Origin of the sequence: Streptomyces sp. NPDC008139 (genome assembly GCF_042957025.1) — a bacterium.
GTDB lineage: Bacteria > Actinomycetota > Actinomycetes > Streptomycetales > Streptomycetaceae > Actinacidiphila.
On record NZ_JBIBHM010000003.1, the window covers coordinates 112,845 to 159,183 of the forward strand.

The 46,339-nt window shown below is 72.7% G+C and carries 47 protein-coding genes and 1 pseudogene; 24 read left to right on the plus strand and 24 right to left on the minus strand.

The window, feature by feature from the left end; all coding sequences use genetic code 11:
- Nucleotides 1–101 precede the first annotated feature (101 nt).
- Complete coding sequence (locus tag ACFZBB_RS07100) at nt 102–845, plus strand: maleylpyruvate isomerase family mycothiol-dependent enzyme (RefSeq protein ID WP_391118671.1); 744 nt, start codon at nt 102–104, stop codon at nt 843–845.
- A gap of 35 nt (nt 846–880) precedes the next feature.
- Here ACFZBB_RS07100 and ACFZBB_RS07105 read toward each other — a convergent pair whose 3' ends face one another.
- Nucleotides 881–1,276, minus strand: a complete 396-nt coding sequence (locus tag ACFZBB_RS07105) for a MarR family transcriptional regulator (RefSeq protein WP_391118673.1) — start codon at nt 1,274–1,276, stop codon at nt 881–883.
- 87 nt (nt 1,277–1,363) lie between these two features.
- On the opposite strand from ACFZBB_RS07105, the gene ACFZBB_RS07110 reads away from it, so the two are divergent.
- The gene (locus ACFZBB_RS07110) at nt 1,364–2,941 is read left to right on the plus strand and encodes an MFS transporter (protein ID WP_391118675.1); all 1,578 of its coding nucleotides are present in this window, start codon (nt 1,364–1,366) and stop codon (nt 2,939–2,941) included.
- 183 nt (nt 2,942–3,124) lie between these two features.
- Complete coding sequence (locus ACFZBB_RS07115; RefSeq protein ID WP_391118677.1) at nt 3,125–3,571, plus strand: DUF6332 family protein; 447 nt, start codon at nt 3,125–3,127, stop codon at nt 3,569–3,571.
- Here ACFZBB_RS07115 and ACFZBB_RS07120 read toward each other — a convergent pair.
- Genes ACFZBB_RS07120 through ACFZBB_RS07130 form a run of 3 tightly spaced genes read right to left on the minus strand, consistent with a single transcriptional unit; the run spans nt 3,532 to nt 6,462 of the window.
- Nucleotides 3,532–4,197, minus strand: a complete 666-nt coding sequence (locus tag ACFZBB_RS07120) for a response regulator (RefSeq protein WP_391118679.1) — start codon at nt 4,195–4,197, stop codon at nt 3,532–3,534. The two genes, ACFZBB_RS07115 and ACFZBB_RS07120, sit on opposite strands and share 40 nt — an antisense overlap.
- On the minus strand, nt 4,194–5,621 hold the full coding sequence (locus tag ACFZBB_RS07125; protein ID WP_391118681.1) for a histidine kinase: 1,428 nt from the start codon (nt 5,619–5,621) through the stop codon (nt 4,194–4,196). Before ACFZBB_RS07125 ends, ACFZBB_RS07120 begins: the two co-directional genes overlap by 4 nt.
- Before the next feature lie 58 nt (nt 5,622–5,679).
- Nucleotides 5,680–6,462 carry a WHG domain-containing protein gene (locus tag ACFZBB_RS07130; RefSeq protein ID WP_391118683.1) on the minus strand — a complete coding sequence of 261 codons (783 nt, stop codon included), beginning with the start codon at nt 6,460–6,462 and terminating at the stop codon, nt 5,680–5,682.
- A 150-nt stretch (nt 6,463–6,612) separates the two neighbouring features.
- Between ACFZBB_RS07130 and ACFZBB_RS07135 the strand changes: the two genes are divergently transcribed.
- Nucleotides 6,613–7,077, plus strand: a complete 465-nt coding sequence (locus ACFZBB_RS07135) for a nitroreductase family deazaflavin-dependent oxidoreductase (protein WP_355343847.1) — start codon at nt 6,613–6,615, stop codon at nt 7,075–7,077.
- A 46-nt stretch (nt 7,078–7,123) separates the two neighbouring features.
- Here ACFZBB_RS07135 and ACFZBB_RS07140 read toward each other — a convergent pair whose 3' ends face one another.
- A complete protein-coding gene (locus tag ACFZBB_RS07140; protein WP_391118686.1) occupies nt 7,124–8,377 on the minus strand; it encodes a geranylgeranyl reductase family protein in 1,254 nt (417 codons plus the stop codon).
- A 159-nt stretch (nt 8,378–8,536) separates the two neighbouring features.
- On the opposite strand from ACFZBB_RS07140, the gene ACFZBB_RS07145 reads away from it, so the two are divergent.
- Nucleotides 8,537–9,910 (plus strand): M20/M25/M40 family metallo-hydrolase, encoded by a 1,374-nt coding sequence (locus ACFZBB_RS07145; protein WP_391118688.1) that lies wholly within the window; start codon nt 8,537–8,539, stop codon nt 9,908–9,910.
- An 84-nt stretch (nt 9,911–9,994) separates the two neighbouring features.
- On the opposite strand, the gene ACFZBB_RS07150 is transcribed toward ACFZBB_RS07145, so the two are convergent.
- The 5 genes and pseudogenes from ACFZBB_RS07150 to ACFZBB_RS07170 form a co-directional block, all read right to left on the minus strand.
- Nucleotides 9,995–11,029, minus strand: coding sequence for an NUDIX domain-containing protein (locus ACFZBB_RS07150; protein WP_391118690.1), 1,035 nt, complete (start codon nt 11,027–11,029; stop codon nt 9,995–9,997).
- Between the two features lie 306 nt (nt 11,030–11,335).
- Entirely contained in the window at nt 11,336–11,893 is a 558-nt protein-coding gene (locus tag ACFZBB_RS07155; RefSeq protein WP_391118692.1) for a hypothetical protein, read from the minus strand.
- Nucleotides 11,878–12,186, minus strand: a complete 309-nt coding sequence (locus ACFZBB_RS07160) for a hypothetical protein (RefSeq protein WP_391119307.1) — start codon at nt 12,184–12,186, stop codon at nt 11,878–11,880. Before ACFZBB_RS07160 ends, ACFZBB_RS07155 begins: the two co-directional genes overlap by 16 nt.
- A gap of 148 nt (nt 12,187–12,334) precedes the next feature.
- A pseudogene (locus ACFZBB_RS07165) lies at nt 12,335–12,526 on the minus strand (MFS transporter); the annotation flags it as partial.
- Nucleotides 12,527–12,812: 286 nt separating this feature from the next.
- A complete protein-coding gene (locus ACFZBB_RS07170) occupies nt 12,813–13,784 on the minus strand; it encodes an ROK family protein (RefSeq protein WP_355343834.1) in 972 nt (323 codons plus the stop codon).
- A gap of 177 nt (nt 13,785–13,961) precedes the next feature.
- Between ACFZBB_RS07170 and ACFZBB_RS07175 the strand changes: the two genes are divergently transcribed.
- A complete protein-coding gene (locus ACFZBB_RS07175) occupies nt 13,962–14,951 on the plus strand; it encodes a LacI family DNA-binding transcriptional regulator (RefSeq protein ID WP_355343831.1) in 990 nt (329 codons plus the stop codon).
- Nucleotides 14,952–15,202: 251 nt separating this feature from the next.
- Here ACFZBB_RS07175 and ACFZBB_RS07180 read toward each other — a convergent pair whose 3' ends face one another.
- The 5 genes from ACFZBB_RS07180 to ACFZBB_RS07200 form a co-directional block, all read right to left on the minus strand.
- Nucleotides 15,203–16,495, minus strand: a complete 1,293-nt coding sequence (locus ACFZBB_RS07180; protein ID WP_391118694.1) for a DUF6986 family protein — start codon at nt 16,493–16,495, stop codon at nt 15,203–15,205.
- Nucleotides 16,496–16,639: 144 nt separating this feature from the next.
- Nucleotides 16,640–17,602 carry an electron transfer flavoprotein subunit alpha/FixB family protein gene (locus tag ACFZBB_RS07185; protein WP_355343825.1) on the minus strand — a complete coding sequence of 321 codons (963 nt, stop codon included), beginning with the start codon at nt 17,600–17,602 and terminating at the stop codon, nt 16,640–16,642.
- A gap of 100 nt (nt 17,603–17,702) precedes the next feature.
- Nucleotides 17,703–18,488 carry an electron transfer flavoprotein subunit beta/FixA family protein gene (locus tag ACFZBB_RS07190; protein ID WP_355343822.1) on the minus strand — a complete coding sequence of 262 codons (786 nt, stop codon included), beginning with the start codon at nt 18,486–18,488 and terminating at the stop codon, nt 17,703–17,705.
- Nucleotides 18,489–18,694: 206 nt separating this feature from the next.
- Nucleotides 18,695–19,225 (minus strand): flavin reductase, encoded by a 531-nt coding sequence (locus ACFZBB_RS07195; RefSeq protein ID WP_391119284.1) that lies wholly within the window; start codon nt 19,223–19,225, stop codon nt 18,695–18,697.
- 272 nt (nt 19,226–19,497) lie between these two features.
- Nucleotides 19,498–19,911, minus strand: a complete 414-nt coding sequence (locus tag ACFZBB_RS07200; RefSeq protein WP_391050214.1) for a thioredoxin domain-containing protein — start codon at nt 19,909–19,911, stop codon at nt 19,498–19,500.
- Between the two features lie 183 nt (nt 19,912–20,094).
- Between ACFZBB_RS07200 and ACFZBB_RS07205 the strand changes: the two genes are divergently transcribed.
- A complete protein-coding gene (locus ACFZBB_RS07205; RefSeq protein ID WP_391118696.1) occupies nt 20,095–20,502 on the plus strand; it encodes a DUF4395 family protein in 408 nt (135 codons plus the stop codon).
- Nucleotides 20,503–20,661: 159 nt separating this feature from the next.
- Entirely contained in the window at nt 20,662–21,408 is a 747-nt protein-coding gene (locus ACFZBB_RS07210; RefSeq protein ID WP_391118698.1) for a 1-acyl-sn-glycerol-3-phosphate acyltransferase, read from the plus strand.
- Nucleotides 21,409–21,444: 36 nt separating this feature from the next.
- Here ACFZBB_RS07210 and ACFZBB_RS07215 read toward each other — a convergent pair whose 3' ends face one another.
- The 4 genes from ACFZBB_RS07215 to ACFZBB_RS07230 all read right to left on the minus strand — a co-directional run bounded on the left by ACFZBB_RS07215 (nt 21,445) and on the right by ACFZBB_RS07230 (nt 25,379).
- Complete coding sequence (locus ACFZBB_RS07215) at nt 21,445–22,047, minus strand: transglutaminase domain-containing protein (protein WP_391118700.1); 603 nt, start codon at nt 22,045–22,047, stop codon at nt 21,445–21,447.
- 82 nt (nt 22,048–22,129) lie between these two features.
- Complete coding sequence (locus ACFZBB_RS07220; protein ID WP_355343804.1) at nt 22,130–23,221, minus strand: low specificity L-threonine aldolase; 1,092 nt, start codon at nt 23,219–23,221, stop codon at nt 22,130–22,132.
- On the minus strand, nt 23,200–23,958 hold the full coding sequence (locus ACFZBB_RS07225; protein ID WP_391118703.1) for an SDR family NAD(P)-dependent oxidoreductase: 759 nt from the start codon (nt 23,956–23,958) through the stop codon (nt 23,200–23,202). The genes ACFZBB_RS07220 and ACFZBB_RS07225 overlap by 22 nt, the downstream gene beginning before the upstream one ends.
- Before the next feature lie 23 nt (nt 23,959–23,981).
- On the minus strand, nt 23,982–25,379 hold the full coding sequence (locus tag ACFZBB_RS07230) for a DUF6421 family protein (protein WP_391118705.1): 1,398 nt from the start codon (nt 25,377–25,379) through the stop codon (nt 23,982–23,984).
- Between the two features lie 234 nt (nt 25,380–25,613).
- Here ACFZBB_RS07230 and ACFZBB_RS07235 point away from each other — a divergent pair, with 234 nt between their 5' ends.
- From ACFZBB_RS07235 to ACFZBB_RS07250, 4 genes are all read left to right on the plus strand, one after another.
- The gene (locus ACFZBB_RS07235) at nt 25,614–26,285 is read left to right on the plus strand and encodes a glycerophosphodiester phosphodiesterase family protein (RefSeq protein ID WP_391118708.1); all 672 of its coding nucleotides are present in this window, start codon (nt 25,614–25,616) and stop codon (nt 26,283–26,285) included.
- Between the two features lie 141 nt (nt 26,286–26,426).
- Complete coding sequence (locus tag ACFZBB_RS07240) at nt 26,427–27,347, plus strand: transporter substrate-binding domain-containing protein (protein WP_391118711.1); 921 nt, start codon at nt 26,427–26,429, stop codon at nt 27,345–27,347.
- On the plus strand, nt 27,344–28,222 hold the full coding sequence (locus ACFZBB_RS07245; protein ID WP_391118713.1) for an ABC transporter permease subunit: 879 nt from the start codon (nt 27,344–27,346) through the stop codon (nt 28,220–28,222). The genes ACFZBB_RS07240 and ACFZBB_RS07245 overlap by 4 nt, the downstream gene beginning before the upstream one ends.
- Nucleotides 28,219–29,046, plus strand: a complete 828-nt coding sequence (locus ACFZBB_RS07250) for an ATP-binding cassette domain-containing protein (protein ID WP_391118715.1) — start codon at nt 28,219–28,221, stop codon at nt 29,044–29,046. The genes ACFZBB_RS07245 and ACFZBB_RS07250 overlap by 4 nt, the downstream gene beginning before the upstream one ends.
- Nucleotides 29,047–29,122: 76 nt before the next feature.
- On the opposite strand, the gene ACFZBB_RS07255 is transcribed toward ACFZBB_RS07250, so the two are convergent.
- Both ACFZBB_RS07255 and ACFZBB_RS07260 read right to left on the minus strand, forming a co-directional pair.
- On the minus strand, nt 29,123–29,656 hold the full coding sequence (locus ACFZBB_RS07255) for a GNAT family N-acetyltransferase (RefSeq protein WP_355343786.1): 534 nt from the start codon (nt 29,654–29,656) through the stop codon (nt 29,123–29,125).
- A 174-nt stretch (nt 29,657–29,830) separates the two neighbouring features.
- On the minus strand, nt 29,831–31,258 hold the full coding sequence (locus ACFZBB_RS07260; RefSeq protein WP_391118717.1) for an aminotransferase class I/II-fold pyridoxal phosphate-dependent enzyme: 1,428 nt from the start codon (nt 31,256–31,258) through the stop codon (nt 29,831–29,833).
- Between ACFZBB_RS07260 and ACFZBB_RS07265 the strand changes: the two genes are divergently transcribed.
- The 6 genes from ACFZBB_RS07265 (at nt 31,257) to ACFZBB_RS07290 (ending at nt 37,195) form a co-directional block, all read left to right on the plus strand.
- Nucleotides 31,257–32,294 (plus strand): EamA family transporter, encoded by a 1,038-nt coding sequence (locus ACFZBB_RS07265; protein WP_391118719.1) that lies wholly within the window; start codon nt 31,257–31,259, stop codon nt 32,292–32,294. The two genes, ACFZBB_RS07260 and ACFZBB_RS07265, sit on opposite strands and share 2 nt — an antisense overlap.
- A gap of 169 nt (nt 32,295–32,463) precedes the next feature.
- Nucleotides 32,464–33,075, plus strand: coding sequence for a DUF5134 domain-containing protein (locus ACFZBB_RS07270; RefSeq protein WP_391118720.1), 612 nt, complete (start codon nt 32,464–32,466; stop codon nt 33,073–33,075).
- Between the two features lie 81 nt (nt 33,076–33,156).
- Nucleotides 33,157–34,095, plus strand: a complete 939-nt coding sequence (locus ACFZBB_RS07275; protein WP_355343774.1) for a M56 family metallopeptidase — start codon at nt 33,157–33,159, stop codon at nt 34,093–34,095.
- 23 nt (nt 34,096–34,118) lie between these two features.
- Nucleotides 34,119–34,811 carry an HAD-IA family hydrolase gene (locus tag ACFZBB_RS07280; RefSeq protein WP_391118723.1) on the plus strand — a complete coding sequence of 231 codons (693 nt, stop codon included), beginning with the start codon at nt 34,119–34,121 and terminating at the stop codon, nt 34,809–34,811.
- 227 nt (nt 34,812–35,038) lie between these two features.
- On the plus strand, nt 35,039–35,725 hold the full coding sequence (locus tag ACFZBB_RS07285; protein ID WP_391118725.1) for a TetR family transcriptional regulator: 687 nt from the start codon (nt 35,039–35,041) through the stop codon (nt 35,723–35,725).
- A 96-nt stretch (nt 35,726–35,821) separates the two neighbouring features.
- A complete protein-coding gene (locus ACFZBB_RS07290; RefSeq protein WP_391118727.1) occupies nt 35,822–37,195 on the plus strand; it encodes an FAD-dependent oxidoreductase in 1,374 nt (457 codons plus the stop codon).
- 116 nt (nt 37,196–37,311) lie between these two features.
- On the opposite strand, the gene ACFZBB_RS07295 is transcribed toward ACFZBB_RS07290, so the two are convergent.
- The gene (locus ACFZBB_RS07295) at nt 37,312–37,743 is read right to left on the minus strand and encodes an ArsR/SmtB family transcription factor (RefSeq protein WP_391118729.1); all 432 of its coding nucleotides are present in this window, start codon (nt 37,741–37,743) and stop codon (nt 37,312–37,314) included.
- 138 nt (nt 37,744–37,881) lie between these two features.
- On the opposite strand from ACFZBB_RS07295, the gene ACFZBB_RS07300 reads away from it, so the two are divergent.
- The 5 genes from ACFZBB_RS07300 to ACFZBB_RS07320 all read left to right on the plus strand — a co-directional run bounded on the left by ACFZBB_RS07300 (nt 37,882) and on the right by ACFZBB_RS07320 (nt 42,672).
- A complete protein-coding gene (locus ACFZBB_RS07300; RefSeq protein WP_391118731.1) occupies nt 37,882–38,976 on the plus strand; it encodes a tRNA-dihydrouridine synthase in 1,095 nt (364 codons plus the stop codon).
- Nucleotides 38,977–39,074: 98 nt separating this feature from the next.
- Nucleotides 39,075–39,752 (plus strand): uracil-DNA glycosylase, encoded by a 678-nt coding sequence (locus ACFZBB_RS07305; protein ID WP_188280927.1) that lies wholly within the window; start codon nt 39,075–39,077, stop codon nt 39,750–39,752.
- A gap of 25 nt (nt 39,753–39,777) precedes the next feature.
- The gene (locus ACFZBB_RS07310; protein WP_391118733.1) at nt 39,778–40,617 is read left to right on the plus strand and encodes a phospholipid scramblase-related protein; all 840 of its coding nucleotides are present in this window, start codon (nt 39,778–39,780) and stop codon (nt 40,615–40,617) included.
- A gap of 3 nt (nt 40,618–40,620) precedes the next feature.
- Complete coding sequence (locus tag ACFZBB_RS07315; RefSeq protein WP_391118735.1) at nt 40,621–41,703, plus strand: BadF/BadG/BcrA/BcrD ATPase family protein; 1,083 nt, start codon at nt 40,621–40,623, stop codon at nt 41,701–41,703.
- Nucleotides 41,704–41,784: 81 nt separating this feature from the next.
- Nucleotides 41,785–42,672, plus strand: coding sequence for a hypothetical protein (locus ACFZBB_RS07320; RefSeq protein ID WP_355343749.1), 888 nt, complete (start codon nt 41,785–41,787; stop codon nt 42,670–42,672).
- 116 nt (nt 42,673–42,788) lie between these two features.
- Here ACFZBB_RS07320 and ACFZBB_RS07325 read toward each other — a convergent pair whose 3' ends face one another.
- Nucleotides 42,789–43,835 (minus strand): beta-propeller fold lactonase family protein, encoded by a 1,047-nt coding sequence (locus ACFZBB_RS07325; RefSeq protein WP_391118737.1) that lies wholly within the window; start codon nt 43,833–43,835, stop codon nt 42,789–42,791.
- Nucleotides 43,836–43,918: 83 nt separating this feature from the next.
- Nucleotides 43,919–45,484, minus strand: coding sequence for an FUSC family protein (locus ACFZBB_RS07330; RefSeq protein WP_391118739.1), 1,566 nt, complete (start codon nt 45,482–45,484; stop codon nt 43,919–43,921).
- A gap of 145 nt (nt 45,485–45,629) precedes the next feature.
- Here ACFZBB_RS07330 and ACFZBB_RS07335 point away from each other — a divergent pair, with 145 nt between their 5' ends.
- Complete coding sequence (locus ACFZBB_RS07335) at nt 45,630–46,205, plus strand: Lrp/AsnC ligand binding domain-containing protein (protein ID WP_391118741.1); 576 nt, start codon at nt 45,630–45,632, stop codon at nt 46,203–46,205.
- The last annotated feature ends 134 nt before the right edge of the window (nt 46,206–46,339 follow it).

The following is a 46,339-nucleotide window of genomic DNA, read 5'->3' on the forward strand; positions in this document are numbered from 1 at the left end:
GCGGGCCGCCGGCCCCATTTACTCCCTCGCCCGCACGGTGACCGCCCTGCGAGAATCCGCGCATGGAGAGCGATCAGCGGACGGGGAGGCGGACGGGGAGCATGGAGACGGCCGAGTTCATCGACACGCTGCGCGACGAGGGCACGCTGCTCGCCGACGCGGCGGGCAGCGCCGGTCTCGACGCGCCCGTGCCGCCGTGCCCAGGCTGGCGGGTGCGCGACCTGCTGGCGCACACCGGCGCGGTGCACCGCTGGGCCACCGGGTACGTCGCCGAAGGCCGCATGGAACGCGAGCCGTTGGACCCGGCGGTGCCCGACGACCCGGAACTGGTGGACTGGTACCGGGGTACGCATCGGCGACTGACGGAAGCGCTGGTCGCCGCCCCCGCCGATCTGACGTGCTGGTTCTTCCTGGCGGCGCCATCGCCGCTGGCCTTCTGGGCGCGGCGCCAGGCCCATGAGACGACGATCCACCGGATCGACGCGGAGGCGGCACTCGGCCGCGACCCGTCCCCGCTGGACACCGGCTTCGCGGCGGACGGCGTGGACGAACTACTGACCGGCTTCCAGGCCAGGCGGCGGGCCAAGCTCCGCACCGACCGGCCGCGCACACTGCGGGTCCGGGCGACCGACGTGCCGGGCGGCGCCCGCGAGTGGCTGCTGCGGCTCTCGCCCGAGGCCCCGACCGCGGAGCGCGACGCGTCCGGTGAGGCGGACTGCACCGTCACCGACTCGGCGGCCGACCTCTATCTGGCGCTGTGGAACCGCGCGCCGTACGAGCGGCTGTCGGTGACGGGTGACGACGCGCTGGTGGAGCTGTGGCGGCGGACGGCGAAGATCACCTGACGAACGGACCGGGACCCGCGGATTGACGAACGGGATCAGCTCTGGACGAGCATCCGTTCCAGCACGGCGCGGTGGCAGGGGCGGGCCTGCTCGTAGCGGGCGCGGCCGGTCTCGGTGAGGCCGACGCGTACGCCCCGGCGGTCCTCGCTACAGATGCCGCGGTCAACGAGACCGTCCTTCTCCAGCCGGGCGACGAGCCGGGACAGCGCGCTCTGGCTGAGGTGGACGCGGTCGGCCAACTCCTGGACGCGGAAGGTGCAGCCGCCGTCGCGGGGGTCGCCGGAGGCGAGCAGGTCCAGCACCTCGAAGTCGCTGGCGCCGAGCCCGTACTGGTGCAGCTCACGGTCGAGTTCACATGCCGTGCGCGCGTGAACGGCAAGGATCTGCCGCCACTCGTCCACGAGCGCCCGCTCACCCTTGTCGCCGGTCATGTCTGCACGGTAGCAGAAAGCGAACCCTTCATGCACGGACATTAAATGCGCTTGCATTGAATGCGTGCGCATGTAAGTCTCGCCTCCATGACCTCTCCGTCTTCTACCGTCCCCCGCACCGAGGAGCGATGGAGTGCCCTGCAGTGGGGCACGCTCCTGGTGCTCTGCGCGGCGCTCTTCCTCGACGCACTCGATGTGTCGATGGTCGGCGTGGCGCTGCCTTCGATCGCCCACGACCTCGACCTCTCCACGTCCTCGCTCCAGTGGGTCGTCAGCGGTTACATCCTCGGCTACGGCGGCCTGCTGCTGCTCGGCGGCCGCGCGGCCGACCTGCTCGGCAGGCGCCGCGTCTTCCTCATCGCGCTCGGCGTCTTCGCCGTCGCCTCACTGCTCGGCGGCCTGGTCGACTCGGGTGAACTGCTGATCGCGACCCGCTTCATCAAGGGCCTCAGCGCCGCGTTCACCGCGCCCGCCGGACTGTCGATCATCACCACGACCTTCGCCGAGGGCCCGGTCCGCAACCGCGCCCTCACCATCTACTCGAGCTGCGGCGCCACCGGCTTCTCCATGGGCCTGGTGCTCTCCGGCTTCCTCACCGAGGCGGGCTGGCGCTGGACGATGCTGCTGCCCGCGCCGGTCGCGCTGATCGCCCTCGCCGCCGGTCTGAAGCTCATCCCGAAGAGCCCGCGCGAGAGCGGCAAGGGCCGCGGCTACGACCTGCCGGGCGCCGTCACCGGCACGGCCTCGATGCTGTTGCTGGTGTTCACCGTGGTCTCGGCGTCCGAGGCGGGCTGGGCCTCGGCCCGCACGCTGGTCTCCTTCGCCGCCGTCGCCGTCCTGCTGGCGTCCTTCGTCGCCATCGAACACCGCTCCTCGTCCCCGCTGATCCGGCTCGGCGTCCTGCGCTCGTCGAGCCAGATCAGGGCCAACCTCGGCGGCGCCACCTTCTTCGGCTCGTACGTCGCCTTCCAGTTCCTCGTCACGCAGTACATGCAGAACGTGCTGGGCTGGAGCGCCCTGCACACCGCGCTCGCCTTCCTGCCCGCGGGCTCCCTGGTGGCCGTCCTCTCCACCCGGATGGGCCCGATCGTGGACCGGTTCGGCACACCACGGGTGATCGCCGTCGGCTTCACCTCGCTGGTCATCGGCTACATCCTCTTCCTCCGGATCAATCTGGACCCGAACTACGCGGCGGCCATCCTGCCGTCGATGCTGCTGCTCGGCGCCGCCTTCGCGCTGGCCTTCCCGTCCCTCAACATCCAGGCCACCAATGGCGTCAAGGACCATGAGCAGGGCATGGTCTCCGGACTGCTCAACACCTCCTTCCAGGTCGGCGGCGCCATCTTCCTGGCCGTGGTCACCGCGGTGGTCACCGCCGGCGGCGGCGATCACCCGGCGAACAAGCAGGCCATTCTCGACAGTTACCGGCCCGGCCTGTGGGTCGTCACCGGCATCGGTCTCGTGGGCCTGCTGCTGACCCTGTCCGGGCTGTTCACCCGCAGGAAGGCGTCCTACGGCATCCTTGTCGCGTCGTCCGCCGACTTCGAGAACGGGGGCGCGGGACGGTCCGGCGCCGTCGGTTCCGCGGCTGCCAGGGGGTCTGCCGGTTCCGCGGGCTCCGCCGAGGCGGCCGACGAGCCGGAACAGGTCGCCGTGCGGGACTGATCGCCCGGTCGGCAGACCGCTCGGCCGACTGTCCGATTCCGTTACCGCTTCCCTTCCGATGCCCTCCGACTCCCTTGGTGATCCGGGCACTTGACGACCGGCCCCGCGCGAAAGGCATCGCGCGGGGCCGGTCGCACCATGGCAGACTTGGCCGCATCGCGATTGCGACGGGAGGGGCGGGGGATGCGCGGAAGCCGTACGCAAGCGGAACGCGACGCCATCACAGTCGAAATGGTCTTCGCCATGGTGTCGGGCGCCGTGCTGGCGGCGATCGGATTTCTGGCGGTGGTGAGCCCGGTCATGGCGGACGAGGCCCACGGCACGGCCCGCGAAGGGTGGTTCACCGCCGCGGTGATCGTCGCCGCGGCCGCCTTCTGCGGGCGCGTCGCCCTGACGCTCCGCCGCTTCGAGCGGCGGGGGCACGCGCTGCACGAGCGGATTCCGTTACCGGGGGCACCGGTCGGCGCGGACGCGGGCACCGAGAGGGGCGCGGGCGCCGAGTCGGGCGCGGGAGCCGGTCCGGATTCGGGGGCGGAGTTGGGTACGGCGGCGGCCCGTTCGCCTTCGGACGGTGGGTCGGTGACGTCGGGTCAGCCCAGCCAGCCGGGACGGACGAGCCCGGACTCGTAGGCCATCACGACCAGTTGGGCCCGGTCGCGCGCCCCGAGTTTCACCATCGCGCGGCTGACGTGCGTCTTGGCGGTGAGCGGGCTCACGACGAGGCGGCGTGCGATCTCGTCGTTGGACAGCCCGATGCCGACCAACGCCATCACCTCCCTTTCCCGCTCGGTGAGTTGATCCAGGCCGACCGCCCGCGCGGGCTCCTTGGAACGAGCGGCGAATTCGGCGATCAGCCGACGGGTCACACCGGGCGACAGCAGCGCGTCGCCCCCCACCACCGCCCTTACCGCACGCAGTAGTTCCTCCGGCTCGGTGTCCTTCACCAGGAAGCCGGAGGCTCCGGCGCGGATCGCCTCGAAGACGTATTCGTCGAGTTCGAAGGTGGTGAGGATGACCACCTTGACCTCGGCCAGCGCCGGGTCGTCGGTGATCCGGCGGGTGGCGGCCAGACCGTCCGTCAGCGGCATGCGGATGTCCATCAGCACGGCGTCGGGGGTCATGTCGCGGACCAGCCGCAGCGCCTCCTCGCCGTCGGCCGCCTCCCCCACCACCTCGATGTCGCTCTGCGCGTCCAGCAGCGCGCGGAATCCGGCGCGTACCAGCACCTGGTCGTCGGCCAGCAGCACGCGGATCACGAACGCTCCTCGGTGGCCTCGGTGGCCTCGGCGGCCTCGGCGGCCTTGGTGAACTCGGTCGCCTCAGCGGCTCCGTCGGCGGCGGTGGGCCGGTCGGCGCGGTCCTGCGGCGGCGGCTCGGCCGTGCCCGATCGTACGGCGCGCGGCGCCGGCGTGGCGGCCGGTGGGGTCGGGTCCTCGGGGCGGTCGGCCGGGGCGGAGGTTCCGGGCGTCGGGCCGATTGGGGCCTCGGTGCCGCCACCCGGTACGCCCGGCGCGACGATCGGCAGCAGCGCGCGGATCCGGAAGCCGCCGTCGGGGCGCGGGCCCGCCTCCAGCGTGCCGCCCAGCGCGACGCTCCGCTCGCGCATGCCGACCAGGCCGTTGCCGCCGCCGCTCTCGCCGCCCGCGACGGCGGGTCCGTCGTCGTCGACGGTCACTTCCACGCTGCCGGGCCGATAGCCGAGGCGGATACGGGCGACGCGGGAGCCGGAGTGCCGCACGATGTTCGTCAGCGCCTCCTGCACGATACGGAAGGCGGCGAGGTCGACGCCGGGCGGCAGCGGGGCCGGTGCGCCGTCGACGGTGACCTCGGCCTTCAGGCCCGCGGAGCCCGCCTGTTCGACCAGTTCGGGGAGCCGGTCGAGGCCCGGTGCGGGCGAGCGCGGTGCCTCGCCGGGGGCGCGGAGCGTACTGAGCACCTGCCGTACCTCGCCCAGCGCTTCCTTGCTGGCGGCCTTGATGGTGACCAGCGCCGTCCGCGCCTGCTCCGGCCGCTCGTCCATCAGCGCGAGGGCCACGCCCGCCTGCACATTGATCACAGAGATGCTGTGCGCGAGCACGTCGTGCAGTTCGCGGGCGATCCGCATGCGCTCCTCGTCGGCCTTGCGGTGCTCGGCCTCGGCCCGCTCGCGGCGGTCCCTGGCGATCTGCTCCCGCCGTACCCGGTACAGCTCGGCGGCGGCCAGCACCGCGAGCAGCCAGGCACCGGCCGCGGAGGTCTCCGCCCAGGACGCGCGGCCGTCTCCGGAGGGCGGCAGATAGCGGTAGAGCCACTGGCCGATCAGCGTGTGTCCGGCGAAGAACACCAGGGCGATGGTCGGCACGGCTCTTCTGTGGCCCGCGGCGACGGCGCTGAAGAAGGCGACGACGAGGCTGGCGAAGACCGGGCCGTAGGGGTAGCCGAGCGTGATGTAGAGCAGCGTCACGCCGCAGGTCGCGGCGGCCACGACGACCGGTGCGCGGCGACGGAAGAGCAGCAGTCCCGGGCCCGCGAGCAGCAGGAGGTAGCCGAGCCAGTCCAGGTCGACCCGGCCGGTCTGGCGGCCCGATGCCACGCGGGTGCCGACGACCTGGACGAAGGCCAGCGCGAGTGCGGGGATCCAGACGGGCCGCGCGAACGGGAATCCGTGGCGCGGCGGCCCTGTCGGCTCCTCGTGGCTCATGCGTTCCACGCTAGACCGCGGTCCAGGACGCGGCGTCCGCTGTACGGGGGCACCGCGACTACTTCGCGGGGAGTACGCCGCCCGCCGCCGACGCGTCCGCGGGTATGTCGTCAGGGGTGTCCGCCGAGGCGCTCGCGGGGGCGCCGAGGCCGACTTGGCGGGCCAGTCCCGCGGCTGCCAGGTCGAGGAATTCACGGCGGGCCTCGACCACCCGGTTGAACTGGCCGAAGACCTCGAAGCTGATCAGCCCGAAGAGCTGCGCCCAGGCGGCGACGAGCGCGGCGACCGTCCGCACCGGCAGATCGGGGGCCAGTTCCGCGGCGAGCCGGGCGGCGTCGGCGCGGACGGGGGCGGCGAGCGGATTGCCGGGCGGCTGCGTGAGCAGGCCGTCGCGGTGGGCGTCGCGGACGACGGAGAACAGGGCCAGGGCGGCGCGTGAGGCGGGGCCGATGGTGTCGAGCGGCGCGGTGTATCCGGGTACGGGTGAGCCGTAGATCAGCGCGTACTCGTGCGGATGGGCGACGGCCCACTCGCCGGCGGCGCGGCAGATCGCGACCCATCGGTCGGCCGGTGCCGCGCCCTGCTCCGCCGCATGCGCCAGGGCGTCCTCCGCCGCCGCGCCGATCGCGTCGTAGGCGTCGATGATGAGAGCGGTGAGCAGATCGTCCCTGCTCGGGAAGTAGCGGTAGAGGGCGGATGAGACCATGCCCAGTTCGCGTGCGACCGCGCGCAGCGAGAGCCGCGCCGCTCCCTCGGCTGCGAGCTGGCGTCTGGCCTCTTCCTTGATGGCCGCGGTGACTTCGATCCTCGCCCGTTCCCTGGCTCCTTTGATCACGCTCATGGCAGTCAGTGTGCCATCTTCAAGAGCATCAGCCAAGAAAGAGAGCAGTGCTCTTGCTTTTTCTCGCGAGGCGCTGACACACTGTTCTCAAGCGAGAGCACCGCTCACAAAGGCGGTCACGACAGCAGTCGAGAAATCGGAGAGATCGCCATGTCTGAGCAGGTCGCACACGTCAAGAAGCCCGGCTGGTTCACGGTCAACGTCCTCAATCGCACGGTCGGCTGGCTGACCCGGCGCGGCTTGAGCGTCTGGGGTTCGCGGGTGCTGGCCGTCCGGGGCCGCAAGAGCGGTGAGTGGCGGCAGACCCCGGTGAATCTGCTGACCTTCGAGGACCGGCGGTATCTGGTGGCCCCGCGCGGCCACGTCCAGTGGACCTACAACATGCGGGTGGCCGGCGGCGGCGAACTGCACCTCGGCAAGAAGGTCGAGGAGTTCACCGCCACCGAGGTGGCCGACGACGACAAGCCCGCCATCCTGCGCGCCTACCTCAAGCGCTGGAAGGCCGAGGTCGGAGCCTTCTTCGACGGCGTGGGCCCGGATTCGACCGACGAGGAGCTGCGCGCGATAGCGCCCAACCACCCCATCTTCCAGGTCCACGCCACCGACGGGAAGTGAGGCGCGGGAGTACCGCACAGCACCCGGAGCCGGTCCGGGGCCGACGTCAGGCCCGGTCGACGGCCTCCAGTGCCTTGCGGGCGAGCGGGTGGGTGCGGACGAGTTCGGCGAGCGAGCTCTTGCCGCGGGTGATGCCCGCGAAGGCGCGCCAGGCGGGCGGGAATGTGGTGAGCACGGCGTGCAGCATTCCGGGGCGCCGTTCGAAGAGGGTCAGCATGCGGCGGCCGACCCCCATCTCGACGCCGAGGCCGGCCTTCACCGCGAAGGTGTAGTTGAGGGCCTGGCGCCTGGCGTCCACCGCGTCGTGGGACTCGGCGATGCGCACCGCCCACTCCCCCGCCAGACGGCCGGAGCGCAGCGCGTAGGAGATGCCCTCGCGCGTCCAGGGTTCGAGCAGGCCCGCGGCGTCGCCGCAGACCAGGACCCGGCCGCGGGAGAGCGGGGAGTCGTCGGCGCGGCAGCGGGTGAGGTGGCCGGAGGAGACGCTGGGCTCGAACCCGGCCAGGCCGAGGCGGGCGATGAAGTCGTCCAGGTAGCGCTTGGTGGCGCTGCCGTCGCCGCGGGCGGAGATCACGCCCACGGTGAGGGAGTCGCCCTTGGGGAAGACCCAGCCGTAACTGCCGGGCAGCGGGCCCCAGTCGATCAGCACCCGTCCCGCCCAGTCCTCCGCGACGGACGTGGGGACCGGGATCTCCACCTCCAGTCCGAGGTCGACCTGGTCGAGCTTGACGCCGACATGAGCGCCTATCCGGCTCGCACTGCCGTCGGCGCCGACGACGGCGCGGGCGTAGACGGTCTCCTCGACGCCCTTGCCCGCCGGGCCGCCGCTGCCGTTGAGCACGACGGCGACGGTGCGACGGTCGGGGACACCGGGACCGTGCTGCTCCACGCGGGAGACGGTCACTCCGGTGCGCAGCTCGGCGCCCGCCTCGCAGGCGGCCTCCACGAGGGCGTTGTCGAATTCGGGCCGGTTGATCAGCCCGAAGAGCATCTGCCGGGAGCGCTTGGTGCGCGTCAGCTTGCCGTTGAGGCTGAAGGTGACCGCGTGCACCCGGTCGCGCAGGGGCAGTTCGAATCCCGGCGGCAGGGCGTCCCGTGAGGACCCGATGATCCCGCCGCCGCAGGTCTTGTACCTGGGCAGTTCGGACTTCTCCAAGAGGAGGACCCGACGGCCCGTCACGGCCGCGGCGTGGGCCGCGGTGGCCCCCGCGGGGCCCGCGCCGATCACCACGACGTCCCAGACCGCGAGCGCCTCGCCGTCGTTCGCGCCGCTGTCCTGCGCCGCCTGCTCACCGCTCACGTCTGTTTCGCTCCCGCTCGGCCTGTCCGGCTGTGTTGCCCCTGTTCAGCCGCATCCTATTGCGCCCGTCCGGAACATCTCGCTGTGGCACCATCGGCAGCGACCCCGTTGTGTGCACCAACGACCGATGTTGCCACCTGATTCCTGCTAGGAGCACCTATGTCCAGCACCCCGCTCGCCGATACTGTCGCCGCCTTGCTTCCCCGTGCCCGGACGGAGCTGGCGGAGCTGGTGTCGTACGCGTCGGTGGCCGATGAACGACAGTTCCCGAAGAGCGAGTGCGAGAAGGCGGCCGTCTGGGTGGCCGACGCGCTGCGGGCGGAGGGCTTCCAGGAGGTGTCCCTGCTGGACACCCCCGACGGCACGCAGTCGGTGTACGGCTGGCTGCCGGGGCCCGAGGGCGCGCCGACGGTGCTGTTGTACGCGCACTACGACGTGCAGCCGCCGCTGGACGAATCCGCGTGGCTGTCCCCGCCCTTCGAGCTGACCGAGCGGGACGGCCGCTGGTACGGGCGTGGCGCGGCCGACTGCAAGGGCGGCGTGCTGATGCACCTCACGGCGCTGCGGGCGCTGCGTGAGCACGGCGGTGCTCCGGTGAACATCAAGGTGATCGTGGAGGGCTCCGAGGAGCAGGGCACCGGCGGCCTTGAGCGTTACGCCGAGGAGCACCCGGAACTGCTGGCCGCCGACGCGATCGTGATCGGCGACGCGGGCAACTTCCGGGTGGGGCTGCCCACGGTGACCTCGACGCTGCGCGGCATGGTGCTGGCGGAGGTGCGGGTCTCGACGCTCGAAGGCAACCTGCACTCGGGGCAGTTCGGCGGGGCGGCGCCGGACGCGCTCGGCGCGCTGATCCAGATCCTGGCGTCGCTGCGGGACGCGGACGGTTCGACCACGATCGACGGTCTCGACTCGTCGGGCGAGTGGCCGGGGCTGCGCTACCCGGAGGAGGACTTCCGGCGTGACGCCAAGGTGCTGGACGGTGTGGAGCTGGTCGGCAAGGGCAGTGTCGCGGACCGGATCTGGGCGCGTCCCTCGGTGACGGTGCTGGGCATCGACGCGCCGCCGGTCGTCGGCGCCACCCCGTCCGTACAGGCCACCGCGGGCGCGTTGGTGAGCGTCCGGGTCCCGCCGGGCACCGCGGCCGAGCAGGCGGCCGAGGCGCTGACCGCGCATCTGCGGGCGGCGGCTCCGTGGGGCGCGAAGGTGGAGGTGACGCAGCGCGGCAGCGGTCAACCGTTCCGCGCGGACACCGGGAGCCCGGCGTACACGGCGATGGCGGACGCGATGCGGGAGGCGTACGGGGAGGAGTTGGCGGTGGCCGGGCAGGGCGGTTCGATCCCGCTGTGCAACACCCTGGCGACCCTGTATCCGCGAGCCGAGATCCTGCTGATCGGCCTCAGCGAGCCGGAGGCGCAGATCCACGCGGTCAACGAGAGCGTGTCGCCGCAGGAGTTGGAGCGGCTGTCGCTGGCGGAGGCGCTGTTCCTGGGCCACTACGCGGCCTCCAAGTCTGCGGGCGGCGCGGCCTGACCGACCCCCGGGACCCGGCCGCCGTCACCGTCGTCCACGCCGGGTGGGCGGCGGCGGGGGCAGCGGCGGCCGGGCGGGGCGGGGTCATTCGGCCGGGTGCCCGGCCTCCAGGTTGAGCGGGCGGCCCTGTTCACGGGCGCGCAGCGCCCAGCGCAGCCGGTCGAGGCGCGCCGGTGGGAGCAGTCCCGCGGCCTCGTCCTCGGTGACGAAGCGCCAGCCGCGCAGTTCGGCGCCGGGCAGCAGCAGGCGGCCGATGTCCGCTTCCGCGACCCGGCCGCCGTCGAAGATCAGGCGGAGACCGCCGTAGCCGGGCGGGCGTGGCGGTTCCCAGTCGACCACGAGGAGTTCGAGGCCGCGGGCGAGTTCGAGCCCCAGCTCCTCGGCGACCTCGCGGTGTCCGGCGCGCGCGGGCGACTCGCCGCGTTCGACGACGCCGCCGGGGAACTCCCAGCCGGGTTTGTAGGTCGGGTCGACCAGCAGGACGCGGTCGGCGTCGTCGAAGAGCAGGACGCCGGACGCCACGGTCTCCGCGGTCGGTTCGGGGGTCTGGACGATCCCGCAGGCCCCGGCACCGCGCCCGACGGCCTCGGTGACCCGCAGCGCGGTCTGACGTGGGGTCAGGCCCGCGGTGGACAGGATGTGCGCGTCCAGGGCGAGCCACGGCAGGGCGTTCTCGTAGTCGGCGATGCGGTCCAGCGCCCAGCGGCGGGCCCGGTCGTTCGTTCCGGTGCGGTCGGGGTGGTCGTCCCTGGTGGCGATGCGTTCACGCAGGATCGTTTCTCCTGGTTCCAGCAGTACGTGCCGGACCTCGACGCCACGGGACGCGAGGCCACCGAAGATCTCGTCGCGGTAGTCCTGCCGCAGCAGGGTCATCGGGGCCACCAGAACGCCGCCCACCTCATTGAGGAGAGCGGCGGCGGTCTCGACCACCATTCGCCGCCATATGGCCAGGTCCTGATAGTCGGTCACTTCTTGGAGCCGTTTTTCCGGCAGCAGTTGACGCAGACAGCCGCCGAGTACCTCGGGGTCGTACAGGGTGCTTTCCGGTATCAGCTCCAGCATCTCCAGTGCGGCGCTGGTCTTCCCCGCGCCGAACGCCCCGTTCACCCAGATGATCACGGTGCCCCCTTTTCCGTAGACCCCTACGAATTGCCCGGATCATCGTGGGCGGCAAACGCGCCGTGGCCCGCGGCGGCGCGTACCGGCCGCAGAGGTCGGCGCGGGGAGGCCAGCGTGACGGACACCGGACCGTCGCGGTGCGGGCCGTCGGAGCGCGGTCCGGGCCGCGTCTCCTCCTCCGCGGGCGCCACCCTGTGCTCGCAGCGGACCGGGCAGCCGCCCGCCGCGTCGAGCCGGGCGCCGCACGCGATGCGGTGGAGGGTGCGGGTCGCTCCCGCCTCCCTGTCCTCGGAAACGCCCCGCCCCTCAGCGGGACTCCGCCACGGCGACGGCAGGGGCGGGCCTCGGCGCGGCGCCCGGTTTGCCGCGCAGCGGGACCTCCTCGACGAACTGCGCGGCCAGGAAGGCGGCGGCGCAGACGGCCGCGGCGACCATGAAGATCTGATGCGTCCCCGCCGCGACGGAACGCACGTACGCGTCCCGTCCCGCGCCGCCCGCGCCCGGCAGACGCCCCTCGGTGGCCCGGGTGAACAGCGAGCCGAAAACGGCCACGCCGAGCGAGCCGCCGATCGTACGGAAGAGGGTGACACCGGCGGACGCGACGCCCATGTCCCGCATCCCGACGCTGCTCTGGGCGATCGTCGTGGGCATCTGCATCAGCAGGCCGAGTCCCGCACCGGCCACCACCATGTAGCAACTCGTCGCCGTGCGGGAGGTGTGCACGTCCATGGTGGCCAGCAGCATGCCCGCGGTCATCAGCGCGGCCCCCACGATCCGGAAGACCTTGTAACGCCCGGTCTTCGACATGACCTTGCCCGCGACCTGCGAAAGAACCACGACCGGGATCATCATCGGCAGCAGCAACAGGCCGGAGCTGGTGGCCGACGCGCCCTGGACACTCTGCTGGTACAGCGGCGGATATCACCGAGCATCGCGGCGCCCGCCGCGAAGATCATCATCGACGAGAGCCGGAAGTTGCGGGCGTCGAAGACCCGCAACGGCAGGACGGGTTCGGCCACGCGGCGCTGCGAGGCGACGAAGGCGGCAAGGCCGAGCGCGGCGGCGACGGCCCGCGCGCCGATCTGCCAGGGGGCCCAGGCGTAACGGTCGCCCGCCCAGGTCCCGGCGAGCACGACCGAGGAGATGGTGAACGTCATGAGGACGATGCCGAGCCAGTCGATCCTGGCCTTGCCGCGGGCAGCGGGCAGCGGGCAGCGGGCAGCGGGCAGCGGGCAGCATCACCTGGCACCACACCAGCGCGAGCAGGCCGAGCGGCAGATTGATGCAGAAGGCCCAGTGCCAGCCGAGGTGGCCGGTGACGAAACCGCCGAGCAGCGGGCCGCCGATGGTGCCCAGCGCCATGACCGAGGCGGTCATTCCCTGGTAGCGGCCCCGCTCGCGCGGCGGCACCGGCGCGCCGATCAGCGCGAAGGCGCCCACGGCGAGACCGCCCCCGCCGAGCCCCTGAAAGGCCCTGAAGGCGATCAGCGCCGTCATCGACTGAGCGGCACCGGAGAGCGCGCCCCTGACGAGACACGGCACGCGGTGGCGCGGGCACAGCGCGACGCGGTCACCAATCGCCAGAGGGCACGCCAGGTCTTTTGAGGGGCGCGGGGAACTGCGCGCTCAGCCAGCGCGCGCCCGCGGATCGCAGCCGACCCCAGCGGGGCAATCACCTCTTCGGATTGTCGGGCCACCGGCCCGACGAGAGCCGAACACGCCGCGGGCCGCGCCCCCACAGGAACCGCCCCCGCGGACGCGAAACCGGCGGCGAGCCGCCCCGTCAGATCGTCGTCGTAAAGGCGTCCAACCGCAGCGCCTGCGCGGCAGCCGCCGCCGCCCCGACCAACCCGGCATCCGTCCCGAGCTTGGCGGGCACGACATCGACCCCTGCGGCGAAAGAGAGCGTGGCGTACCGCGCGAGGTGCTCCCGGAGAGGATCGAAGAGAATCGGTCCGGCCCCCGCGACACCCCCGCCGATGACGGCGACATGGATCTCGACGAGCGTCGCGGTCGCCGCGATCCCGGCCGCGAGCGCCTGCGCGGCCCGGTCGAAGGAGGCCAGCGCGACGGCGTCCCCGCCGCGCGCGGCCTCGGCGACGGCCGCCGCCGTGGGCGCGGCACCGGCGGGCGGCACCCAGCCTCCGTCCAGCGCGCGGCGCGCGATGTTCGGCCCGCTGGCGATCCGCTCGACGCAGCCGCGCGACCCGCACGGGCAGAGATCACCGTCGAGGTCGACGCTGATGTGACCGATGTGCCCGGCATTGCCGGTGGGCCCGGGAAGGAGGGCGCCGCCGAGGACCAGACCGCCGCCGACCCCGGTGGAGACGACCATGCACAGCGCGTTGTCGTAACCGCGGGCGGCTCCCTGCCAGTGCTCGGCCGCGGTCATGGCGACCCCGTCCCCGGTGAGGACGACGGGCAGGCCGCCGACCGCGTCGGACACCCGCGCGACGAGCGGGAATTCGCGCCAGCCGGGCACGTTGACCGGGCTGACGGTGCCGTGCGCGGCGTCGACGGGACCCGCGCTGCCGATGCCGACGGCGACGACGCGGGGCCACACGGCGGTGGCCCGCAGCTCGGCGATCACGTCGGTGACCGCCCGCACCACCGTCTCGCCGTCCTCCCCCGCGGGCGTCGCCCGCAGCGCCCGCGCCAGCAGTCGCCCCTCCGCGTCGATGAGCGCCCCGGCGATCTTCGTACCGCCGATGTCGATTGCGGCCACGAGTGGACCGGTAGCGCCTTGGGGGTGCATCGCTCGGGGATCTCCTCTTTCCTGACGTTCCTGACGAATATCCTGGCGAATCGCCCGGGGTTCCGCGGAAACGGCACCAGAGATAGTCTCGCCTAACTCTGACAACGTTGTCCAACTCTTCCCGCAGGGAATACTACGATCGTGACCCACAGTTCTGGACGAGTTCCCCGGCCCACCATGAAAGATGTCGCCGCCCGAGCGGGCGTCGGCCTCAAGACGGTGTCGCGGGTGGTGAACGAGGAGCCCGGCGTCACCCCGGACACGGTAGCCCGCGTCCAGGCGGCGATCGACGCGCTCGGCTTCCGGCGCAACGACAGCGCGCGGCTGCTGCGCACCCGCCGCACCGCCAGTGTCGGCCTGGTGCTCGAAGACCTCGCCGACCCGTTCTACGCCCCGCTCAGCAGGGCGGTCGAGGACGTGGCGCGGGCCAACGGCGCGCTGCTGTTCACCGGGTCGAGCGCCGAGGACCCGCGGCGTGAGCAGGAGTTGGTGCTGGCGTTCTGCGCCCGCCGGGTGGACGGGCTGATCGTGGTGCCCGCGGGTGACGACCACCGCTATCTGGTCCCGGAGATCGAGGCCGGCGTGGCCACGGTCTTCGTCGACCGTCCTGCGGGCCGGATCGACGCGGACATGGTGCTGACCGACAACGCGGGCGGTACCCGCGACGGTGTCGCGCATCTGATCGCGCACGGACACCGCAGGATCGGCTTCATCGGTGACCAGCCGGGCATTCACACCGCCGCCGAGCGGCTGCGCGGCTACCGCGAGGCGATGGCCGACGCGGGGCTGACGATCAGGCCCGAGTGGTACTCGATGGGCCCGACCAACCCCGAGCGGGTCCGCGCCGTCCTGGCGTCCCTGCTGTCCGGTCCCGAGCCGGTGACGGCGCTGTTCGCGGGCAACAACCGCGTCACCGTCACGGCGGTGCGCGTGCTGTCCCACCACCCGCGCCCGGTCGCCCTGGTCGGCTTCGACGACTTCGAACTCGCCGATCTGCTCGACCCGCCGGTCAGCGTCGTCGCCCAGGACTCGCCGGGGCTCGGACGCAGCGCGGCGCAGTTGCTCTTCCGCCGCCTGGAGGGCGGCGCGGACGCCGCCCCCGCCCGGCTGGAGCTCCCCGCCCGCCTGATCGCCCGCGGCTCCGGCGAGATCCCCCCGTCCGACTGAGCACCCGCCGAGCCCGTACGGCATCGGTCCTTATCGGGCGGGCATGCGCCCGCCGCGTAAGGGGCCGTTCGCGATCCGCAGGACAGGCCCCTAGGGGCTGTTGTGTGGGTCTCCGTGGGGAAGGAGCGGTGTCCGGTGCGTGCGGATGCAAGGCGGAGGAGGGAGGCGACGCGGAGCGTCGTCGACCGACGACAACGCGGCAGACGTGCGTGCCGGGCGCCGGGACGCCGCAGTGATCCGCAGAACAGGCCCTAGCGGCCCGCCAGCGTGTCCAGCTCCGCGCGGCCGAGGCCGGTGCGCTCGGTGACCTCCTCGGCGTCGATGGCGCCGCAGTCGAGGCCGCGCAGCAGGTAGCCGCTGAGGGCGCGGGCGGTGGCGGGCTCGTCCATGACGTCGCCGCCCGCCTTGGCGACGTAGGCGGCGAGGCGGGCGGCGGAGGCGTCCAGGCCCTCGCGGTAGAAGGCGTAAACGGCGGCGTAGCGGGTCGGCAGGTGGGCGGGGTGCATGTCCCAGCCCTGGTAGTACGCGCGGGCCAGTGAGCGGCGGACCAGGCGGTAGTGCAGGCGCCAGGCGTCGTGCACCTGCTCGGCCGGCCCGACGGGGAGCACGTTGGTGGAGCCGTCGGACAGCCGGACGCCGGTGCCCGCCGCGGCGACCTGCATGACCGCCTTGGCGTAGTCGGCGGCCGGATGGTCCATCGACTGGTGGGCGGCGCTGACCCCGCACGCGGCGCTGTAGTCGAAGGTGCCGTAGTGCAGGCCGGTGGCGCGGCCCTTGGCGGCGTCGATCAGCCGGGGCACGGTCACCGTGCCGTCGGGGCCGAGGATGGCCTGGGTGGTCTCGACCTGGATCTCGAAGCCGATCCGCCCTCGCGGCAGTCCCGCCGCCCGCTCGAACTCCTCGCACAGCCGCGCCATCGCCGCGACCTGCGCGGGGAAGGTCACCTTGGGCAGTGTCAGCAGCAGCCCGTCGGGCAGGCCGCCGCCGTCCAGCAGGGCGGTCAGGAAGAGGTCGAGCGTACGGATGCCCCGGTCGCGGACCGCCGCCTCCATGCACTTCATCCGGATGCCGACGTACGGCGGCGCGCTGCCGTCCGCGACGGCGGCCGTCACGGTGCGGGCGGCGGCCACGGCCGCCGCGTCCTCCTCGGTGTCGGGGCGCGGCCCGTAGCCGTCCTCGAAGTCGATCCGCAGGTCCTCGACGGGCTCGCGCTCCAGCTTGGCCCGCACCCGGTCGTGGACCTCGGCGGCCAGCCCGGTGGACGGCCCCCGGGGAAGGCCGAGTACGGCGGCGAGCGCGGCGGCGTCCGGGGCGTGGGCGTCGAGTGCGGCCAGCGCCTGGTCGCCCCAGGCGCGTACGGTCCGGGGGCCGAAGGCGTCGGCGGGTACGTAGACGGTGTGCACGGGCTGCCGGGTGCCGGGGTCACCGGGGTATCGGCGGGCCAGTTCGGCGTCGGTGCCGGCCAGGCCGGCGCCGATGTCCGCCCGTACCGCGTCCGCCAGTGTCGTACCGGCCGCCGCCGCGCCCGCTGAGCCCTGCGCCATGTGCCACCCTCCCGGAAATTCAACAAATCGTTGAAGTGAAGCTAGCCGTGCCGTAGGCCGAGGTCAACACCCCACCAGGGGGGCGCCGGACGGACGACGGCCCCCGCACGCGGTTGGCGTGCGGGGGCCGTCGGGAGGGGTCGGTCAGCCCTTGCGGGCCTTGATCTCCTCGGTGAGCTGGGGAACGACCTGGAAGAGGTCGCCGACGACGCCGTAGTCGACGAGGTCGAAGATCGGCGCCTCCGCGTCCTTGTTCACCGCGACGATCGTCTTGGACGTCTGCATGCCCGCGCGGTGCTGGATCGCACCCGAGATGCCGTTGGCGATGTAGAGCTGCGGCGACACCGACTTGCCGGTCTGGCCGACCTGGTTGGTGTGCGGGTACCAGCCCGCGTCCACCGCCGCGCGCGACGCGCCCACGGCCGCACCCAGGGAGTCCGCCAGCGCCTCGATGACCGAGAAGTTCTCGGCGCCGTTGACACCGCGACCGCCGGAGACCACGATCGCGGCCTCGGTCAGCTCAGGACGCCCGGTCGACTCCCGCGGGGTCCGCGAGACGACCTTGGTGCCGGTGGCCAGTTCACCGAAGGCCACCTCCAGCGCCTCGACCGTCCCGGCCGCCGAAGCCGCCTCGACCGGCGCGGAGTTCGGCTTCACCGTGATGACGGGGACGCCCGTGCTGACCCGGGAGCGGGTCGTGAAGGCGGCGGCGAACGCCGACTGCGTGGCCACCGGGCCGTCGGCGCCGGCCTCCACGTCGATCGCGTCGGTGATCAGGCCCGAGCCCAGGCGCAGCGCGAGCCGCGCGGCGATCTCCTTGCCCTCGGCGGAGGACGGCACCAGGACCGCGACCGGGCTCACCGCCTTGGCGGCGGCCTCCAGCGCGTCGACCTTCGGTACGACGAGGTAGTCGGCGAACTCCGGCGCGTCGGCGGCCAGTACCCGCACGGCGCCGTGCTCGCCCAGCACGGAGGCGGCGGCGTCGGCGCCGGGGCCGAGGTGGACCGCGACCGGCTCACCGATCCGGCGGGCCAGCGTCAGCAGTTCGAGAGTCGGCTTGCGGACGGCACCGTCCACGTGGTCGACATAGACGAGGACTTCACCCATGGAAATGCACTCCTACGAAAAAGTTTGACGGGGCGGATACGGACCGGAACGGCCGGAAGCGGGCCCTGGGCCAGTGCCCGGGAGGGCGCCCGGCATCCGGTCAGATGAACTTCTGGCTCGCCAGGTACTCCGCGAGTTGCTTGCCGCCCTCGCCCTCGTCCTTCACGATCGTGCCCGCCGTCCGCGCCGGACGCTGCGTGGCGTCCTCGACGGCCGTCCACGCACCGGCCAGGCCCACCTCGGCCGCGTCCAGACCCAGGTCCGACAGGTCCAGGGCCTCCACCGGCTTCTTCTTCGCCGCCATGATCCCCTTGAACGAGGGGTAACGGGCCTCGCCCGACTGGTCGGTCACCGAGACCAGCGCCGGAAGCGACGCCTCCAGCCGCTCGCTGGCCGCGTCGCCGTCGCGGCGGCCGGTCACCTTGCCGTCCTCGACCGACACCTCGGACAGGAACGTCACCTGCGGCACGCCCAGCCGCTCAGCCAGCAGCGCGGGCACCACGCCCGCCGTGCCGTCGGTCGAGGCCATGCCGGTCACGACGAGGTCGAAGCCCGCGCGCTCGATGGCCTTGGCCAGCACCAGCGACGTGCCGAGGATGTCCGTGCCGTGCAGGCCGTCGTCCTCGACGTGGATCGCCTTGTCCGCGCCCATCGACAGCGCCTTGCGCAACGCGTCCTTCGCGTCCTCGGGACCCACGGTCAGCACCGTGATCTCCGCGTCGTCCGCCGCGTCGGCGATCTGCAGCGCCTGCTCGACCGCGTACTCGTCCAGCTCGGAGAGCAGGCCGTCCACCGCGTCGCGGTCAGTGGTCAGGTCCTCGGCGAAGTGACGGTCGCCCGTGGCATCGGGCACGTACTTCACTGCGACTACGATCCTCAAACTCACGCCAGCTCTCCTACCTACTGCATCGTTGCAACGTCTTCGTCCAACTGCCCCGGAATCCGCCCCGGAATGGCAGCATAGGCGTCCGCGGCGGCGGCTCCCCGCCGGGACGCAGCAACTGCCCCGACAGAAATATTACTCGCCAGTACACAGAGCTGGTTCCCCGTTAGCAAGGACCTTGAACTGTGATGTGGCCGACGCCGCCGCCGTCAGTGGCCGAGTGAGTTGAAGCCGCCCTGGTGGTAGAGGAGCGGGCGGCCGGGACCCTGGGGGTCACCGGCGACGGCCTGGGCGATGACGATCCGGTGGTCGCCCGCCGGGATGCGCGCCACGACGCGGCACACCAGCCAGGCCGGTACCTCGTCGAGCAGCGGGACGCCGTGCGGGCCGGACGCCCAGGCGGTGGCGGGGCCGAAGCGGTCGGCGCCGCTGCGGGCGAACGTGCCGGCCAGCACTTCCTGGTGCTCGCCGAGTATGTGGACGCCGACGAACGACGCCTCGGCGACGGTCGGCCAGCTCGACGACCCCAGGCTGATGCCGAAGGAGAGCAGCGGCGGCTCGGCGGACACCGAGGTCAGGGAGGTGGCGGTGAAGCCGACGGGATCGGGGCCCGCGGCGGTGATCACGGCGACCCCGGCCGCGTGGCGGCGGAAGACCGAACGGAAGACTGCGGGGTCGAGAGCGGGGCCGGGCGCGGGGTCGAAGGCCGAGGAGTCAAAGGCGGCGGGGTGATCGCTGATGGCAGTCACGGTCAGATCCTTCTGAAGCGGTCGAGCGGCGGAGTGCGGGTCGTGGGCGCTCAGCAGCTCGGACAACGCGCGCTGGAGTGCCGACCGAAGTCGACATCGGCGCGCGCGTACAGATACGCGTACAGAAAGTGGTCTTGCGACATAACGTCAGAGTGACGATTCGGGCGGGGTCACGTCAAGACCCGCCCGGAATATGGAATTTCCGTCACACCGCGCTCCCCCTAGGCTGACAGCCCCTCAGATCGGCCCGCCCGGCCGGCTCGTCAGACAGCCGCGCCCAGCGCGGCGATGACGTCCGCCTTGCGCGGCTGACCGGCGGCCCTGCGCACGATCGCGCCGTCCGCGTCGAGGACGAACACGGTCGGTGTCTTGAGGACGCTCAGCCGCCTGACCAGCTCCAGGTGCGCCTCGGCGTCGATCTCGACGTGCCGGACGCCGTCCACCATGCCCGCCACCTCGTCGAGCACGCGCCGGGTGGCCCGGCAGGGCGCGCAGAAGGCGCTGGAGAACTGCACCAGGGTGGCGCGCTCCCCCAGCGGCCCGCCGAGGTCAGCGGCCGTCAGCCGCTCGTCGCCGTCCTTCGTCCGCACCCTGATTCTCCCGTCCCTGCGCCGGTGCACCAGCCCGTAGGCGCTCGCGGCCAGCAGTACGGCCAGGCAGACCACCAGTCCCGTCAACGCCGTGCTCCTCGTCCGCTCACACATCTCGTACGTCTCATACGCCTGGTCATACGTCCGGTCATACACACGGTCGTACGCCCGGCGGCTTCCCGCCCGCGTCTGTCCGATCCGTGCAGCGTTCATGCGAACGCAATGATTCCCGCGGTCGCGTTCCGTCGCTGGTCGGCCATTATTTCAGCCATGGAGATCGATGTACGAGGGCCCCGTTTCGGTGCGTCCCTCACCACGGTGGTGCTGGCGGTCGTGCTGATCACCGGCAGCGGCTGGCTGCTGGCCGTTCAGGCCGCGGTCTTCGCGGTGGGAGCGGTGGCCGGAGTGCAGAATTCGCCGTACGGCTGGGTTTTCCGCACCCTGGTGCGGCCCAGGCTGGGGCCGCCGCCCGGTACCGAGGACGCGGCCCCGCCGCGGTTCGCGCAGGCGGTGGGTTTCGGCTTCTCCGTGATCGGTGTCGTCGGCTATCTGGTGGGCCCGCAGTGGCTGGGCCTGGCGGCCACCGCATGCGCGCTCGCCGCCGCCTTCCTCAACGCCGCTTTCGCCTACTGCCTGGGGTGCGAGGTGTATCTGCTGCTGAAACGGGCAGCAGCCTGATGGGTTCCGCCGCAGGTCGTGAGAAGAATCTCGCCTTGGCACCGGTCCCCGGGATGACAGGGGGCCCGCTGGCGGGGCACCATCGCTCAGCGGCCGAACAACTTACGGGCGCGTAACTTCCGCCGGGAGCGCCGCCCCGGAGAGAGCAGGTGCCCCGACATGGCCGAACTCGTCTACCCACCGGTGATCGCTTGTGCCCGCACCATGTTCAAGGTGCAGGGGCTCAAATTCGACATCCGGGGCACCGAGAACGTCCCCCGCCAAGGCGGCGCCCTGCTCGTCAGCAACCACATCGGCTATCTGGACTTCGTCTTCTGCGGTCTGACGACCCTGCCCGCCAAGCGCCTGGTGCGCTTCATGGCGAAGGAATCGGTTTTCCGGCACAAGGTGTCGGGTCCGCTGATGCGCGCCATGAAGCACATTCCGGTGGACCGCTCCGAGGGCATGCACGCGTACGCGCACGCCTTGGACGCCCTGCGCGGCGGTGAGATCATCGGGGTCTTCCCCGAGGCGACCATCTCGCAGTCGTTCACGTTGAAGTCGTTCAAGTCGGGTGCGGCCCGGCTGGCGATGGAGGCCGGTGTGCCACTGCTGCCGATGGCGCTGTGGGGCACTCAGCGGCTGTGGACGAAGGGGCACCCGCGCAATCTGGGCCGCAGCAAGTTCCCGGTCACGCTGCGGATCGGCGAGCAGATGCGCCCGCAGGAGAACGAGAAGGCGGGAGCGCTCACCCGGCGGCTGCGGCTGCGGGTGCAGGAACTGCTGGACGACGCGCAGCGTACGTATCCGGGCAAGCCTTCGGGCCCCGCCGACCGCTGGTGGCTGCCCGCGCATCTGGGCGGCACCGCCCCGACGCCTGAGGAAGCTGCGGCCAGGGACCGCGAGCAGCAGCCCGAGCCGAGCTGAGGCGACGCCCGCCGGACGCGGGACGCGACGGCGTTCTCACGGCAGTTCGGTGGGCAGCGTCCTGGCCAGTTCCGACCGGTCGCGCGCGCCGCGCAGGGCCTCCAGTACGGCCGTGGGCGGCGCCGCGTGCACGAGCGGATAGTCGGCCTCGCCGATCGCCGGGCGCGCCGCCCACGCGAGCCGTTCCTCGTCCAGCGAGAAGCGCGCGTCGACGCCGGGTTTGTTGCCGCGCGCGTCCAGCCGTGACCAGTGGTCGCGCCCCGGCAGCAGCAGGGCGATCAGGCCGTGGACCACCGGGTCCGTACCGTCGTCGTCCGTGAGCCGCTGGTAGCAGAGCCCCGTGGGGATGGACGCGGCGCGCAGCAGCGCCGTCAGCGCGTGCGACTTGGCATAGCAGATGCCGGTGCGCTGCTCCAGCACGTCGGAGGCCCGCCAGGTGACGCGGTCGTCGCCGGAGTCGAAGGAGTGCGGGATCGCGTCGCGGACGAATACGAAGGCGGCCCGCGCATAGTCATGCGGTCCGGTGGTACGGGCCAGCAGCGCGGCCACGGTGTCGCGCACCCGTGGGTGGCCGTGGTCGATGACGTCGTCGGCGGCCGTATACGCCGAGAGGTCGGCGGTCTCCAGGATCAGCTCCATGTGCGGGAGCCTAGGAAACCGCCGACCACTCAATCAATCGAATTACTGCCAACCGCATACTCATGCGACCGATTCCGGGACGCTAGGCCCGCATCTCCTCCTCGAGCGCGGCGGCGAAGCCGTCCACGTCCGACTCGGTCGTGTCGAAGGAGCACATCCAACGGACCTCGCCCGTCGACTCGTCCCAGAAGTAGAAGCGGTAACGCTTCTGCAGCCGCTCGCTGACCTCGCGCGGCAGCAGCGCGAAGACGGCGTTGGACTGCACCGGCCGCAGCACGGTGACCCCGTCCACGCCCTGTACGGCCTGCTCCAGGCGGCGGGCCATCGCGTTGGCGTGGGCGGCGCTGCGCAGCCACAGGTCGCCCGAGAGCAGCGCCTCGAACTGCACGGAGACGAACCGCATCTTGGAGGCGAGCTGCATCGACAGCTTGCGCAGGTAGTCGATGGCGCGCACCCGCTCGGGGCTCAGGACGACCACGCACTCGCCGAGCAGCAGGCCGTTCTTGGTGCCGCCGAACGAGAGGATGTCCACGCCCGCCTCGGTGGTGAAGCGGGCCAGGGGCACGTCGAGGCCGGCCGCCGCGTTGGCGATCCGCGCGCCGTCCAGGTGCACGGCCATGCCGAGCTGGTGCGCGTGGTCGCAGATCGCCTTGATCTCCTCGGGCGTGTAGCAGGTGCCCAGTTCGGTGGTCTGGGTGATCGAGACGACCTGCGGCTGGGCCCGGTGCTCGTCGGAGAAGCCGTACGCCTGCCGGTCGATCAGCTCGGGGGTGAGCTTGCCGTCCGGGGTCGGGACGGTGAGCAGCTTCAGGCCGCCGACCCGCTCGGGGGCGCCGCACTCGTCCACGTGGATGTGCGCGGACTCGGCGCAGATCACCGCGCCCCAGCGCTCGGTGACGGCCTGGAGGGCCGTCACGTTGGCGCCGGTGCCGTTGAAGACCGGGAAGACCTCCGCGCGCGGGCCGAAGTGGCCGCGGAAGACCTCCTGGAGGTGGCCGGTGTACTCGTCCCCGCCGTAGGCGGGCTGATGGCCGCCGTTGGCGAGGGCGAGCGCGGTGAGGATCTCCGGGTGCACCCCGGCGTAGTTGTCACTGGCGAAGCCGCGCACCTGCGGGTCGTGGCGGCGCACGGCGTCGCTGGCGAGCTGTTCTGTCACGGTCGGGGCGTCAGCCACTGTCGGGTCCCGTTCACTTCCGTAGGGCTCTGGTCCCAGACGTCCGCGATGGCCTCGGCGAGGTCGCGTACGTCGGTGAAGCCGGCGAATTTGGCGTTCGGGCGCGTGGCCCGCATCTCATCGTGCACCAACGCCTTGATCACCAGCACAGTGGCCGCCGCCGTGGGTCCGTCGGCGCCGCCGAGCTTGCGGAAGGAGTCGCCCAGCGCGAGTGTCCACGCCTCGGCCGCGGCCTTGGCCGCGGAGTAGGCGGCGTTGCCCGCGGTCGGCGTGGTGGCGCCGGACGCGCTGATCAGCACGTACCGGCCGCCGTGGCTGCGCATGAGGCCGTCGTGGAAGGCGAGCGAGGTGTTCTGCACGGTACGGATCAGCAGCTTGTGCAGCACGTCCCAGTCGCCGAGGTCGGTCTCGGGGAAGGACGCGGAGCCGCGCCACCCGCCCACGAGGTGGACCAGGCCGTCGACCCTGCCGTGGTCCTTCTCGATCCGGCCGGCCCAGTCCTGGCTCGCCTCCAGGTCGAGCAGGTCGACGATCTCGCCGGTGATGTCAGCGCCGCCCGCGTCGTACCGCGCCGCGTCGACGGCCTCGGCCAGCCGCTCGGGGTCGGCGTCGGCGGCGATCACATGGCCGCCCTCGCGCGCGAGCCGTTGCAGTACCGCCCGCCCCGCGGAGCCGCCCGCGCCCGCCACGGCGATCACCGCTCCGTCGAGACCACCCGTGTACGTGTCGGTCGTCATGTCCGCCTCCTCGGCCGCACCGGTCACGCGGCGCCCCGAAGTGAGCTCTCGCCGGTGATTCCCTTGGTCGAGGTGATCACCGTCCGCAGCTTCTTCGCAAGGGCCTCGTAGAACATGCTGAGCGGAAACTCGTCCGCCAGCACGTCGTCCACGAGTTTGCGCGGGGGCTGGGACAGGTCGAGGGCGTCGGGGCCCTTCGCCCAGACCGAGCCGGGATGCGGGGAGAGGTAGCTTGCGACCAGGTCGTAGGCGGCGAACCAGTGCACGAGCTTGGGTCGGTCGATGCCGTCCCGGTAGAGCGTCTCGATCTCGGCGCAGAGCTGGTTGGTGACCTGCGGTGCGCGCTCCCAGTCGATGTGCAGGGTGTTGTCTGTCCAGCGTACGGCGTCGTGCTTGTGCAGGTACGCGAAGAGGAGCTGTCCGCCGAGTCCGTCGTAGTTGCGGACGCGTTCACCGGTGACCGGGAAGCGGAAGAGCCGGTCGAAGAGGATCGCGTACTGCACGCCCAGGCCCATCGGGTGGCCCTCGGCCTGGAGCTTCACGGCCTCCCTGAACGTGGTCAGGTCGCAGCGCAGCTCCTCCAGCCCGTACATCCAGAACGGCGCGCGCTGCTTGATCATGAACGGGTCGAACGGCAGGTCGCCGTGGCTGTGCGTGCGGTCGTGGATCATGTCCCACAGGACGTACGTCTGCTGCGCCAGGTCCTGGTCGGCGATCAGCCGGGCCGCCTCCTCGGGCAGTTCCAGGCCGAGGGTGTCGACGGCGGCGGCGGTCACCGCGCGGAAGCGGGCGGCCTCGCGGTCGCAGAAGATCGCGCCCCAGGTCCAGCGCTCGGGGGCCTCGCGGACGGCGACGGTCTCCGGGAAGAGCACCGCGGAGTTGGTGTCGTAGCCGGGGGTGAAGTCCTCGAAGGTGATCGGTACGAACAGCGGGTTGTCGTACCGATTGCGCTCCAGCTCGGCCAGCCAGTCGGGCCAGACGACACGCAGGGCGACGGCCTCCAGATTGCGGTCCGGGTTGCCGTTCTGCGTGTACATCGGAAAGACGACCAGGTGCGGGAGGCCGTCGCGGCGGTCGGCCGCGGGCTGGAAGGCGAGCAGCGAGTCGAGGAAGTCCGGGACGCCGAAACCGTCGTCGGACCAGCGGCGCAGGTCGGCGACCAGGGCGCGGTGGTACTCGGCATCGTGCGGGAGGAGCGGGGAGAGCTGTTCGACGGACTCGGTCACCCGGAGCACGGTCCGCTCGGCGTCGTCCCTGCTGGGCGCGCCCTCGGCCTCGAAGTCGATGGAGCCGTCCTTGCGCTGCCAGGGCCTGATGGCTTCGACGGCCTGCTTCAGCACCGCCCAAGCGGGGTGGCCGACGATGCCCACGCCGGATGTACCGCCGCCGTCCGCCACCTTCGCCGAAAGAACTTCGCCCATGACCCCTCCTCCACAAAAGAACCTGTCGTCCGGACACCGTATCCGTGACCTTGTTGATCCATCAAGGGGAGCCGGTGGAGATTGTCCTGCGTGATGGTCAACAGGCCGCTGTTTTTCCTGTCGACTGCCGGGACGGGTCACTAAAACTTGCGCGTCGGGGCCGGTTGAGCACTCGGCCCCGAGTCGTCACGGCGTGTTCGGCCCGCCGTCGGCCGGTCTCGCTAGGGTGCCGGTATGAGCTTCCTCACCGTCGGCCACCGCGGGGTCATGGGCGTCGAGCCGGAGAACACCCTGCGCTCCTTCCGCCGAGCCGAGAAGGCGGGCCTGGACCAGATCGAGCTGGATCTGCACCTCAGCAAGGACGGCGCGCTGATCGTCATGCACGACGCCGACGTCGACCGCACCACCGACGGCGCCGGGCTGGTCCGCGACCTCACGCTGGACGAGATCCGCGGCCTGGACGCCGGGTTCGGCGAGCGCGTACCGGTCTTCGAGGAGGTCCTCGAAGCGGTCGGCCGGCCGATCCAGGCCGAGATCAAGGACGTGGCGGCGGCCCGCGCGCTGGCCGACACCCTGAGCGCGCACGGCGCGACCGACCGGGTCAGTGTGCTGTCCTTCCACGACGAGGCGCTGGCCGAGATCCGTACGCTGCTGCCCGACGTACGCACGGTGCTGGTCGCCAGCGACCTCGGCCCGGAGATCGTCGCCCGCGCCCAGGCGGTGGGCGCCCGCCTGGTCAGCCTGGAACTGCGGCAGTTGAACCTGGACGTCGTCGAGCGCTGCCAGGCCGCGGGCATCGCCGTCATGGCCTGGACCGTCAATACCGCGCAGGAGTGGGCCCTGGCCCGCGCCCTGCGGCTGGACGGCGCCGCCACCGACCTCCCTGAGGAACCGGCCACCGCGTAGCGCCGCGGTCCCGCACCGGCGTCAGCCGGCATCGCCGCAATCCCGCAGCTCCGCGCAATGTGCCGGACACAAAGGTCCGGCATCCGGACAACTGGCCGAATCGCGTGGACAGACGCGCCCGCGCGGTGCCAAGGTCCCGCCATGCGTCCCGCGATCTCGCTGTCCCCGCGCCGTGCCGCGCTCGCCGCGGCTGCCCTGCTCACCCTCGCACTGGCCGGCTGCTCGCCCCAGGTCGACACGACCGACGCCGGTCCCTCGTCCTCCGCGGCGTCGGCCGGTGCGACCGGCACCACCACCGCCACCACGGCGTCGTGCGCACCCGGCACGCTCGCCACCCGTACCCCCGGCAAGCTCACCGTCGGCACCGACAATCCGGCGTACGACCCCTGGTTCTCGGACAACAAGCCGTCCAACGGCAAGGGGTACGAGTCGGCGGTCGCGTACGCGGTGGCCAAGCAGCTCGGCTACGCGCCGGACCAGGTCGTCTGGCAGACCGTCGCCTTCAACAAGGCGTTCGCGCCCGGTGCCAAGAACTTCGATTTCGACATCAACCAGGTTTCGATCAACGACGAGCGCAAAAAGGCCGTCGACTTCTCACCCGGCTACTACGACGTACGGCAGACCGTCGTCGCGCTGAAGACCTCGAAGATCGCGAACGCGCACAGCGTCGCGGACCTGAAGAACGCCAAGCTCGGCGCCCAGGTGGGCACCACCAGCCTGGACGTCATCGACAACCTGGTGAAACCGGCCAAGCAGCCCGCCGTCTACCAGCGCAACGACCTCGCCGTGGCCGCGCTCAAGAACGGCCAGGTCGACGGCATCGTGGTCGACCTGCCGACCGCCTTCTACATCACCGGGGCCGAGGTCACCGACGCCAAGGTGGTCGGGCAGTTCGCGGCGGCGGGCTCCTCGCCCGAGCAGTTCGGGCTGGTCCTCGACAAGGGCAGCAAGCTGACCGCGTGCGTCTCGCAGGCCGTCACGGCGCTGCACGGCGACGGGACGCTGGCCGCCCTGGAAAAGCAGTGGCTGTCGGACGCCGTCGGCGCCCCGGTGCTCGGATGACCGTGCGGGACGACCCCGCACAGGTCGACACGTACCAGCCGTCCGCGCGGCGGATCGAGCGCGAGCTGTACCGACGCGCCCGCAGCCGCCGCGCCCTGGTGGTGGCGAGCGTCAGCACCCTGGCGACCGCCGGGGTGCTGATCGGGCTGATCGTCAGTTCGCCCGGTTGGCAGCGCACCCGTGAGACGTTCCTCAACGGGCACTACGCGCGGCTCGCGCTGCCCGACGTGCTCCAGGGGCTCTGGCTCAATCTGCGGCTGATGGTGGTGTGCGGCGCCGTCGTGCTGGTCGCGGGGCTGCTGCTGGCGGTCGTGCGCACCCTGCGCGGCCCGGTGTTCTTCCCGCTGCGCGCCCTGGCGACGGCGTACGTGGACTTCTTCCGCGGGCTGCCGCTGATCATCTGCCTGCTCGCGGTGGTCTTCGGCGTGCCCGCGCTGCGGCTGAGCGGCGTCACCAACGACCCCGTGCTCCTCGGCGGCCTGGCGCTCTGCCTGACGTACACCGCCTATGTCGCCGAGGTGTTCAGGGCCGGGATCGAGACCGTCCACCCGAGCCAGCGCGCCGCGGCCCGCTCGCTCGGCCTCAGCAGCGCGCAGACGATGCGGTACGTGGTGCTGCCGCAGGCCGTGCGCCGCGTGGTGCCGCCGCTGCTCAACGACCTGGTGTCGCTCCAGAAGGACACCGGCCTGGTGTCGATCGCGGGCGCCGTGGACGCCGTCTACGCGGCGCAGATCATCGCCAGCCGCGACTTCAACTACACGCCGTACGTGGTCGCGGGGCTGATCTTCGTCGCGCTGACCATCCCGATGACGCGGTTCACCGACTGGGTGACGGCCAGGATGAACCGGCGGCAGTCGCAGGGAGGTGTCGTATGAGCGGCACGAGCGGGGAACGGCTCGCCAAGGACGTACCGCCCCAGGCGCGGGACCTGGCCGATCCGGACCGGAGCCGGGACACGCCCGTGCTGCGGCTGGAGTCGGTCCGCAAGACGTACGGCTCCTCCGTCGTCCTGCGGGACATCGCGCTCGACGTGCCCGCGCACACGGTCACGGCGCTGATCGGCGCGTCCGGCTCAGGAAAGTCCACGCTGCTGCGCTGCGCGAATCTACTGGAAGAGATCGACGACGGAGCGATCTTCCTGGACGGCGAGGACATCACCGACCCGCGGGCCGACCAGGACGCGGTACGGCGCAGGATCGGCGTCGTCTTCCAGGCGTACAACCTGTTCCCGCACATGACGGTGCTGGACAACATCACGCTGGCGCCGCGCCGGGTGCACGGCGTGCCGCGGGGCGAGGCGGAGGAGCGGGCGCGGGAACTGCTGGCCCGGCTGGGGCTCGCCGACCGGGCGGCGGAGTACCCGGACCGGCTCAGCGGCGGCCAGCAGCAGCGGGTGGCGATCCTGCGGGCGGTCGCGACCAGGCCGCGGCTGCTGCTTCTCGACGAGGTGACCGCCGCGCTCGACCCGGAGCTCGTCGGCGAGGTTCTGTCGGTGGTCCGCGACCTCAAGGAGCAGGGCATGACGATGGTGATCGCCACCCATGAGATGGCGTTCGCCCGCGATGTCGCCGATCAGGTCTGTTTCCTGGACGCGGGCGTGATCCTGGAGCGCGGCACTCCCGCCGAGGTGTTCGGTGCCCCGGCCGAGCAGCGCACGCGGGACTTCCTGCGACGGATCACGGAGGCGGGGCGGCTGTGACGGCCGGCGCCGGGCGGCAGGGTTCGAGGCGTCGGGTATCGGGTGGATCGGGTGTCGAGTGGCGGGCGTCCGGGTCTCAGACCAGCTTCTTCGTGAGCAGCTCGAACTCCAGGTCGTCCCTGGTCGGCAGCCCGAAGCGCTCCTCGCCGTACGGGAAGGGGCTGGTCTGCCCGGTGCGCTGGTAGCCGCGGCGGACGTACCAGGCGATCAGGTCCTCGCGGACCGAGATCACCGTCATGTGCAGCTCGGCGACGTCCCACTCCTCGCGGGCGAATCGTTCGGCCTCGGCGAGGATCACCTTGCCGAGGCCGGCGCCCTGGAGCGCGGGCCGTACGGCGAACATCCCGAAGTACGCGTGGTCGCCGCGGTGTTCGAGCTGGCAGCAGGCCACCACCTCGTCGCCGGACTCCACCACCGTCAGCCTGCTGTCCGCGCCTTCGATGACGGCCAGCACGCCCTCGGGGTCGGTCCGCTGCCCCTGAAGGATGTCCGCCTCCGTCGTCCACCCCGCGCGGCTCGCGTCGCCGCGGTAGGCGGACTCGATCAGGCCGACCAGGACGGGGACGTCGTCGGGGGTGGCGGCGCGGAAGCGGGGAGCGGCGATATCCATGCGGGCAAGGCTATCCCCAGGTCCGGGCCGCGCTCACGGGTCCTGCCGAGGTCTTCGCGGGCGGGCGGCGTCGGCGCGCGGCAGGGCGCGTGTTCGACGTGGGCAGCGCGCGTGTTCGGCGCGCGGCAGAACGCGTGTTCGGCGCGCGGCAGGGCTTCGCGGCAGGGCTGGTGTTCACAGCGCGGGAGCGGTCTCGCGCAGCGCCAGCTCGAAGCGCCGGACGCCTTCGGTGATCTCGGCGGCGCCCGTGGTGTAGGCGAAGGTGATCCGTACGTACGGGGCGGGCGACTCGGCGGGGAAATAGGGGCGGCCGGGGGCGACGGCCACGCCCGCGCGGAGCGCGGCGCCGGTCAGCGCGGTCTCGTCGGTGCCGTCGGGGAGCCGCAGCCACAGGTGGTAGCCGCCGGTGGGCACCGGGTCGGGGACGAGTTCCGGCAGGCGGTGCCGGAGCGCGGCGAGCATGGCGTCGCGCCGCTCGCGCAGTGCGGCGGTGACGGCCCGCAGATGGCGCGGCCAGGAGGGCGCGCCGACGAGTTCCAGGGTCGCCTCCTGGAGGGGCCTGGGCACGAAGAAGCTGTCGACCACCTGGATGGCGCGCAGCCGTTCCATCACCGGGCCCCGGGCGATCAGCGCGCCGACGCGCAGATTGGGCGAGGTCGGCTTGGTGAGCGACGCGAAGTGGACAACGGTGCCGTACGGGTCCTCGGCGACCAGGGGTGGCGGCAGCGGGTCGCCGTGACCGAGCCGCCGGGCGAAGTCGTCCTCGACCACGAAGGCGCCCGCCGCCCGTGCGATGTCGAGCACCTGGCGGCGGCGCCCGGCGGCGAGCACCGCGCCGGTCGGATTCTGGAAGAGCGGCTGGCAGAAGAAGACCCGCGCGCCGCTGGCCTCGAAGGCGTCGGCGAGCAGATCGGGGCGGACGCCGTCCGCGTCGACCGGGACCGGCACCGGTCGCAGCCCCGCCGCGCGGGCAACGGAGAGCGCGCCGGGGTAGGTGGGCGATTCGACGAGTACGGCGGAGCCCGGCGCGGCCAGCGCGCGCAGCGCCGTGGTGAGGGCGGCCTGCCCGCCGGAGGTGATCAGCACCTGCGCGGGCGGGACTCCCGCCTCGCGACCGAACCAGTTCCGCAGCGCGGTGAGCCCTTCCAGCGGCGGCCGTTCCCAGGCGCCGGGCCTGCGGGCGGCGCGGGCCAGCGCGGCGCCGAGCGCCCGCTCGGGCTGGAGGCCGGGGTGCAGATAGCCGCCGTTGAGGGGGATGACGCCCTGCGGCGGGCCGACCAGACAGCCCAGCACTCCGGAGGCGTCGACCACGCGCGGTGCCACGTCCGGGTCCTCTGCGGTGAGCGCGACCTGCTGCCAGGAGGTGTCGACGGCGGTGGCGGTCGCCGTGCCCTCGGCGGCACGGTAGGTGCCCGCGCCGGGCCGGGTGACGACCAGTCCCTGCGCGGCGAGCGTCGCCAGCGCCCGCGAGACCGTCACCGGGCTGACCCCGAACCGCTCGACCAGGGCCCGGCTCGACGGCAGTTTCGCTCCCGGTGAGAAGCGGTCCAGCTCTCCTCGGAGGGATTCTGACAGCGCACTGGCACTGCTATCGTCATTCATGAAGGATAAGAATAGCGCTACTCCCCGCACCTCAGTAGCGGTCGGGGGCACCGCGCTCGCCTGTCTCGGTGTGGCCGCCTTTTCGCTCACCTTCCCTTCCACCCACTGGGCGCTGAGCGGATTCGGCGCGTGGTCGGCGGTGACGGTCCGGGCGGTACTGGCCACCGCGGTCGCCGGGGCCTTCCTCGCGGCGGGCCGGGCGAAGGTGCCGGACCGGGAGCACTGGGCGGGCCTGGCCGTCGTCGCCTGCGGTGTTGTCATCGGCTTCCCGCTGCTGACCACCCTCGCGCTGCGCACCACCGACACCTCGCACGCCGCCGTCGTCGTCGGCGCGCTCCCGCTGTGCACCGCGGTGCTCGCGGCCGTACGCACCGGCGCGCGGCCGTCCCGTACGTTCTGGATCGCGGCCGTCGCGGGCGCGGCGGTGGTCACCGCCTTCTCGCTCGGCGAGAGCGGCGGCGCGCCGACCGCCGGGGACGGCTTCCTCTTCGCCTCGCTGCTGGTCTGCGCCGCCGGTTACGTGGAGGGCGGGCGGCTGGCGTCGGTGCTTCCGGGCTGGCAGGTGGTCGGCTGGGCGCTGGTCGGCACGCTTCCACTCACCCTGCCCGCCGCGGTCGTGTCGCTGTCGCTGGAGCCGGTACGGCTGACCGGCGAGTCGGTCGGCGGACTGGTGTGGGTCTCGGTGGTGTCGCAGTTCCTCGGCCTGATGGTCTGGTACCGCGGCATGGCGGCGATCGGCGTGACCAGGGCCAGCCAGCTCCAACTCGCCCAGCCCGTGCTGACGTTGGTGTGGTCCGCCGCGCTGCTCGGTGAGCACCTGGGCCGCGCCACACTGCCCGCGGCGCTCGCCGTACTGGTCTGCGTGGCCGTCACCCAGCGCTCCGGTGCCCGGCAGGCGCGGGAGGTACGCAGGTCGCGGGCCGCGGCGCGGGCGCGCGGGGCCGAGGCGCCGGACGCCGACCCGGAGGCATTGCGGTCGGGCGACGCGCACGAGTTCGTGGCACACGGCGATCCGCGACGGCGCGCGCCGCGGTGACACGCTCCCCCGACTACCCCGATGCGCTCGGGTGTGCGCCCTCGGACCTGGGCAGTTCTCCTGGGACCGCCGAACAACCGTCCGGCGGGCCGGTCGTCACGGACCGACCGAGGGTCACCGCACGGACCGGGGCGCACCGAAGAGGCGTGGGGATGAGGGGGAGGACGGCATGCACGGACCACCGCTGGTGGCCTGGCTGCTCGTGGCGCTCAGCACCGTCGCCGCGGTCGCGTGCCTGCTGCGCCGCGAAGCGCGCGACGAGGCGGTGATGGCGGCGGGCATGGCGGTGATGGCCGTCCCGATGTCCGTCCTCGACCCGCGGCCGTGGGGGGCGCCGCTGTTCGCCGTCGTCCTCGGCGTGGTCTTCGCGCTGGCCGGGGTACGGGCACTGCTGCTGGTCCGACGGCCCGGCCACCATCTGCACCACTCCGTGTGCTCGGCCGCGATGGTCTACATGGCCGTGGCGATGGGCGGGGCGCCCTCGGCGCACGGCGGCCACGCCGAGCACATGGCGGCCACCGGCGCGGGTACCCCGCTGCTCACCGGCCTGCTGCTGCTCTACTTCGCGGGCTACGTCCTGCGCACCGGCACCACCCTGGTCGCGCTCCCGGCGCAGGCGCACGGCGCGCTGGGCGGCGGCCCGCTGATATCCACCGGCCAGGCGGAAGGAGGCGCGGGCGGCGGCCGGGACCGTGTCCCGCTGCGGCACGCGCCGGAGGTCGCGGCGGCCTGCCGGGTGGCGATGGCGCTGGGGATGTTCGCGATGCTGCTGACCCTGTGACGGACTCGCTGCCGTGAGTCATGCGTCACATCGGGTCGTGGTCCGTCCCCCGCGATCCCCGCGCCTCCTAGGCTGATCACCATGACGGTCCCGTTCGTGCTGCTGATTCTCGGCGCACTTGCGGCGGCGATGGCGCCGCGTCTGCTGTCCCGTGCCAAGTGGCCGGAACGCGAACCGGTGCTGGCCCTGTGGGTCTGGCAGTGTGTGGTCGCCGCCGTACTGCTGTGCTGCGTGCTGGCCATGGCGCTCTCCGCCTCGGCCGCCTGGGCCGCGGTCCGCGGCAATCTCTTCGCGTTCGCCCCGAGCGGCGTGGTCGACGCCTACGCGCTGTCCGAGTACGGCCGCTGGGCCGGGACCATCGCCGTCCTGCTCGCGCTCGGCGGTGTGTGGACCGCGGCGATGCTCACCCGCGAGGTGCGCGGCACACGGTCGCGGCGCAAGCAGCGCCGCGCGGAGCTCCGCGTGCGCGCGCCCCGGCTGCCCGGTGAGACCGTCACGCCCGGCGAGCGTCTGGTGGTCCTGGAGGACGCCCGCTCCGACGCCTGGTGGCTGTCCGGCGCCGAGCCCCAACTGGTCATCACCACGGCCGCGCTGCGCCGGCTGAAGGGCCGCCAACTGGACGCCGTGCTGGCCCACGAGCAGGGACACGTACGCGCCAGGCACGACGTGCTGCTGCACTGCTCGGGCGCGCTCGCGGGCGGCTTCCCGCAGGTGCCGGTCTTCGCCGCCTTCCGTGACCAGGTGCACCACCTGGTGGAACTGGCGGCCGACGACACGGCCTCGCGCCGCTTCGGCCGCCTCACCACCGCCCTCGCGCTGGTCGAACTCAACGCGGAACGCGGTGTCTTCGGCCCCTGCCCCACGCCGCTCGCCGCGCTGCCCGGCCGCGTGCACCGTCTGCTCGATCCCGCGCCCCGGCTGCCGCTCGGCCAGCGGGTGCGGATGACGGCCTTCGCGCTGCTGGTCCCGGCGGTCCCGCTGCTGATCGCTTTCGGCCCCGGCCTCGGCGCGCTGACCTGAGCGGCGGCGGGCGAGGCGGGGACATGGCCGTCAAAGGCGTGATGTTCGACTTCTCCGGCACCCTGATGCGGGTCGAAGCGGCCGAGTCCTGGCTGCGGTCGGCGCTCACCGCCGAGGGCGTCACGGCCACCGACGACGAGGTCGCGGCGTACGCCGGAACGCTGGAGCGGGCGGGCGCGCTGCCCGGCGGCGGACCTCCCGAGCGGATTCCGCCGCGATTGGCGGCGGCCTGGGCGCGGCGCGACACCAGCGCGGCCGAGCACCGGGCGGCGTACGGCGGGCTGTCCCGTACCGTCGCGCTCCCCTGGGATGTGCACGACGCGCTCTACGACCGGCACATGGCGCCCGCGGCGTGGAGTCCGTACCCCGACACCGAGCGCGTGCTGCGGGCCCTGCGCGACCGGGGCGTGCCGGTGGCGGTGGTGAGCAACATCGGATGGGATCTGCGGCCCGTCTTCGGGGAGCACGGGCTGGACGAGTTGGTGGACATCTTCGTGCTGAGCTTCGAGCACGGCGTCCAGAAGCCGGACGAGCGGCTGTTCCGGATCGCCTGCGACGGGCTCGGGCTGGAGCCCGCGGACGTGGCGATGGTGGGCGACAGCCGTGCGGCGGACGGTGGCGCCGCCGCGCTGGGCTGCCCGGTGTTCCTGGTGGACCATCTGCCGGTGTCGGCACGTCCCGACGCGCTGCTCGGCGTCCTGGACCGACTCGCCTGATGCGGCGCCGCGCACCGTACGCGCCGAGCGCTCATGGACCGGCCGCTGAAGGGGCAAGCGCTTTCAGGACAAGAGCCTCGACGACAAGCGCTTTCGGGATCGGCGCCGGTCCCGGCGATCCCCCGCGCCGCCGGGACCGGCACCAGCCCCCGTTTCCCGGACAGGGCGAAGCCCGCCGGGCTGCGCTGAGTATATTGGCTCGCAGCCAGTCAACGCAGGAGTAAATAATGTCCCCTCGGAGCGCATCGGTCAATGAAGCAATGCGTCAGCGTTCCCGGGAACGGTTGCTCCAGGCAACCGTGGAGTTGGTCGAGGAACGTGGCTACGAGGCCACCACGCTGGCGGACATCACCCAGCGGGCGGGGTCGGCACGCGGCCTGGTCTCGTACTACTTCGCGGGAAAGCGCGAACTGTTGCAGTCCGCGGTACACCGGCTGATGCACATGGAACTGGCCGCCGCGCTGGACCGCGAGCCGCGGTCGGAGGACGGCCAGGAGCGGATGGCGCGGGCCATCGACGCGATTCTCGGCCTCACGCAGACGCACACCACCCTGATGCGTACGCACATGGCGTCGATCCTCCAGGCGGAGGGTTTCATCCAGTGCCCGGAGCAGCAGAAGCTCGCGGCGCTCCTGAGCCAGGCGGTGGACGACGCGGGGATCGTGTCGGGACCCGAGGGTCCGGAGGCGGAGTACCGGCTGCTGCGCGCGCTGCTGATGGGCGCGACCGTGGCGCTGCTGCTGCCGGGCGCTCCGATGCCGCTGTCGCGGCTGCGGGCCGAACTCTTCGAGCGGTACGGGCTGGAGTGGACGCTGGGGGTGCCGCCGAAGGGCTGCGCGGTGGCCCCCGCGAAGGTCGGCGCGGGCGGGGACGAGGGCGGCGAGGACGGCGGGGACCGGCGACCGGTGGGCTGAAATCGTGCGCCTCGGCCAGGCCGCCGGGTGCAGCGCTCTGCCGCGACGCGTCCGGAGGGCGCATGCTGGTGACATCCCGCCGAAGGGAGCACCGTCGTGTTACGCGTCGCAGTCGTCGGTTCGGGTCCGAGCGGGGTGTACACCGCGGACGCGCTCACCCGTCAGGAGTCGGTGCCGGATGTCGCGGTTGACGTGCTCGACCGGTTGCCGTGCCCGTACGGCCTGGTCAGATACGGTGTCGCGCCCGACCACGAGAAGATCAAGTCCCTCCAGGGCAGCCTGCGCAAGGTGCTGGAGGACCCGCGGGTCCGCTTCCTCGGCAACGTCGGCGTGGGGCCCGCGCCGCTGACGCCGGAGCGGCTGCTCGGCCTGTACCACGCGGTGGTCTACTGCGTGGGCGCCGCGACCGACCGCAGACTGGGCGTGCCCGGCGAGGAGTTGCCCGGCAGCTACTCGGCGACCCGCTTCGTGTCCTGGTACAGCGCGCACCCCGACGAGCCGCCGGACGGCTTCGCGCTGCGGGCCCGCTCGGCCGTGGTCATCGGCGTGGGGAACGTCGCGGTCGACGTGGCGCGCGTGCTGGCCCGGCGCGCGGACGAACTGCGGCGCACCGACGTACCGGAGCCGGCGCTGCGGGCGCTCGCCGACAGCCGCGTCACCGACATCCACATGGTGGGGCGGCGCGGGCCCTCGCAGGCGAAGTTCACCACCAAGGAACTGCGTGAGCTGGGCGCGCTGGCCGACACCGATGTGATCGTGCGCGAGGACGAGTTGGCGCTCGACCCGGCGTACGCCGACCCCTCCGGTCTGCCGACGGCGGCCCGGCGCAATGTGGAGGTGCTGCGCTCGTGGGCCGCGCAGCCGCCGCGCGGACGGCCGCGCCGACTCCATGTGCGGTTCTTCCTGCGCCCCACCGCGTTCCTCGCCGACGAGGCCGGGCGGGTGCGCGCGGTCCGTTTCACCCGAACGGGTCCTGACGGGCGCGGCGGTGTGTCGGATACAGGCGGCGGCGAGGAGATCGCCGCGGGACTCGTCCTGCGCTCGGTCGGCTACCAGGGGGTGCCGCTGCCCGGCCTGCCCTTCGACCCTGAGGGCGCGGTGGTGCCGAACGACGCGGGCCGTGTACTGCGCGACGGTACGCCCTCCCCCGGCGAGTACGTGGCGGGCTGGATCAAGCGCGGGCCGACCGGTGTGATCGGCACCAACCGGCCGTGCGCCAAGGAGACCGCGACGGCGCTGATCGCCGACGCGCCGGGTCTGCTGACGCGAGAGCTGTCGGCCGATCCGCTGGCCGGACTGCGGGCCGCGGGCATACGGACGGTCGCCTGGCAGGGCTGGCTGGCGATCGAGGCGGCGGAGGCGCAGTGGGGCCGTTCCCTGGACCGGGGCACGGTCAAGATCCCCGACTGGGAAGGGCTGTTGACGGCGGCGGGCCACGCGTCGGCGCCGCCCGCCGAGGGACCGGCCTGAGGCCCGTCACGGACGGGACAGATCGAGGCGCGTCGAATCCAAGCACTCGGGTCCAAGCACTCGGGTCCAAGCACCCGGGTCCGGGCTTTCGGGTCCAGGCGCCCTACGCCTCATGGTCAGCCGTCGAGCCGGGCTGCCTGGCGGGCCGCCGCGTCGAGGACGCGGTCCAGCAGACCGGGGAAGAGCGCTTCGAGGTCGTCCGTGCGCAGCGCGTTCATCTTGGAGGTGCCGCGGTAGATCTGGCTGATGACGCCCGCCTCGCGCAGCACCCGGAAGTGGTGCGTGGTCGTGGACTTGCTGACCGGCAACGGCACGTCGGAGCAGGCCACTTCACCGCGGGCCGCGGCCAGATTGCGGACCACGATCAGCCGCATCGGGTCGGACAGCGCGTGCAGCACCTCTTCGAGCCGGATCTCCCCGGCGCCGGGGTGCTCCAGCGCGCGCCCGGCGGCAGCCGGGGCGCCGGGGCCCGCGGCCGACGACGACGGTGCCGGTGCCGGTGGCGGTGGCGGTGGCGGTGGCGCGTGGGACGGAATCGGGAGTGTCATGAACGTCATATTACGATACCCGTCGTAGTTTGACGTCTGCCGTACTACGGCGTCTATCGTAGAAGCCGTCACCAGTGCGCGGCGACAGGCCCCGACCGGTGGAGCCCCGCGACGGAGTCCGACGACGAGGAGAGTGCCGTGAGCGCGCTGTTCGAGCCCTTCACCCTGCGGTCCGTGACCATTCCCAACCGGGCCTGGATGGCGCCGATGTGCCAGTACTCGGCGGCGACCGAGGGGCCCGACGAGGGAGCGCCCGGCGACTGGCACTTCGCGCACTACGCGTCGCGGGCAGTCGGCGGCGCCGGACTGATCCTGGTCGAGGCGACCGCGGTCAGCCCCGAGGGCCGGATCAGCCCCGCCGACCTCGGGATCTGGAACGACCACCAGGTGGCGGCCTTCAGCCGGATCACCCGCTTCCTCAAGGACCACGGCACCGTGCCCGGCATCCAGATCGGACATGCCGGACGCAAGGCGTCCACGGACCGGCCGTGGTCAGGCGGCGGCCCGCTGGGCGAGGACGAGCGCGGCTGGCAGCCGGTGGCGCCGAGCCCGGTGGCGTTCTCCGACGAGTCCAAGGTGCCGACCGAGCTGTCGGAGGCGGACATCAGGGATGTCGTCGGGCAGTTCGTGGCCGGGGCCCGGCGGGCGCTCGCGGCGGGCTTCGAAGTGCTCGAACTGCACGGCGCGCACGGCTATCTGATCGGCGAATTCCTCTCCCCGCACAGCAACCACCGCACCGACGGCTACGGCGGCGCCTTCGAGAACCGGATCAGGTTCGCGCTGGAGACGGTCGACGCCGTGCGCGAGGTCTGGCCGGAGGAACTGCCGCTGTTCTTCCGCATCTCGGCCACCGACTGGCTGGAGAACGGCGGCTGGACGGCGGACGAGACGGTCCGCTTCGCCAAGGAACTGCTCGTGCGCGGGGTCGACCTGCTCGACGTGTCCACGGGCGGGAACGCCGCGGGCGTACGCATTCCGCTCGGCCCCGGCTACCAGGTGCCCTTCGCGGCCCGTGTGAAGGCCGAGACCGGTCTGCCGGTGGCGGCCGTCGGCGAGATCACCCACCCCCGGCAGGCCGAGACGATCCTGTCCACCGGCCAGGCCGACGCCGTCCTGCTCGGCCGCGAACTGCTGCGCACGCCGAACTGGCCGCTGCACGCCGCCCGCGAACTGGGCTCCGAGGTGGCGGTGCCGCAGCAGTACGGGCGGGCCTTCCGCCGGGCCGGTATCTGAACGGTCCTGCCCGGCGGTCCGCCGCCGGAGCCGTCGTTGCGCGGACGGGTCCGATCCCCGTCCGCGGCACGGCTGTTGAGCCAGTAGAGTGACGGACCGTGACAGCGCGACCATTGAACGAGATCGTCGAAGCGGGCTGGGCGAAGGCGCTCGAACCGGTGGCGGACCGGATCGCGGCGATGGGGGACTTCCTCCGCGCCGAGATCGCCGCGGGGCGTACGTACCTTCCCTCCGGTGCGAACGTGCTGCGCGCGTTCCAGCAGCCCTTCGACGACGTGCGGGTGCTGATCGTCGGGCAGGACCCGTATCCGACCCCGGGGCACGCGGTAGGGCTCAGTTTCTCCGTCGCGCCGGACGTACGGCCGCTGCCGGGCAGTCTGGAGAACATCTACCGCGAGCTGGGCTCCGACCTGGGGCTGCCGCGGCCGTCCAACGGGGATCTCACGCCGTGGACCCGGCAGGGTGTGCTGCTGCTCAACAGGGCGCTGACCACCGCGCCCCGGCGGCCCGCGGCTCACCGCGGCAAGGGCTGGGAAGAGGTCACCGAGCAGGCGATCAGGGCGCTCGCCGCCCGGGGCCGTCCGCTGGTGTCCGTGCTGTGGGGCCGGGACGCCCGCAATCTGCGACCGCTGCTGGGGCAGTTGCCCGCGATCGAGTCCTCGCACCCCTCCCCCATGTCGGCCGACCGCGGCTTCTTCGGCTCACGGCCGTTCAGCCGCGCCAATGATCTGCTGGTCCGGCAGGGTGCACAGCCGGTCGACTGGCTCCTTCCCTGACACGTCTTGACGGTACTCTGCCCGGGTGACGACGCATCCCCATACTCCGGCGGGCTGGTACGCCGACCCGCAAGGCACTCCGAATCTGCTCCGCTACTGGGACGGCAAACAGTGGACGGAGCACACGAACCCCGGCCAGATTCCGCAGCAGCAGCAAGGCGGCGGCAACGCGTGGGAGCTGAATGTCAGCGGCGCCCCCGACCCGTCCAAGGTCCAGCGCCAGGTGCAGCAGCAGGCCGGGATAGCGCCGACCTCGTTCGGCGGCGGCACCCTGTTCACCGAGCCGATCCTGGTGGTGAACCAGAAGGCCAAGCTGATCGAGCTGGTCAACGAGTACAGCGTCTTCGACCAGCAGGGCCGCACCCTCGGCTCGGTCGTCGAGATCGGGCAGAGCACGGCGAAGAAGGTGCTGCGCTTCGTCTCCAGCGTGGACCAGTTCCTGACTCACAAGCTGGAGGTCAGGGACGCGCACGGGCAGCCGCAGTTGGTGCTCACCCGGCCCGCGAAGTTCATCAAGTCCAAGGTGCTGGTGCACCGCTCGAACGGTGAGCCGCTCGGCGAGATCGTGCAGCAGAACGCCTTCGGCAAGATCAAGTTCGCGTTCATGTACAACGGCCAGCAGATCGGTGCCATCAAGGCCGAGAACTGGCGGGCGTGGAACTTCGCCATCGTGGACCACACGGAGACGGAGATCGGCCGGATCACCAAGACGTGGGAGGGCCTGGCTAAGACCATGTTCACCACGGCGGACAACTACGTCCTCCAGATCCACCGGCCGCTGGCCGACCCGCTGCTGAGCATGGTCGTCGCCTCGGCGCTGACCGTGGACACCGCGCTCAAGCAGGACTCGCGCGGGCTCGGCTGATCCGTGCCCGCTTCCGCTGACTGGGTGCTCGGGATCGACTCCGGCGGTTCCGGTGTGCGGGTGGCCGTCGCCCGCGCCGACGGCACCGAGGTGTCCGCGCCCGCCGTCTCGGCCCGCCCGGCCGTGACCGGCGAGCGCGGGATCGACGCCGCGAGCCTGCTCGACCAGGTCGTGCCCCTGGTGAACGGCCTGCTGGACAAGGTCGGGGCCGGCACGCTGGCCGCCGCGTGCGTCGGCGCGGCCGGTATGGCCACGCTCGGCACCGACCTGCGCGCCGTGCTGCCCGACGCCCTGGCCGCCGCCTTCGGGGTGGAGTCGCTGGCGCTGGCCGGTGACGCGGTGACCGCGTACGCGGGCGCGCTCGGTCTGCGGCCGGGCGTCGTCGTCGCCGCGGGCACCGGCATGATCGCGCTCGGCACCGCGGCCGACGGCCGCGGCTGGCTGCGCGCGGACGGCTGGGGCCATCTGCTGGGCGACGCGGGCGGCGGGTCCTGGATCGGCCGCGCGGGCCTGGACGCGGCGATGCGCGCGCACGACGGCAGGGCGGGCGGCTCCACGGCGCTGCTGGCCCGCGCGGAGGACCGTTTCGGGCCGCTCGACGGGATGCCCGCACAGCTCTACCCGCGCCCCGACCGGCCCGCCGTACTGGCCTCGTTCGCGCCCGACGTGGCCGCCTGCGCCACGGGGGGCGACCCGGTGGCCTCCGGCATCCTGCGGGCCGCCGCGACGCACATCCTGGAGTCGGCGGCTGCCGTACGGCCGGACGCCGCCGCGGTGGACGTGGCGCTGACCGGTGGCCTGTTCAAGATGGGCGAGCCGCTGCTCGGACCGCTGCGTGAGCGGGCCGGGCGGATGCTGCCGGACGCCAGGCTCGTACCGGCGGCCGGTGATCCGTTGGACGGTGCGCTGCTGATCGCGGGGGCGCTGCACCGGGACGCGCTGCCGCTTCCGGCCGACCCCGCGCTGCTGCGGCTCGTCTCCCGTGCCGCACCGGCCCGTTCGCGTACCGCACCAGTTCGTTCCGGTGCCGACGCGGCGCGTTCCGGCACAGCTCAGACTCGTTCGATGACCGAACGTGAGCGGTGAAAGGGACAGATCAGGACAGGTCTGCCGCGGCTCCGACCCGGCCGAACATCCAGGCGCCCCAAGGCGTTAGCATGCGTCGCCATGAGCACTGCCACAGGGCCCGCCTCCGGCCTTCCCGTTCGAATGCCGCGTCCGCGCCAGCCGGGACGTCACCGCCGACCGGAGGCGCTGGCCGCGCCCGAGGGCGCGCCGGTGCTGGTTCTGGCCGTCCCCGGCACTCCCACCGCCGCCGCGCTCAGTCTGGCGGAGGAGGTCGTGAGCATCGCCCGCTCCGAGCTGTCGGGACTCGATCCGCGGATCGGCTTCGTCGACGGTGAAGACGGCGCGGAGACCGAATTCCCGGCGCTGCGCGGCGTCCTGGCCGCGATCGCGGACGAGCGGTCGGGGGAGGACACCGCGGCCGTCGTCGTCCCGCTGCTCGCGGGGCCCGAGGCTTCGGTGCTGCGCAGGATCCGGCAGGCCATCGCCGACACCAAGGCGCAGGTGGAGCTGACCGACGTCCTCGGTCCGCACCCGCTGCTCGCCGAGGCGCTGCACGTCCGGCTCGCCGAGGCGGGTCTGGCCCGCGCCGACCGCGCCCGGCTGTTCACCGTGGCGACCGCGGCCGACGGGATCATCCTGGCGACCGTCGGCGGCGAGGAGGCGGCGCAGGCCGCGGGTGTGACCGGGCTTCTGCTGGCCGCGCGGCTCGCCGTGCCGGTGCTGGCCGCCGCGCTCGACGAGGACGGCTCCATCGCACGGGCGGCGGAGCAGTTGCGCTCCTCCGGCTCCGGCCGGCTCGCGCTCGCCCCGTGCCTGATCGGCCCGGAGATCGCGCCGCAGCTCCTGCACACCGCGGCGGCGGAGGCGGGCTGCTCGGGCGCCGACGCGCTCGGCCCGTACCCGGCGGTCGGCAAGCTGGTGGTCACGCACTACGCGGGCGCCCTGGGCATCGCGATGCAGCAGCAGGAGAGCGCGCCCTCGCACTGAACGAGTCGGCGCGTCGACACGGCGACGACAACGGCGCGGGCGGTCGGTCCTGTCGAAGGACCGCCCGCCCGCGCCGTTTCACGTCGTGCGGGCCGCGCGGGCCCGCCCCCGCGGTGTCAGGGCCGGGCGAAGAGCACGCAGGACACGGCGGGCAGCGCCAGCGAACCGGCCTGCTTGGGGATGCCGGTGCCCGGGTCGACGTCGAACCAGGTGACGTCGCCGGAGCGCTCGTTGGCCGCGTACAGCCGAGTGCCCGACGGGTCGAGGGTGAGGTGGCGCGGCCAGTCGCCCCCGCAGCTCACGGTGTCGAGCAGTTCCAGCCGCTCCCCCGTCTCGTCCAGGGCGAGCACCGCGATGCTGTTGTGGCCGCGGTTGGCGGCCCAGGCGAAGCGGCCGTCGGGCGAGACGACCAGCTCCGAGGGGTAGTTCTCGCCCTCGGTGCCGTCGGGGAGCACGCGGACCTCGGCGAGCGGGCGCAGGCTGCCGATGGAGGGGTCCCAGCGGCAGACGGTGACGACGGAGTCGAGTTCGTTCATCACATAGGCGTGGTGGCCGGCCGGGTGGAAGGTGAGGTGGCGCGGGCCGACCCCGGAGCGCAGTCCCAGCTCGCGCTCGATCTCCAGCTCGCCGCTATCGGTGTCCAGTTCGCAGACCCGCACCGAGTCGGTGCCGAGGTCGACGCTGACCGCCCAGCGTCCGCTGGGGTCGGTCAGCACGGCGTGCGCGTGCGGCCCGGTCTGGCGCTCGGGGTGGGGGCCGTCGCCCTCGTGCTCCAGCAGTGAGCGCAGCCCGCCGAGCGCGCCGTCCTCACCGATGGACAGGACGCTGACGCTGCCGGGCTCCGCGTAGTTGGCCGTGAGCAGGTGGCCGCGGTGGACGGCGAGGTGGGTGGGCCAGCCGCCGTGCACCTGCACGGGCGCGCCGAGCAGCCGGGGCGCGGCCGGGTCCGCGAGCGAGAACGCGGCGGCGGTGCCCTCCGGCTCGGTCTCGCCGACCGTGTAGAGCGTCCGCCCGTCGTCGGACAGGGCGAGGAAGGACGGATTCTGCACCTCGGCGTTGTCGCCGAGCGCGGTGAGCGCTCCCGTGTCCGGGTCGACGGCGGCCGTGGTGAGCCCTCGACCGCCCGCCGAAGTGAACGACCCGATGTAAACGTGCCCGGCCACTGCCGTACCTCTTCCGCCTGATGTCTGTACGGCGGCTGAGATTAGTACCTGACGGCGGCCACGTCGCCCCCGGGTCCCACTGGTCAGGCGGCGAGCGGCGCGCGGGGGTCGGCGTGCAGGGGGGCGGCGAGGTCGGTGAGCGCCGTTTCCAGGACCCGCAGGTGGCCGAGCGCGCGTTCGGCGTGCGGATGTCCCGCGCCGTCCTCGGGCGCCTCCGACCGCGGTTCCGGTGCCTCGATGCCGCGTACGACCAGGCGGCGCACGGCGTCCTCGACCCGTCGGCAGGCGGCCGACAGCCGCTCGTCGTGGCTCGCTTCGGGGTGGGCGACGACCTCGGCGAGGCCGCGCACCTGGTGGGCGCAGGCGTCGAGGAGGCGCAGTACGTGACCGGCCCGCGCTCTGCGGGCCCGCAGGGGGCTCAGCGGGTGCACCAGCGGCGCCAGGGAGGCGCGTACCCGGCCGAGTACCAGGTCCAGTTCGGCGGCGCGTCCTGCCAGGTCGGCGCCGGGTTCACCGGCAAGGTGCCGGGCCGCCTGCGCGGTGAAGTCGCGTACGGATTCCAGGGCACGCTGGATCCAGGCGTCGGTGGCGGCGTGCGTGGTGACCGGCAGCACCAGCAGCACGGCGAGAGCCGCCCAGAGCGCGCCCGCCCCGGTCTCCTCAAGGCGCAGCAGGAGCAGCGCCGGGTGCAGGACGCCGAGCAGCCCGTAGAGGGAACCGGCCATGACGGTGACGAAGAAGGTCATCCAGGAGTAGGAGACGGCCGCGCTGTAGAAGATGCCGAAGACGCACACCGCGACGAGGACGGCGGACGGTACGGGGGCGCCGTGCAGGGGAAGGGCGAGGGCGAATCCGGCCACGATGCCGAGCGCGGTGCCGAGCACGCGGCGGAAGCCGCGCACCAGGGTCTCACCGCGCGACGCCGTGTTGACGAAGATCCACCAGGAGGTGGCGACCGCCCAGTACCAGCGGTCCTCCGACAGTGCCTGGCCGAGCGCGAGGGCTCCGGCCGCGGCGGTCGCGGCCTGGACGGCCTGCCGGGTGGTCGGCCTGCGCAGACCGGGCGGTTGGACGAGGGATACGGCCGGTGCGGGCGCGGCACCGCGTTCGTAGCACCACAGGCCGAAGCGGACGGTGGCGGCGACGGCGAGGCTGAGGCCGATCGCCGCGTACAGCTCGGGGAGTTCGGCCGGGACTGCGTGCAGGAACTGCGCGATGAAGAACATCATGAAGCCGAAGACGCCGAGCGCGTGGCCGCGGGCGCCCCAGCGGCGGGCGTAGACCCCGGCGAGGACGACGGCGACGAAGGCGGCGTCGCGGGCGAGCGGGTACGGGTGCAGCCAGGCCGCGGCGGTGAGCACCGGCAGCCCGGTCAGGGGCATCAGGGCGGTGGTGACCGCCTGCTGGCCGACGCGGGGGTCGGCGACGACGAAGAAGGCGAGCAGCGCGGCGAGACCGCCGCCGCACATCGCGGGCAGCGGAAATCCGGCCAGGCCCGCCGCGGTGACGGCGAGCGCGATGCCGAGGACGGCGCGGGAGGCGTGGCGCAGCCGCGCGCGGCCCGGATCCGGTGCGACGAACAACCTCTTCACGTGTGCGGTTCCACCCCTGTCCGGTACGGGTGTCCGGCGGCGGTCGGCGCCGGACATGGCAAAGGCGTTGCGGAGGACCGCAACGCCATCGTCACCACCAGGAAAGCACCCGAGCGGGTAGTGGCTCAAACTGGTCGCTCGGCGCTGTGCCATTGGTACGGTGAGGGTGTCCTGTCATCGACCATGAGGAGACCAGTGGCCCATGGCCGTCGACGCACTGGACACCCGCATCCTGCGGCTGCTGCTGGAGCAGCCGCGCACCAGCGTCCGTGAGTACGCCCGCATACTCGGCGTCGCGCGCGGCACCCTCCAGGCCCGGCTCGACCGGCTGGAGCGGGACGGGGTGATCACCACGGCGGGACCACGCGTGTCGCCTGCCGCGCTGGGCCACCCGGTGCTGGCCTTCGTGCGGATCGAGGTGACGCAGGGGCGCCTGGACGACGTGGGCGAAGCGCTCGCGGCCGTGCCGGAGATCATCGAGGCGCTCTCGATCACCGGCGGCGGGGATCTGCTCACCAGGGTCGCGGCCCGCGACAACGCCAATCTGGAGGACATCATCCAGCGGCTGATCCAACTGCCGGGCGTGGTCCGCACCCGTACGGAGATCGCCCTGCGCGAGCGGGTCCCGTACCGCGTGCTGCCGCTGGTGGAGGCCGTGGGCCGCAGCGCGGCGACCCGACGCCAGGGCGGACCGGGCGGCAGGTCGGCCGGGGCCCCGGGGCCCGGCGACGGATCAGGCGACGGATCGGGCGGTGGCGCTCAGCGGGCGACCAGGTAGCCCTTCGCCGGGCGACACCTCAGCGACCGAGCCCGATACGCAGGCGGCAGGCGGCAGGCGGCAGGCGGCAGGCGGCAGGCGGCAGGCGGCAGGCGGCAGGCGGCAGGCGGCAGGCGGCAGGCGGCAGGCGGCAG

What these genes read in the sequence shown, in the direction of transcription:
- ACFZBB_RS07100 (WP_391118671.1), top strand. Translation starts at nt 102, where the DNA reads ATGGAGACGGCCGAGTTCATCGACACGCTGCGCGACGAGGGCACGCTG.
- ACFZBB_RS07105 (WP_391118673.1), bottom strand. Translation starts at nt 1,276, where the DNA reads ATGACCGGCGACAAGGGTGAGCGGGCGCTCGTGGACGAGTGGCGGCAG.
- ACFZBB_RS07110 (WP_391118675.1), top strand. Translation starts at nt 1,364, where the DNA reads ATGACCTCTCCGTCTTCTACCGTCCCCCGCACCGAGGAGCGATGGAGT.
- ACFZBB_RS07115 (WP_391118677.1), top strand. Translation starts at nt 3,125, where the DNA reads ATGCGCGGAAGCCGTACGCAAGCGGAACGCGACGCCATCACAGTCGAA.
- ACFZBB_RS07125 (WP_391118681.1), bottom strand. Translation starts at nt 5,621, where the DNA reads ATGAGCCACGAGGAGCCGACAGGGCCGCCGCGCCACGGATTCCCGTTC.
- ACFZBB_RS07130 (WP_391118683.1), bottom strand. Translation starts at nt 6,462, where the DNA reads ATGAGCGTGATCAAAGGAGCCAGGGAACGGGCGAGGATCGAAGTCACC.
- ACFZBB_RS07135 (WP_355343847.1), top strand. Translation starts at nt 6,613, where the DNA reads ATGTCTGAGCAGGTCGCACACGTCAAGAAGCCCGGCTGGTTCACGGTC.
- ACFZBB_RS07145 (WP_391118688.1), top strand. Translation starts at nt 8,537, where the DNA reads ATGTCCAGCACCCCGCTCGCCGATACTGTCGCCGCCTTGCTTCCCCGT.
- ACFZBB_RS07160 (WP_391119307.1), bottom strand. Translation starts at nt 12,186, where the DNA reads ATGACGTTCACCATCTCCTCGGTCGTGCTCGCCGGGACCTGGGCGGGC.
- ACFZBB_RS07170 (WP_355343834.1), bottom strand. Translation starts at nt 13,784, where the DNA reads ATGCACCCCCAAGGCGCTACCGGTCCACTCGTGGCCGCAATCGACATC.
- ACFZBB_RS07175 (WP_355343831.1), top strand. Translation starts at nt 13,962, where the DNA reads ATGAAAGATGTCGCCGCCCGAGCGGGCGTCGGCCTCAAGACGGTGTCG.
- ACFZBB_RS07180 (WP_391118694.1), bottom strand. Translation starts at nt 16,495, where the DNA reads ATGGCGCAGGGCTCAGCGGGCGCGGCGGCGGCCGGTACGACACTGGCG.
- ACFZBB_RS07185 (WP_355343825.1), bottom strand. Translation starts at nt 17,602, where the DNA reads ATGGGTGAAGTCCTCGTCTATGTCGACCACGTGGACGGTGCCGTCCGC.
- ACFZBB_RS07205 (WP_391118696.1), top strand. Translation starts at nt 20,095, where the DNA reads ATGGAGATCGATGTACGAGGGCCCCGTTTCGGTGCGTCCCTCACCACG.
- ACFZBB_RS07210 (WP_391118698.1), top strand. Translation starts at nt 20,662, where the DNA reads ATGGCCGAACTCGTCTACCCACCGGTGATCGCTTGTGCCCGCACCATG.
- ACFZBB_RS07215 (WP_391118700.1), bottom strand. Translation starts at nt 22,047, where the DNA reads ATGGAGCTGATCCTGGAGACCGCCGACCTCTCGGCGTATACGGCCGCC.
- ACFZBB_RS07225 (WP_391118703.1), bottom strand. Translation starts at nt 23,958, where the DNA reads ATGACGACCGACACGTACACGGGTGGTCTCGACGGAGCGGTGATCGCC.
- ACFZBB_RS07230 (WP_391118705.1), bottom strand. Translation starts at nt 25,379, where the DNA reads ATGGGCGAAGTTCTTTCGGCGAAGGTGGCGGACGGCGGCGGTACATCC.
- ACFZBB_RS07235 (WP_391118708.1), top strand. Translation starts at nt 25,614, where the DNA reads ATGAGCTTCCTCACCGTCGGCCACCGCGGGGTCATGGGCGTCGAGCCG.
- ACFZBB_RS07240 (WP_391118711.1), top strand. Translation starts at nt 26,427, where the DNA reads ATGCGTCCCGCGATCTCGCTGTCCCCGCGCCGTGCCGCGCTCGCCGCG.
- ACFZBB_RS07245 (WP_391118713.1), top strand. Translation starts at nt 27,344, where the DNA reads ATGACCGTGCGGGACGACCCCGCACAGGTCGACACGTACCAGCCGTCC.
- ACFZBB_RS07250 (WP_391118715.1), top strand. Translation starts at nt 28,219, where the DNA reads ATGAGCGGCACGAGCGGGGAACGGCTCGCCAAGGACGTACCGCCCCAG.
- ACFZBB_RS07255 (WP_355343786.1), bottom strand. Translation starts at nt 29,656, where the DNA reads ATGGATATCGCCGCTCCCCGCTTCCGCGCCGCCACCCCCGACGACGTC.
- ACFZBB_RS07265 (WP_391118719.1), top strand. Translation starts at nt 31,257, where the DNA reads ATGAAGGATAAGAATAGCGCTACTCCCCGCACCTCAGTAGCGGTCGGG.
- ACFZBB_RS07260 (WP_391118717.1), bottom strand. Translation starts at nt 31,258, where the DNA reads ATGAATGACGATAGCAGTGCCAGTGCGCTGTCAGAATCCCTCCGAGGA.
- ACFZBB_RS07270 (WP_391118720.1), top strand. Translation starts at nt 32,464, where the DNA reads ATGCACGGACCACCGCTGGTGGCCTGGCTGCTCGTGGCGCTCAGCACC.
- ACFZBB_RS07275 (WP_355343774.1), top strand. Translation starts at nt 33,157, where the DNA reads ATGACGGTCCCGTTCGTGCTGCTGATTCTCGGCGCACTTGCGGCGGCG.
- ACFZBB_RS07280 (WP_391118723.1), top strand. Translation starts at nt 34,119, where the DNA reads ATGGCCGTCAAAGGCGTGATGTTCGACTTCTCCGGCACCCTGATGCGG.
- ACFZBB_RS07285 (WP_391118725.1), top strand. Translation starts at nt 35,039, where the DNA reads ATGTCCCCTCGGAGCGCATCGGTCAATGAAGCAATGCGTCAGCGTTCC.
- ACFZBB_RS07295 (WP_391118729.1), bottom strand. Translation starts at nt 37,743, where the DNA reads ATGACACTCCCGATTCCGTCCCACGCGCCACCGCCACCGCCACCGCCA.
- ACFZBB_RS07320 (WP_355343749.1), top strand. Translation starts at nt 41,785, where the DNA reads ATGAGCACTGCCACAGGGCCCGCCTCCGGCCTTCCCGTTCGAATGCCG.
- ACFZBB_RS07330 (WP_391118739.1), bottom strand. Translation starts at nt 45,484, where the DNA reads ATGTCCGGCGCCGACCGCCGCCGGACACCCGTACCGGACAGGGGTGGA.
- ACFZBB_RS07335 (WP_391118741.1), top strand. Translation starts at nt 45,630, where the DNA reads ATGGCCGTCGACGCACTGGACACCCGCATCCTGCGGCTGCTGCTGGAG.